Origin of the sequence: Leuconostoc fallax (genome assembly GCF_004354645.1) — a bacterium.
In the GTDB taxonomy this organism is placed as follows: domain Bacteria; phylum Bacillota; class Bacilli; order Lactobacillales; family Lactobacillaceae; genus Leuconostoc_B; species Leuconostoc_B fallax.
Map to the genome: position 1 here is coordinate 194,443 of NZ_PUFI01000015.1, position 57,671 is coordinate 252,113.

Annotated in this window: 64 protein-coding genes, 1 tRNA gene and 2 other annotated features (2 of these 67 only partly in view); of the genes, 14 read left to right on the top strand and 51 right to left on the bottom strand. The window is 37.9% G+C overall.

Annotated features, from left to right (window positions below; genetic code table 11):
* On the top strand, positions 1–259 hold the end of the coding sequence (locus tag C5L23_RS07635; protein WP_010008557.1) for a hypothetical protein. 266 nt of this gene lie to the left of the window's left edge; 259 of the gene's 525 nt are visible here — the last part of the coding sequence; its start codon lies beyond the left edge, outside the window; the stop codon is at positions 257–259.
* A gap of 30 nt (positions 260–289) precedes the next feature.
* Here C5L23_RS07635 and recN read toward each other — a convergent pair whose 3' ends face one another.
* The 11 genes from recN to C5L23_RS07690 all read right to left on the bottom strand — a co-directional run bounded on the left by recN (position 290) and on the right by C5L23_RS07690 (position 8,480).
* Positions 290–1,969 carry a DNA repair protein RecN gene (gene recN, locus C5L23_RS07640; protein WP_010008559.1) on the bottom strand — a complete coding sequence of 560 codons (1,680 nt, stop codon included), beginning with the start codon at positions 1,967–1,969 and terminating at the stop codon, positions 290–292.
* A 43-nt stretch (positions 1,970–2,012) separates the two neighbouring features.
* On the bottom strand, positions 2,013–2,468 hold the full coding sequence (locus tag C5L23_RS07645; RefSeq protein ID WP_133264625.1) for an arginine repressor: 456 nt from the start codon (positions 2,466–2,468) through the stop codon (positions 2,013–2,015).
* On the bottom strand, positions 2,461–3,294 hold the full coding sequence (locus C5L23_RS07650; protein WP_010008564.1) for a TlyA family RNA methyltransferase: 834 nt from the start codon (positions 3,292–3,294) through the stop codon (positions 2,461–2,463). The genes C5L23_RS07645 and C5L23_RS07650 overlap by 8 nt, the downstream gene beginning before the upstream one ends.
* 6 nt (positions 3,295–3,300) lie before the next feature.
* Positions 3,301–4,179 (bottom strand): polyprenyl synthetase family protein, encoded by an 879-nt coding sequence (locus C5L23_RS07655; RefSeq protein ID WP_010008565.1) that lies wholly within the window; start codon positions 4,177–4,179, stop codon positions 3,301–3,303.
* A complete protein-coding gene (locus C5L23_RS07660) occupies positions 4,172–4,393 on the bottom strand; it encodes an exodeoxyribonuclease VII small subunit (protein ID WP_010008566.1) in 222 nt (73 codons plus the stop codon). The genes C5L23_RS07655 and C5L23_RS07660 overlap by 8 nt, the downstream gene beginning before the upstream one ends.
* Complete coding sequence (gene xseA / locus C5L23_RS07665) at positions 4,374–5,672, bottom strand: exodeoxyribonuclease VII large subunit (protein ID WP_133264627.1); 1,299 nt, start codon at positions 5,670–5,672, stop codon at positions 4,374–4,376. The genes C5L23_RS07660 and xseA overlap by 20 nt, the downstream gene beginning before the upstream one ends.
* A 75-nt stretch (positions 5,673–5,747) precedes the next feature.
* Positions 5,748–6,155: a transcription antitermination factor NusB gene (nusB, locus tag C5L23_RS07670; RefSeq protein WP_133264629.1), complete on the bottom strand. Its 408-nt coding sequence runs from the start codon at positions 6,153–6,155 to the stop codon at positions 5,748–5,750.
* A complete protein-coding gene (locus C5L23_RS07675; protein WP_010008567.1) occupies positions 6,155–6,613 on the bottom strand; it encodes an Asp23/Gls24 family envelope stress response protein in 459 nt (152 codons plus the stop codon). Before C5L23_RS07675 ends, nusB begins: the two co-directional genes overlap by 1 nt.
* A gap of 123 nt (positions 6,614–6,736) precedes the next feature.
* A complete protein-coding gene (efp, locus tag C5L23_RS07680) occupies positions 6,737–7,300 on the bottom strand; it encodes an elongation factor P (RefSeq protein ID WP_010008568.1) in 564 nt (187 codons plus the stop codon).
* Between the two features lie 101 nt (positions 7,301–7,401).
* Entirely contained in the window at positions 7,402–7,875 is a 474-nt protein-coding gene (locus C5L23_RS07685) for a MarR family winged helix-turn-helix transcriptional regulator (RefSeq protein WP_033192958.1), read from the bottom strand.
* A 38-nt stretch (positions 7,876–7,913) separates the two neighbouring features.
* On the bottom strand, positions 7,914–8,480 hold the full coding sequence (locus tag C5L23_RS07690; RefSeq protein WP_010008570.1) for an LOG family protein: 567 nt from the start codon (positions 8,478–8,480) through the stop codon (positions 7,914–7,916).
* A 143-nt stretch (positions 8,481–8,623) separates the two neighbouring features.
* On the opposite strand from C5L23_RS07690, the gene C5L23_RS07695 reads away from it, so the two are divergent.
* Together C5L23_RS07695 and rnjA are read left to right on the top strand one after the other, a co-directional pair.
* Complete coding sequence (locus C5L23_RS07695; protein ID WP_010008571.1) at positions 8,624–8,836, top strand: DNA-directed RNA polymerase subunit epsilon; 213 nt, start codon at positions 8,624–8,626, stop codon at positions 8,834–8,836.
* Positions 8,836–10,518 (top strand): ribonuclease J1, encoded by a 1,683-nt coding sequence (rnjA, locus tag C5L23_RS07700; protein ID WP_010008572.1) that lies wholly within the window; start codon positions 8,836–8,838, stop codon positions 10,516–10,518. The genes C5L23_RS07695 and rnjA overlap by 1 nt, the downstream gene beginning before the upstream one ends.
* Positions 10,519–10,597: 79 nt before the next feature.
* Here the strand turns inward: rnjA and C5L23_RS08545 are convergent, their stop codons facing one another.
* Together C5L23_RS08545 and C5L23_RS07705 are read right to left on the bottom strand one after the other, a co-directional pair.
* Complete coding sequence (locus C5L23_RS08545; RefSeq protein ID WP_010008574.1) at positions 10,598–10,768, bottom strand: hypothetical protein; 171 nt, start codon at positions 10,766–10,768, stop codon at positions 10,598–10,600.
* Positions 10,769–10,901: 133 nt separating this feature from the next.
* Positions 10,902–10,973: transfer RNA gene (locus tag C5L23_RS07705), tRNA-Asn, on the bottom strand.
* 247 nt (positions 10,974–11,220) lie between these two features.
* Between C5L23_RS07705 and ppcA the strand changes: the two genes are divergently transcribed.
* Positions 11,221–12,741 (top strand): phosphoenolpyruvate carboxylase, encoded by a 1,521-nt coding sequence (ppcA, locus tag C5L23_RS07710; protein ID WP_010008576.1) that lies wholly within the window; start codon positions 11,221–11,223, stop codon positions 12,739–12,741.
* 48 nt (positions 12,742–12,789) lie between these two features.
* On the opposite strand, the gene C5L23_RS07715 is transcribed toward ppcA, so the two are convergent.
* From C5L23_RS07715 to C5L23_RS07790, 16 genes are all read right to left on the bottom strand, one after another.
* Positions 12,790–13,746, bottom strand: coding sequence for an LCP family protein (locus tag C5L23_RS07715; RefSeq protein WP_010008578.1), 957 nt, complete (start codon positions 13,744–13,746; stop codon positions 12,790–12,792).
* A gap of 80 nt (positions 13,747–13,826) precedes the next feature.
* Positions 13,827–14,246 carry a 50S ribosomal protein L20 gene (rplT, locus tag C5L23_RS07720; RefSeq protein ID WP_010008580.1) on the bottom strand — a complete coding sequence of 140 codons (420 nt, stop codon included), beginning with the start codon at positions 14,244–14,246 and terminating at the stop codon, positions 13,827–13,829.
* 108 nt (positions 14,247–14,354) lie between these two features.
* Complete coding sequence (rpmI, locus tag C5L23_RS07725; RefSeq protein WP_010008581.1) at positions 14,355–14,552, bottom strand: 50S ribosomal protein L35; 198 nt, start codon at positions 14,550–14,552, stop codon at positions 14,355–14,357.
* A 32-nt stretch (positions 14,553–14,584) separates the two neighbouring features.
* Positions 14,585–15,124 (bottom strand): translation initiation factor IF-3, encoded by a 540-nt coding sequence (infC, locus tag C5L23_RS07730; RefSeq protein ID WP_050792595.1) that lies wholly within the window; start codon positions 15,122–15,124, stop codon positions 14,585–14,587.
* A gap of 13 nt (positions 15,125–15,137) precedes the next feature.
* Positions 15,138–15,264 (bottom strand) — a sequence feature (ribosomal protein L20 leader region).
* A 24-nt stretch (positions 15,265–15,288) separates the two neighbouring features.
* Positions 15,289–16,677: an amino acid permease gene (locus tag C5L23_RS07735; protein ID WP_133264631.1), complete on the bottom strand. Its 1,389-nt coding sequence runs from the start codon at positions 16,675–16,677 to the stop codon at positions 15,289–15,291.
* Complete coding sequence (gene thrS / locus C5L23_RS07740) at positions 16,678–18,642, bottom strand: threonine--tRNA ligase (RefSeq protein WP_010008586.1); 1,965 nt, start codon at positions 18,640–18,642, stop codon at positions 16,678–16,680.
* Between the two features lie 92 nt (positions 18,643–18,734).
* Positions 18,735–18,953 (bottom strand) — a binding site (T-box leader).
* Between the two features lie 57 nt (positions 18,954–19,010).
* Positions 19,011–19,784: a YibE/F family protein gene (locus C5L23_RS07745; protein ID WP_010008587.1), complete on the bottom strand. Its 774-nt coding sequence runs from the start codon at positions 19,782–19,784 to the stop codon at positions 19,011–19,013.
* On the bottom strand, positions 19,781–20,863 hold the full coding sequence (locus C5L23_RS07750) for a YibE/F family protein (protein ID WP_133264633.1): 1,083 nt from the start codon (positions 20,861–20,863) through the stop codon (positions 19,781–19,783). Before C5L23_RS07750 ends, C5L23_RS07745 begins: the two co-directional genes overlap by 4 nt.
* Positions 20,863–21,786, bottom strand: coding sequence for a primosomal protein DnaI (dnaI, locus tag C5L23_RS07755; protein WP_133264635.1), 924 nt, complete (start codon positions 21,784–21,786; stop codon positions 20,863–20,865). The genes C5L23_RS07750 and dnaI overlap by 1 nt, the downstream gene beginning before the upstream one ends.
* A 22-nt stretch (positions 21,787–21,808) precedes the next feature.
* Positions 21,809–23,137, bottom strand: coding sequence for a DnaD domain protein (locus C5L23_RS07760; protein ID WP_010008594.1), 1,329 nt, complete (start codon positions 23,135–23,137; stop codon positions 21,809–21,811).
* Entirely contained in the window at positions 23,124–23,744 is a 621-nt protein-coding gene (gene coaE / locus C5L23_RS07765) for a dephospho-CoA kinase (RefSeq protein ID WP_133264637.1), read from the bottom strand. Before coaE ends, C5L23_RS07760 begins: the two co-directional genes overlap by 14 nt.
* Positions 23,745–24,506 carry a DUF975 family protein gene (locus C5L23_RS07770; RefSeq protein ID WP_010008595.1) on the bottom strand — a complete coding sequence of 254 codons (762 nt, stop codon included), beginning with the start codon at positions 24,504–24,506 and terminating at the stop codon, positions 23,745–23,747.
* Between the two features lie 13 nt (positions 24,507–24,519).
* A complete protein-coding gene (mutM, locus tag C5L23_RS07775; protein WP_010008596.1) occupies positions 24,520–25,347 on the bottom strand; it encodes a bifunctional DNA-formamidopyrimidine glycosylase/DNA-(apurinic or apyrimidinic site) lyase in 828 nt (275 codons plus the stop codon).
* A gap of 585 nt (positions 25,348–25,932) precedes the next feature.
* Positions 25,933–27,225, bottom strand: coding sequence for a DEAD/DEAH box helicase (locus C5L23_RS07780; protein WP_133264639.1), 1,293 nt, complete (start codon positions 27,223–27,225; stop codon positions 25,933–25,935).
* On the bottom strand, positions 27,225–28,232 hold the full coding sequence (locus C5L23_RS07785; RefSeq protein ID WP_133264641.1) for a Gfo/Idh/MocA family protein: 1,008 nt from the start codon (positions 28,230–28,232) through the stop codon (positions 27,225–27,227). The genes C5L23_RS07780 and C5L23_RS07785 overlap by 1 nt, the downstream gene beginning before the upstream one ends.
* A gap of 25 nt (positions 28,233–28,257) precedes the next feature.
* Positions 28,258–29,016 (bottom strand): GH25 family lysozyme, encoded by a 759-nt coding sequence (locus C5L23_RS07790; RefSeq protein WP_010008598.1) that lies wholly within the window; start codon positions 29,014–29,016, stop codon positions 28,258–28,260.
* A 142-nt stretch (positions 29,017–29,158) separates the two neighbouring features.
* On the opposite strand from C5L23_RS07790, the gene C5L23_RS07795 reads away from it, so the two are divergent.
* Entirely contained in the window at positions 29,159–30,391 is a 1,233-nt protein-coding gene (locus C5L23_RS07795; protein ID WP_010008600.1) for an aminopeptidase, read from the top strand.
* A 28-nt stretch (positions 30,392–30,419) separates the two neighbouring features.
* On the top strand, positions 30,420–30,815 hold the full coding sequence (locus tag C5L23_RS07800) for a hypothetical protein (RefSeq protein WP_010008602.1): 396 nt from the start codon (positions 30,420–30,422) through the stop codon (positions 30,813–30,815).
* A gap of 31 nt (positions 30,816–30,846) precedes the next feature.
* Here C5L23_RS07800 and C5L23_RS07805 read toward each other — a convergent pair whose 3' ends face one another.
* The 9 genes from C5L23_RS07805 to murB all read right to left on the bottom strand — a co-directional run bounded on the left by C5L23_RS07805 (position 30,847) and on the right by murB (position 40,899).
* On the bottom strand, positions 30,847–31,920 hold the full coding sequence (locus tag C5L23_RS07805) for a metaphase chromosome protein 1 (RefSeq protein WP_133264643.1): 1,074 nt from the start codon (positions 31,918–31,920) through the stop codon (positions 30,847–30,849).
* 21 nt (positions 31,921–31,941) lie between these two features.
* Entirely contained in the window at positions 31,942–32,292 is a 351-nt protein-coding gene (locus C5L23_RS07810) for a hypothetical protein (RefSeq protein WP_010008605.1), read from the bottom strand.
* 141 nt (positions 32,293–32,433) lie between these two features.
* Positions 32,434–33,492 (bottom strand): tRNA preQ1(34) S-adenosylmethionine ribosyltransferase-isomerase QueA, encoded by a 1,059-nt coding sequence (gene queA / locus C5L23_RS07815; RefSeq protein ID WP_010008606.1) that lies wholly within the window; start codon positions 33,490–33,492, stop codon positions 32,434–32,436.
* A 19-nt stretch (positions 33,493–33,511) separates the two neighbouring features.
* Positions 33,512–34,567, bottom strand: a complete 1,056-nt coding sequence (gene ruvB, locus C5L23_RS07820; RefSeq protein WP_010008608.1) for a Holliday junction branch migration DNA helicase RuvB — start codon at positions 34,565–34,567, stop codon at positions 33,512–33,514.
* A gap of 114 nt (positions 34,568–34,681) precedes the next feature.
* The gene (glmM, locus tag C5L23_RS07825; protein WP_010008610.1) at positions 34,682–36,043 is read right to left on the bottom strand and encodes a phosphoglucosamine mutase; all 1,362 of its coding nucleotides are present in this window, start codon (positions 36,041–36,043) and stop codon (positions 34,682–34,684) included.
* Positions 36,044–36,100: 57 nt separating this feature from the next.
* On the bottom strand, positions 36,101–37,066 hold the full coding sequence (locus tag C5L23_RS07830) for a CdaR family protein (protein ID WP_010008612.1): 966 nt from the start codon (positions 37,064–37,066) through the stop codon (positions 36,101–36,103).
* Entirely contained in the window at positions 37,063–37,890 is an 828-nt protein-coding gene (gene cdaA, locus C5L23_RS07835) for a diadenylate cyclase CdaA (protein WP_010008614.1), read from the bottom strand. The genes C5L23_RS07830 and cdaA overlap by 4 nt, the downstream gene beginning before the upstream one ends.
* Positions 37,891–37,918: 28 nt before the next feature.
* Positions 37,919–40,021, bottom strand: coding sequence for a cation:proton antiporter (locus C5L23_RS07840; protein ID WP_133264645.1), 2,103 nt, complete (start codon positions 40,019–40,021; stop codon positions 37,919–37,921).
* Positions 40,021–40,899 carry a UDP-N-acetylmuramate dehydrogenase gene (murB, locus tag C5L23_RS07845; RefSeq protein ID WP_010008617.1) on the bottom strand — a complete coding sequence of 293 codons (879 nt, stop codon included), beginning with the start codon at positions 40,897–40,899 and terminating at the stop codon, positions 40,021–40,023. Before murB ends, C5L23_RS07840 begins: the two co-directional genes overlap by 1 nt.
* A gap of 101 nt (positions 40,900–41,000) precedes the next feature.
* On the opposite strand from murB, the gene C5L23_RS07850 reads away from it, so the two are divergent.
* On the top strand, positions 41,001–41,816 hold the full coding sequence (locus C5L23_RS07850; RefSeq protein ID WP_010008618.1) for an exodeoxyribonuclease III: 816 nt from the start codon (positions 41,001–41,003) through the stop codon (positions 41,814–41,816).
* Between the two features lie 51 nt (positions 41,817–41,867).
* Here C5L23_RS07850 and C5L23_RS07855 read toward each other — a convergent pair whose 3' ends face one another.
* Genes C5L23_RS07855 through tsaE form a run of 3 tightly spaced genes read right to left on the bottom strand, consistent with a single transcriptional unit; the run spans position 41,868 to position 43,332 of the window.
* Positions 41,868–42,401, bottom strand: coding sequence for a 3'-5' exonuclease (locus C5L23_RS07855; protein WP_010008620.1), 534 nt, complete (start codon positions 42,399–42,401; stop codon positions 41,868–41,870).
* The gene (locus C5L23_RS07860) at positions 42,398–42,889 is read right to left on the bottom strand and encodes a GNAT family N-acetyltransferase (RefSeq protein ID WP_010008621.1); all 492 of its coding nucleotides are present in this window, start codon (positions 42,887–42,889) and stop codon (positions 42,398–42,400) included. The genes C5L23_RS07855 and C5L23_RS07860 overlap by 4 nt, the downstream gene beginning before the upstream one ends.
* Positions 42,886–43,332: a tRNA (adenosine(37)-N6)-threonylcarbamoyltransferase complex ATPase subunit type 1 TsaE gene (gene tsaE / locus C5L23_RS07865; protein WP_010008623.1), complete on the bottom strand. Its 447-nt coding sequence runs from the start codon at positions 43,330–43,332 to the stop codon at positions 42,886–42,888. Before tsaE ends, C5L23_RS07860 begins: the two co-directional genes overlap by 4 nt.
* Before the next feature lie 63 nt (positions 43,333–43,395).
* Between tsaE and nadE the strand changes: the two genes are divergently transcribed.
* The gene (nadE, locus tag C5L23_RS07870; protein ID WP_010008625.1) at positions 43,396–44,229 is read left to right on the top strand and encodes an ammonia-dependent NAD(+) synthetase; all 834 of its coding nucleotides are present in this window, start codon (positions 43,396–43,398) and stop codon (positions 44,227–44,229) included.
* A 31-nt stretch (positions 44,230–44,260) separates the two neighbouring features.
* On the opposite strand, the gene pta is transcribed toward nadE, so the two are convergent.
* Together pta and C5L23_RS07880 are read right to left on the bottom strand one after the other, a co-directional pair.
* A complete protein-coding gene (gene pta, locus C5L23_RS07875) occupies positions 44,261–45,244 on the bottom strand; it encodes a phosphate acetyltransferase (RefSeq protein ID WP_010008626.1) in 984 nt (327 codons plus the stop codon).
* 120 nt (positions 45,245–45,364) lie between these two features.
* Positions 45,365–46,024: a uracil-DNA glycosylase gene (locus C5L23_RS07880; protein ID WP_133264647.1), complete on the bottom strand. Its 660-nt coding sequence runs from the start codon at positions 46,022–46,024 to the stop codon at positions 45,365–45,367.
* Positions 46,025–46,072: 48 nt separating this feature from the next.
* On the opposite strand from C5L23_RS07880, the gene C5L23_RS07885 reads away from it, so the two are divergent.
* Together C5L23_RS07885 and C5L23_RS07890 are read left to right on the top strand one after the other, a co-directional pair.
* Positions 46,073–46,615 carry an LURP-one-related/scramblase family protein gene (locus C5L23_RS07885; RefSeq protein WP_010008630.1) on the top strand — a complete coding sequence of 181 codons (543 nt, stop codon included), beginning with the start codon at positions 46,073–46,075 and terminating at the stop codon, positions 46,613–46,615.
* An 86-nt stretch (positions 46,616–46,701) separates the two neighbouring features.
* Positions 46,702–47,556 (top strand): aldo/keto reductase, encoded by an 855-nt coding sequence (locus C5L23_RS07890; protein WP_010008631.1) that lies wholly within the window; start codon positions 46,702–46,704, stop codon positions 47,554–47,556.
* 77 nt (positions 47,557–47,633) lie between these two features.
* On the opposite strand, the gene C5L23_RS07895 is transcribed toward C5L23_RS07890, so the two are convergent.
* Positions 47,634–49,067 carry an APC family permease gene (locus tag C5L23_RS07895; RefSeq protein ID WP_133264648.1) on the bottom strand — a complete coding sequence of 478 codons (1,434 nt, stop codon included), beginning with the start codon at positions 49,065–49,067 and terminating at the stop codon, positions 47,634–47,636.
* Positions 49,068–49,123: 56 nt separating this feature from the next.
* A complete protein-coding gene (locus C5L23_RS07900) occupies positions 49,124–50,218 on the bottom strand; it encodes a PTS sugar transporter subunit IIC (RefSeq protein ID WP_373419082.1) in 1,095 nt (364 codons plus the stop codon).
* Positions 50,219–50,653: 435 nt separating this feature from the next.
* Between C5L23_RS07900 and C5L23_RS07905 the strand changes: the two genes are divergently transcribed.
* Together C5L23_RS07905 and C5L23_RS07910 are read left to right on the top strand one after the other, a co-directional pair.
* Positions 50,654–50,983 carry a hypothetical protein gene (locus C5L23_RS07905; protein WP_010008635.1) on the top strand — a complete coding sequence of 110 codons (330 nt, stop codon included), beginning with the start codon at positions 50,654–50,656 and terminating at the stop codon, positions 50,981–50,983.
* Positions 50,976–51,713: an SAM-dependent methyltransferase gene (locus C5L23_RS07910; RefSeq protein ID WP_133264650.1), complete on the top strand. Its 738-nt coding sequence runs from the start codon at positions 50,976–50,978 to the stop codon at positions 51,711–51,713. The genes C5L23_RS07905 and C5L23_RS07910 overlap by 8 nt, the downstream gene beginning before the upstream one ends.
* A 9-nt stretch (positions 51,714–51,722) precedes the next feature.
* On the opposite strand, the gene C5L23_RS07915 is transcribed toward C5L23_RS07910, so the two are convergent.
* Positions 51,723–52,577 (bottom strand): bifunctional 5,10-methylenetetrahydrofolate dehydrogenase/5,10-methenyltetrahydrofolate cyclohydrolase, encoded by an 855-nt coding sequence (locus tag C5L23_RS07915; RefSeq protein ID WP_010008639.1) that lies wholly within the window; start codon positions 52,575–52,577, stop codon positions 51,723–51,725.
* A gap of 64 nt (positions 52,578–52,641) precedes the next feature.
* Between C5L23_RS07915 and C5L23_RS07920 the strand changes: the two genes are divergently transcribed.
* Together C5L23_RS07920 and C5L23_RS07925 are read left to right on the top strand one after the other, a co-directional pair.
* Positions 52,642–53,124 (top strand): deaminase, encoded by a 483-nt coding sequence (locus C5L23_RS07920; RefSeq protein WP_133264652.1) that lies wholly within the window; start codon positions 52,642–52,644, stop codon positions 53,122–53,124.
* 44 nt (positions 53,125–53,168) lie between these two features.
* Positions 53,169–54,143, top strand: a complete 975-nt coding sequence (locus C5L23_RS07925) for a thymidylate synthase (RefSeq protein WP_010008641.1) — start codon at positions 53,169–53,171, stop codon at positions 54,141–54,143.
* Between the two features lie 41 nt (positions 54,144–54,184).
* On the opposite strand, the gene C5L23_RS07930 is transcribed toward C5L23_RS07925, so the two are convergent.
* The 5 genes from C5L23_RS07930 to C5L23_RS07950 all read right to left on the bottom strand — a co-directional run.
* Positions 54,185–55,888, bottom strand: coding sequence for a DAK2 domain-containing protein (locus tag C5L23_RS07930; protein ID WP_010008642.1), 1,704 nt, complete (start codon positions 55,886–55,888; stop codon positions 54,185–54,187).
* 8 nt (positions 55,889–55,896) lie between these two features.
* Positions 55,897–56,256: an Asp23/Gls24 family envelope stress response protein gene (locus C5L23_RS07935; RefSeq protein ID WP_010008643.1), complete on the bottom strand. Its 360-nt coding sequence runs from the start codon at positions 56,254–56,256 to the stop codon at positions 55,897–55,899.
* A 155-nt stretch (positions 56,257–56,411) separates the two neighbouring features.
* Positions 56,412–56,612: a 50S ribosomal protein L28 gene (rpmB, locus tag C5L23_RS07940; RefSeq protein ID WP_010008645.1), complete on the bottom strand. Its 201-nt coding sequence runs from the start codon at positions 56,610–56,612 to the stop codon at positions 56,412–56,414.
* Between the two features lie 92 nt (positions 56,613–56,704).
* The gene (gene trxA / locus C5L23_RS07945) at positions 56,705–57,019 is read right to left on the bottom strand and encodes a thioredoxin (RefSeq protein WP_010008647.1); all 315 of its coding nucleotides are present in this window, start codon (positions 57,017–57,019) and stop codon (positions 56,705–56,707) included.
* A 34-nt stretch (positions 57,020–57,053) separates the two neighbouring features.
* A protein-coding gene (locus tag C5L23_RS07950) for a thiamine diphosphokinase (RefSeq protein ID WP_010008649.1) crosses the window boundary here: on the bottom strand, positions 57,054–57,671 show its 3' portion. Its footprint extends 30 nt past the window's final position; the window shows 618 of its 648 coding nt (coding positions 31–648); its start codon lies beyond the right edge, outside the window; it ends in the stop codon at positions 57,054–57,056.

The following is a 57,671-nucleotide window of genomic DNA, read 5'->3' on the forward strand; positions in this document are numbered from 1 at the left end:
TAAAGCTATGCGCGAAACACTTTACGGTCGCAATGGTATTATTTCTATCACTAAGAACGCCCAAAAAGGCAAGTATAATATCGACGCTAGTGTTGCTTCTCGTTTCCATGATAAATTTGAAGTATTAATCGAATTATCAGTCAATGCAATTAATAAAAGTTCCGCACAACGACAACGGATTGTTGACAAATTAAATAGTGAATTAAACATTGAATCGTCTATCTATCACATCGGTATTCAAGACGAAAACGAAAATTAAAAAGCACTGGTGCTATAAGCCCAGTGCTTTTTAATTTAGATGTTGGCTTTGCTGCCGTAAATCACGTGCATTAGCTAATGCTGTTTCACTAATATCATCCCCAGATAACATCATGGCAATAGCTTCTACTCGACTCGCTTCATCTAATGGTTTAACACGCGTCAACGTTCGATCATGCGTTGTTTCTTTTGCAATTAAGAAATGGTGTGTCGCTGCGGCGGCAACCTGAGGTAAATGTGTAATTGCCAGAACCTGAGAATCAGTAGCAATTGTTAGCATTTTTTTGGCAATCGCTTGAGCCACACGACCAGAAACACCCGTATCTGCTTCATCGAAAACAATTGAAATAATATGTTGTTGCTTAGCAAACGTTGTTTTTAATGCTAACATCAGACGTGCTGCTTCACCACCAGAAGCAATCTTCACTAATGGTGCCATCCCCTCACCAATATTGGTTTGTACATAAAATTCAACTTTATCAGTTCCTGTAGACAAAAAGCCTTTAATTGTATCAAAATGTACCGCAAATTCCGCACCGCTCATCAATAAATCTGACAATTGCTGATTCACATTTTTCTCCAGCTGATGCGCTACATTCTGTCTTGCATCACGTAATTTTATAGCGTGTGACTTCAACGTTAGCCTTAATGATTCGCGACGCTCTTGTAAATGCTCAATGTCCAAAACACCATTATCCATATCCGATAGTTCACGCGTAATTTTATCTTGAAATACTAAAATATCTTGAATCGTTGCACCATATTTTCGTTCAAGCGAATGGATTAGCTGCAAACGATCATCTATTCTAATTAATTCATTTTCATCATAAGTCAACTCACTCAGTTGCTCATCAACATCACGCCCCACTTCTTGTGCCGTATAATAGGCTTCCGATACCGTCTCTGATAGCTGCGCAAATGCTTCATCGTAGGTCGCAATTTCTTGTAATTGTTGCATGGCATCTGCTAATAAATCAACCGCACCGTGTTGCTCAGTATTTAATGTGTACTCAACATTTTGTAAACGGTCCGCGATCTTTTTATAATTGCTGAGTTTACTACGCGCATCTAATAACTTATCTTCTTCATCTGGTTGTAGGTTTGCTGCAGCAAGCTCTTCCTTTTGAAATTTTAGCAAATCTAAACGTTGCGCAATATCTTGTTGAGAGGTTTGGACTTTATGAATTTGCTGTGTTACCGTGCGAAATTCTTCAAATACGCCTTGATATGTTTGCTTAATCTTTTGTAAATCATCACCACCAAAAGCATCAAGCAACACCAAATGCTCATCATTATTCAAGAGTTGCTGTGTATCGTTTTGACCTTGAATATCCACCAAATAATGGCCGACCATAGCTAAAGTCTTCAAATTCACAAGCAAGCCATTAATACGAATTGTACTACGCCCATTAATATTAACTTCGCGATAAATAATCAGCTCTTGTTCACTTGTATCAATACCATTATTATCCAATAAATGACGTAATAAGGGATTGTTTGGCACGCTAAAAACAGCTTGTAGAGTTGCCTTACGAGCACCATGACGAACCATATCAGAACTAGCGCGGCCACCAGTTAGCAATGTCAATGCATCAATAATAATGGATTTTCCAGCACCTGTTTCACCGGTTAAAACGCTCATTCCCTTATCAAACTGTAGATCAACTTTTTCAATTATAGCGAAATTTTCAATAACTAAATTTTCAAGCATATCACGTTATTTTTGATATATAATCTATATCATTTCCCTTAAACTATTTTTCTAACATTTTTTGAATCATACTAATAGCTTGTTGTGCGGTATACCCGTCTTTCAATAATACGAGAACAGAATCATCATCGCTTATCGTACCAAAAATTTCAGGTAATTGTACTTGTTCTAGCAATTTGCTAACCAAGGGGCCGTTTCCAGGCTGTACTTTCATGAGTAGCATTTGCTTTTGGGCACGAACACTCAAAAATGATTGTTGCAACGCTCTTTTAAGCCGTTGTAAATGCGGTCGATCATTTTTTTGCGGTAAATGATAATGAAAGCCACCCTTTGAATTGGGTACTTTAACCAAACCTAACTCATTAATATCACGAGACACAGTAGCTTGAGTGATTTGTTCGCCAAGTGAGATAAAATGAGCCACAATATCTTCTTGTCGTCCAATTTTTTTAGCTTTAATTAAATCAAGTAGTGCTTTTTGGCGTACTTTTTTATTCATGAACCGGCTCCTGATTCAATTGATGATACGTTCTCTCTAAGAGCTGATCGATATTAATATCATCAGCTATTTGCGGATCATTATCACGTTGAATAACTGCCAAAAATTCAATATTCCCTTGCCCACCTTTTATGGGTGAATAAGTTAAATGACGAATACTAAAACCATGTTCAAGCATTAATTGCGTGACTTTTTCTAAGACTTCGCGATGAACCTTCGGGTCTTTGACAATACCATGTTTGCCAACTTTATCACGACCTGCTTCAAATTGTGGCTTAACCAAGGCAACGACATAGCCATCTTGTTTGATAATTTGTGCCAGAGGTGGCAAAATCAAGCCTAACGAAATAAACGATACATCAATCGTAGCAAATTCAGGCTGTCCAAACTTAAAATCTTCTAGCTTAGAATAGCGGAAATTGGTATTTTCCATAACTTTAACACGTTCATCATTGCGCAACTTCCATACCAATTGATTCGTACCAACATCCAAGGCATAAACACGTTGTGCGCCATTCTGTAAGGCAACATCTGTAAAACCACCTGTCGATGAACCGATATCTAATACTACTTTATTTGTCACTGAAAGCGCGTAATCTTGGATCGCTTTTTCTAATTTTAAACCGCCTCGTGAAACATATTTCAGTCGTTCCCCTTTAAGATGTAGCTCAGTTGTGACCGGAATTTTCTGTCCTGCCTTATCTAAGCGTTCTTCATTATGCCCTAAAATTTGGCCAGCCATAACCGCTCGTTTTGCTTGTTCACGTGACGTAAATAGGCCTTGTTGTACAAGTAATATATCAACACGCTCTTTTTCAATAGCCATGTTACATTAGTCTCCAATTAAATTTAAAAAGTCATTTAATAACGCAGGATCAAAAGTTGCAACATCAGTTTCGATCTGTTGCAATGCCTGCTGTGCGCGTTGCAAATAGTCATCACGTTGCGCACGTGATGCTTCAATGCCAATAATATGCGGTAAAGTACCAACTTCAGTATCAGAAGCTTGCGCTGTATCATCAATATCATCTTGAATCTGATAGGCAACGCCAAAACTATCACCAAATTGTCGTAAATGAGTTTGAACTGATCGCTGTTGTGCTAACATAGCCCCCGCCTCACTTGCATATGTGAGCAACGCTGCTGTTTTAGGGCGATGGACAGCGCTTAATAACCAATCAACACCAATATCAGCATTGTTATCATCCGTATTATTATGGTTACGCATGTCATTAACTTGCCCATAAACCATCCCATAACCACCCGCAAGCGCTGATAAGGCTTGTATTAAATCTAAACGTGTCTGCACATCTTCATTTGATCTAGAATCTGATAAAATTGCAAAAGCGCCAGTTAATAATGCATCGCCAACTAAAATACCATTAGCCTCACCAAACAAAGCATGCACGCTTGGCTTACCACGGCGCATTGTATCATTGTCCATTGCAGGCAAATCATCATGAACTAAGGAATAAGAATGTATCCATTCTACTGCCGAGGCTGCTTTTAAAATATCAGCCGTAATCGTACGACCAAAACTTTGCACTACAGCTAAAGTTAAGAGTGGTCGTAACCTTTTACCACCATTTAGAACAGCATACTTCATCATAGCGTTTAAATCTTCATCCAAAGTAGCCTGATTCAAGTCTTGTTCTAGCTGCTGATCAACTTTAGGTCGCCATTTATTTATAAATTTTTCTAATTCAGTCATTGGTTAGCTCTAAGTCTGTTAAATTACCGTCATCATCCATCACTTTTGCCAAAGTATCTTCAGCATCTTTTAAGGTTGCTTGTAAATCCTTAACAAGACCAATGCCGACTTGAAAATCTGACAGTGCACTTTCTAATGGGCGATCACCTTGCTCTAGTTGTGAAACAATTGTTTCAAGTTTTTCAAGTTTTTCTTCAAATGTTGGTGTTGCCATCTATTTCTTCCTTCTCAGTTAATTTGATTGTTGTTTTAGCATAACCATCCGCTAATCGTACCTGTACATCTTCACCGACATGCAGATCATCAATTGATTTTACAATTTTTTCTTGGTCACTCACAATAGCATAGCCTCTGGACAAGGTTTTTAGCGGACTAACCAAATCTAGCTTTGCACTTGCTAAATGTAATCTTTCTTGTGATGGTTTCAATAATTGTTGGCGCAATTGACGTTCACGATTAAGCATTGTGGTAACAGCCTGTTGTGCATAGGTTACACGTTGATTCATTGTACGAACGATTGCTTGTGATAAATTATCGACACGTTGATTATATCCAGTATATAAACGATCCGGTTGTTGAAAAATGACATGTTGCTTGATACGTTGGATACGTTGCTTTTTTTCTGCTAGGTGTCGCCGCAAAATATTGATTTGGCGAATTTTTAGTTCATAAATACGCTCTTGAATTTGTTGCTTCGTTAATGGTGTTGCAATCTCTGCTGCTGCTGTGGGCGTTGCCGCACGACGATCTGCAACAAAATCAGCTAATGTCGTGTCCGTCTCATGTCCTACCGAACTAATAATTGGCAAATTAGCATTAGCAATTGTCCTCGCCAACGTCTCGTCATTAAAAGCCCATAAATCTTCAATTGATCCACCACCACGACCAACAATCAATGTGTCATATTCTGCCATAGCATCAATCTTCAAAATTTGTGCTGTGACATTTTCTGCCGCGCCAGCGCCTTGAACCTTTGCCGGAAACAATACAACCTGTGCGCTTGGGTAGCGGCGTTGTACGGTCCGAGCAATATCTTCAATAACTGCGCCAGTTGGAGAAGTTATGACTGCTATTTTTTTGGGAAAACGCGGAATAGCTTGCTTGGGTAAATCAAACAAACCCTCTTGTTTCAACTTTTTCTTTAATTGTTCATAAGCCAAGAAAAGTTCGCCGACACCATCTGGCGACATTTGTTCCAAAATAATTGAATAGCTACCATTCGGCTCATATAGTTGAACACGACCAATAGCATTTATTTTCATGCCCTCTTCTGGTTTGAATTTTAGTCGCTTTTCGTACGAAAACATAGCAGCACTTATTACTGCATTACCGTTAGGGTCTTTAATTGAAAAATATAAATGTCGCCCTCGACGGCGACCCATGTTGGATATTTCACCCGTTACATACACTTGTGCTAAATAAGGATCAGCATCAAATTTTCTTTTCAAATAAGCGGTTAGTGCGCTTACTGATAAGTATTGGTTATTTGCCATTGTTCACCTCAAGTCTTCTCAACAATTATACCAATCGAAACTGTATATATACAAAAAAAATCGCATAATTGCGATTTATTCTTCAACTGGTGCAAAATGTTTCAAGACACCATTTACAAATTTTCGATCCTTTTCATCAGCAAATGTTTTGGCCAACTCAACCGCCTCATCAATAGCGACTTTATAAGGCACGGCTTCAACAGTAGTCAATTCATATATTGCCAAGCGCAAGATAACCAAATCAGCTTTATTAATTCGGTTAAGCGCCCATGTTGGTGCTAAATGCGATGAAATTTTTTCGTCTAGTTCTGCTTTGGTTCCCAAAACGCCATTAACTAAACTTGGTAAATAATCATCAAAACTTTTACCATCTAATACTATTTCATACAGACTATCAATGCTATTATTCGTCGGATCTTTTTCTAACGCGAATAGAATTTGAAATGCTGCTTGTCTTGATGCGTGACGTGATAATTTCGCCATTAATCTTTTGACCCCATATCATCTTCCCCAAATAAATTATTTGGATCAATTGTACTAACACGCTTATCTGGGATAATACCACTAACGTGTACATTGACTTGAGTGACTGTTAAATCAGTCATTGACGCAATTTGTGATTTAATTGCACTTTGAATATTCAAAGCAACTTTAGGCACTGCCACACCATATTCTAAGAAGACATAAGCATCAATGATAAGTCCTTGTAGCGCTTGGTGCAATACAACACCCTTACCTCGAGCCGTAGCACCAAATAATCGTGTGAATTTATCAGATAACTTACCACGCATTGAATAAACACCGCTAACTTCTTGTGTCGCAATTTGTGCAATCACTTCAATCACTTCTGGTGTGATTTGTGTTGTACCTGTATCTTCTTCAGACTCTGCTAACAAAATATTACGCATGTCTTGCTTGCTGTGTTTTGTTTCTTTTGCCATTGATGTCCTCCTCGATTGGTGTGAAAAATAAAAAGTTCCGCTAAGCGAAACTTTACGTTTAAAACAAACGTGATCGCCAACGTTGAATAAAATAACTAAATTGACCACATTTTAAGCATGTACTTAGGCGCGACCCTTATAAGTACCACCATCAGTAGTATTTACAATAATCTTTTCACCAGAATTAACAAAATCAGGAACTGTAATGACGGCACCAGTTTCTAATGTTGCAGGCTTTCCTGAACCAGTTGCTGTTGCACCCTTGATGCCAGGTTGTGTTTCAGTGATTTCCAAAATAACCGTTGATGGTAGTTCAATATCTAAAATTTCACCTTGATAAGTTGTTACCTTAACTTCAGCATTCTCAAGCAAGAACTTAAGTGCGTCCTTGATGTGATCATCAGGGATAGATACTTGATCATATGTTTCAGTATCCATGAATACACGTGAATCACCGTCAGCGTACAAATATTGCATTGGACGTGTCGTAATTTCAGCTTGTTCAAACTTATCACCAGGACGGAAAGTGACTTCGTTAACTGCACCAGTACGCAAGTTCTTCAACTTAGAACGGACGAACGCTGCGCCCTTACCAGGTTTAACGTGTTGGAACTCCAATACACGCCAAATTGAGTTGTTATACTCAATCGTCAAACCAGTCTTTAAATCGTTCATGCCAATTGCCATGATATCAATTCCTCTTTAAATTATAAATTAGTATTATTATACCAGAAAGTTGCCTATATATTTTAGACAAACAACGAATTATTTTAACATATATTTTGTGTTCATTCAATACTATCGGTCTTATTTTTAAGTTGCGGTTGCACAATCAAATGATCAAATTTACTTAACAAATCAAGTAATTGCCGTGATTCATTTCTACCAAAAATATTGACCCAACGGCTGAAACGCTCATTAACTGCTGACAAAATTTTTCGGTTAACGGCCCGACCACTATCTGTCACAACTAATATAACACGTCGTCGATCATCTTTATCAACCTCTTGTTTTAAATATTGTTGTTCCAACAACGGCTTGAGTTGGCGTGCAACAGCCCCCTTTGTCACATTGCGCTCAAGTGCAATACGTGTCATTGTCGTTGCTTCTTGGCTATTGACGACCTCATTTAAAATTAACCATTGTTCAAAAGAAACACCATATTGACTCGTTGGTTGTGAAATTAATTCTTCAATGTGTTTTAAAGCGGACATGTAAATGTCAATTGCACTAAACATTAAATCTTCATGTTCATTCATCATATTGGTTGTTATTTAGCCTCCTCTATATATTTGGCTAGTTATACATCATCAAACGACTTAAAATAGGTAAAAATATCTAATGGATGGTCAAAAATATGTAGATATTCCAATTCACTCTGCTGAACAAAACCACAATTAACACAATCAATAAGCCATCGCCACAACGAATCATAAAAGCCTTTTGTATTCAGTAATGCTAATGGCTTACTATGCAAGTCAATTTTAGCCCAACTAATGACCTGAGCTAATTCTTCCAAAGTGCCAAAGCCACCAGGTAATACAATAAATGCATCAGCAGCAGCTATCATCATTTGCTTGCGTTCATCAATTGAATCAACTTCAATAAATTGTGTGATTTCATCCGGATCAATGGCTTCTGCTGATAACGTTATGGGGCTAATACCGATCACTTCGCCCCCGGCTGCCATAACACTATGAGCAGCTACACCCATTAAACCTTCCTTACCACCACCATACACCATCCGAAGCTGATGTTGCGCAACTAATCGACTCATTTCAATTGTTTGTTGCTCGTAAATGGTATCATCACCGAAAGAAGAACCCATAAAAACTGCGACAGATTTAATTCGATTAAACTTGATCATTTATGCCGTACCCCATTCTAGCTTAATTTATCAAATACCCCGTCATTTGTCTAGTAGAATACCTTAATACCTCAATATATGCTACAATATTATAAGGTTTTCGGTTCCGACCGTTCGTGACAATTTAATTTTTTGGAGGCATTATGATTTACAAAGTCTATTATCAAGAACACGCTGAGCGTAATCCAAAGCGTGAAACAACACATTCACTTTACCTTGAAGCAGAAAGTCTGCCACAAGCTCGTGAAATCGTAGAAACAAGCACAAAATATAATGTGGAGTATATCGAAGAGTTAACTGACAAGGGCGTGACTTACGAAAAGGCCAACCCTAACTTCGAAATCACAACATTCTAATGACATATTCTGTTGATATTAAACCTAATGAAGTCGCAGTATATGCGCTAGGCGGTTTAGGTGAAATCGGTAAAAATACTTACGGTATTGAGTATCAAGACGAAATAATCGTCGTGGATGCAGGCATTATGTTCCCAGAAGATGAACTTTTGGGTATTGATTATGTTATTCCAGACTACACATACTTAGTTGACAATATCGATCGCGTCAAAGCACTGGTTATCACTCACGGACATGAAGACCATATCGGTGCCATCGCCTATTTCTTACAAGCTGTTAACGTACCAGTATATGCTGGTCCACTGGCAATGGCCTTAATTAAAAATAAACTTGAAGAAAAACAAATGTTGAATCGTGTTGAATTACACGAAATTACGGATGGTTCTTTACTCGAATTTGACAAAGTCAGTGTTGAATTCTTCCGTACAACGCATTCTATTCCAGATGTTTTCGGTGTTGCAGTGCACACGCCTGTTGGCACAATTGTCGAAACAGGTGATTTCAAGTTCGACTTAACCCCTACTACTAAGCAGCCACCTAACCTTTGGTCAATGGCCAAAATTGGTGAAAATGGCGTCTTATTGATGATGAGTGATTCCACCAACGCTGAACGTCCAGAATGGACAAAATCAGAAGCCTGGGTCGCTAAATCAGTTAATCGCTTGTTTGATAAAATGCCGCACGGTAGAATTATATTCGCGACTTTTGCCTCGAATATGAACCGTGTTCGTATGGCAACTGATGCAGCTATTGCGCATGGTCGAAAAATCGCTGTGTTCGGCCGCTCTATGGAATCAGCCGTAACTAACGGTCGTGCTCTAGGTTATCTCAATATTCCTGATGATGCCATTGTTGAACAAAACGAAATTAAGAATATTCCTGATGATGAATTATTAATTTTGTCAACTGGTTCTCAAGGTGAGCCTATGGCAGCTTTAGCACGTATTGCTGAAGGTACACACAAGCAAATTAGACTAAAGCCTAAGGATAACGTTATTTTCTCAAGCTCTCCTATTCCTGGTAACACAGCATCTGTTAATGCTGTGATTAATAAACTAGAAGAAGGTGGCGCCAATGTTATTTACGGTAAAATGAATAACATTCACACTTCTGGTCATGGTGGCCAAGAAGAACAAAAGTTAATGTTAGCGTTAATGAAGCCTAAATACTTCATGCCAGTTCACGGTGAATATCGTATGCTACGTGTTCATGCTGGTTTGGCGCACGAATTAGATATGCCAGAAGATCATACCTTTATTTTAGAAAATGGTGATGTTCTAGCCTTAGACGGTGAAAGTACACGCATCGCTGGTCACTTCCCTGCTGAGGATACCTATATCGACGGATCAGGTATCGGTGACATTGGTAGCGTTGTCCTACACGATCGACAAAAACTATCTCAAGATGGTTTAGTTATTGCAACAGCAACCATTGATTTGACTAATAAAGAAATTCTTTCTGGGCCAGATATTTTGTCACGTGGTTTCATCTATATGCGTGAATCTGGTGAATTAATTAATGAAGGTCGCCGCGTCATCTTTACCACCATTCGTAAAGCAATGATGCGTAAAGATGCTACTGAATCTGATATTCGTCAAGCTGTTATTGACGATTTATCAAGATTTCTCTATAAAGAGACTGCTCGTAAACCCATGATTTTGCCAATGCTAATTATGGTATAAAAGAAAAATTCTGTTTCAACGTCTACTCGTTGGAACAGCATTTTTTATTAGCGCTTGAATCATTTAAGATAACTAAGCATTATTTTTTAATCATCTTATATATCTGCGGTCCCCAAATTAATAGCAAAACCACAACAAAAGCAACAAACACAATGACGGCATGGTCATCAATATAGCGCCCTTTTAAAAATAAAAATATAACCATGACTAGTGTTAAGAATATATTCAGTACAAAATCTTTCTTCTGCATATGATACCTTTCATCTTTTTAATTTATAATACGTTAGACTAGTTTAAATGTGATTATTTTAGTTCACCCACTCATTATAGTGCAAAAAATCGTAACTGGCTTAACCAACTACGATTCTGTATTAACATTATGACTGCTCCACCTGGATTCGAACCAGGGACCTGCGCATTAACAGTGCGTTATTCTACCGCTGAACTATGGAGCAATAAAAACTTACTCGTTAATATTAACACGGTAGCGTCACACTGTCAACCTTTTCATTAAAATACTATTTATATATTCAATATAATTACACATTTTATTATCATAAGTATCAAATCCTTTTGGCACAGTAAAATAACGAACATTGACTATTATTTTAATAAAAAATATCACTAAAAATTAATAATATGAGCTGAAACTCAAGAACACACATGGTAAACTAGAAGAAGTAATTAAGAAAGAGGAAATTTATGGTTAATCGCAATATACCAATAATTATGGGAACACAACACCCTGATAATGCCAACGCACCATTTTGGGATACATCACAGCAACCATTCATTAGCGCTTATCGTGAAACAACAGAAGCTTTTGAAAACTTTTCAGAATTGGATGTTGATGAGTATATGTGGGACTGGGAAGGTAAACATGCTGATGCTGCGGTCATCGACCGACTTTTCAGTACCGAGTATGATTACTTTAAGCAACATCAACTTGGTCGTGATAAATTTCTAACTTTCCGTTTCCCAAACATTTGGGAAGAAAAAGGCTACAATTTAATGCAAGCTATGACGGCATTTCTGAGCTCTGAAGATTTTTCAAACGATCTAGGGTTCTCTCATCGCCCTCTTTTTGAAGCTATTCTACCAATGGCTGAACGTGCTGATCAAATTGTTGAAATGCAGAAACTTTTTGAAAAGCTCGCTATTTTCAAAAGCCAAGAATTTACAAGTAATTCACCTAAAAATACTCCTTATATCGAAATGATTCCATTATTCGAGGGATTTGAAACACAACTACACGCACCAGAAATTTTAACTGAATACTTAGCTCTTCACGAAAAGCATTTTGGCTTTAAACCAAAATACATGCGCGTATTCTTAGCTGGTTCGGATTCTGCTTTGACAGATGGTTTTATGAGCTCAATTACCGGAAACAAATTAGCTATTGCTCGGTTATATGAATTTGCAGAACGCGAAAATATTGAAATATTCCCAATTTCTGGTACTGGTTCGGCTATCTTCCGTGGTGGTTTATCACCTCGTCGTATCGAACGTTATATTCGTGAATTCCCTGGTATTCGGACAGCAACAGTACAATCAGCTTTCCGTTATGATTTCCCTATTGACGAAGTACAATCAGCCATTGCAAAGTTAAAAGAAGAATTACCAGCTGTTACGCCATTACAAATCAGTGATGATGATAAAGATATTTTAATTGATATTGCTAAATCTTCAGCAGGTTTCTATCATCACACACTGGATAACTTAATTCCTGATTTACAGCCTATCTTCAAAGCTTTTCCTAAGCGTCGTGATCGTCGCCAACACGTTGGCGTTCTAGGTTACTCACGTTCAGTTGACGGTATTGAGCTACCACGTGCCATCAACTTCACTGGTTCATTCTATTCAATTGGTGTACCACCAGAATTCATTGGTTTTGGTCGTGCATTGGACAGCCTTTCTGAAGATCAACTCAGTGTATTTTCTAAAGCTTATCCAAGCATGGCACAAGACTTTACCGAATTAGCACGCTATATCAATTTAGATGCCTTGCAAATTTTGAAAACACAAAATTCCGCTTGGGCAGATGTCGAACAAGATATCTTAATTCTTCAAAGCAAGTTCAATTTTGATATCGGTCCAAAATCTCGAGAAGAAAAGCAACATGCTGAAATTGCACAACAAATCGTCGAATTTAAAGATGGTTCATCAGTAGCAATTAAGGCATTAATTAACCGAATGGCCCAATTACGTCATTTTCTTGGTTAAAAATTTATATAAAAAAACCTTGACGAATTGTCAAGGTTTTTTCTTCTATCATTGTTCAGTTGTTTTCCCTTGTTGCTTAAGAATAACGTTTTGTGCACGTGTTAATTCTGATTGGGGTACAACTTCAAAACTTTGTCCATCAATCATTTGCGTATTACCCTGTAGGTGATCTTGTTTAATATTACCTAGGGCACCACGATAATTTAATGCTAAATTCTTCAACGACGTTGTTGAAATATCTGTTTGTATGTTATTTGACATTGTGTTCAACAAACTTGAATTAAACAGAGTCCCAACATTAGCTGAATTTTTCAAAACAGATTCGATAATTAATTGTTGGCGGTTTTGACGACCATAATCACCTTGAGGATCATCATAACGCATCCGCGAGAATTTCAAAGCTTGCGAACCATCGAGATGATAAGTCTGTCCTTTGACGAAGCTCTCGCCTTCATAGGTAAAAGTCAAAGGTGATGTCACATCAACACCACCAACGGCATTAACCATCTTTTCTAAACCGCCCATATTAATCAAAGCATAACCATCAATCTTAATACCAAGTAAATCTTGAACAGCATCAATAGCTGTCGTTTCAGATCCATAAGTATAGGCCGCATTAATTTTAATTGGACTACCTTGATATTTAACATATGTATCACGTGGAATAGACATAATGGTTGTTGATTTCAACTTTGGATTAGCCGACATAACCATCATCGTATCGGTTCTACCTTTGTAGTCTCTTCCCAATTCACCGGTATCTGTACCAAGAAGTAAATATGTTATTGGTTTACTTTTACTTGTTGCTTTATCCGCTTGTTTTGTATTTGTGTATTTAGAATTATTTTGCATCTTAGATATGGTACTGTTAACGCTAAAGAAAGCATAAGCACCAGTACCAATAATACCGATAATTAATAACGCAACTATGGATAAAATTATTTTACGCAAAGTATGCTTCTTCTTCGGTGCTTCATGACGTGATTGACGTGTATTCTTTTCCATGGTTCCCTCTCGTATATATGAGATTCAAATTTATAATTTCCATAGCAAAAAGGACCTTATATTATACAAGGCCCTCTTGATTAACGTTCAACAGAAACAGTCTTTTCAGTTGTAGCAGCTTGACGCTCTTTAACTAAAACATTTTCTGAAGCCAAAGCTTCTTTAGCTTGGTTAGCTAATGCTGAGAAAGTTTCAAAATCTGAAACAGCTAAATCAGCTAACATCTTACGGTTCAATTGTGAACCAGCTAATGTCAAACCGTGCATCAACTTTGAGTATGACAAACCATTCATACGCGCTGCTGCATTAATACGTGCAATCCACAACTTACGGAAGTTACGCTTTGTATTCTTACGATCACGGTAAGCATACAAGTATGACTTGTAAACTTGTTGCTTAGCAACTTTAAAATTAATACGACGTTGACCACGGTATCCCTTAGCCAACTTAATAAACTTTTTACGACGTGCGCGTGACACTGTACCACCCTTAACTCGCATGGGTATTTCCTCCTAGATAATCAATGAATTCATACTGCACTATATGCTAGTATTCGAATCAAACCAATAAATATTGCAATTAATATTTATGTTTGTTTTATCGCCTAATTAAATTTGGCTAAGCAACTTAGCGTATGTCTTAACTGTTGTAGAATCCATCATACGTGTACCACGTAATTGGCGACGTTGCTTCTTTGTCTTACCATGGAAACGGTGTGAAGTATAAGCAGAAGCCGACTTCAAACCACCGTTGGCTGTCTTTTTAAAGCGCTTTGCTGATGCGCGGTGTGTCTTCATCTTTGGCATGACTAATCTCCTAATTTAAATTCTCTTGACAATTATTTGTGTTCTTTTGGTGCCAAGACTAAGAACATTTGGCGGCCATCCATTTTGGCACGTTGTTCAACCTTGGCAATATCAGTTAATTCATTGGCCATGCGTTCTAATACTTCACGACCAATATCCTGGTGCGTCATCATACGACCACGGAAACGTAAATTCAGTTTAACCTTGTTACCCTTTTCAAGGAACTTGATTGCAGCCTTTTTACGTGTATCAAAATCACCAGAATCAATCACTGGACTCATCCGAACTTCTTTAGTTTGGACAATTTTTTGATTCTTACGTTGTTCCTTTTGCTTCTTTTGCTGTTGGAACTTGACTTTACCCCAGTCCATAATTTTGGCAACAGGTGGCACAGCATTAGCTTGCACCAATACTAAATCCTGCTCCATGTCTTCAGCAATTTTCTGAGCATCGCGTGTTGCCATTTCTGTTTGCTTACCGTTTTGGATAAGTAAAACACGTGGCGCGCGAATATTTTCGTTGACTAAATCAACTTGTCTTGGTTGACGTGCTATTGTTAGGCACCTCCAAATTTATTTTTTGTGAACAAGAAGAAAAGCAGGATAGAAATAATATTCCACCCTGCTTAAACACTTGTAGTACTGACGTACAACGTGTATCTGCCCAACAATAACTATCATAAGGCGAGAAGCGGGTGCTTCTACTTGTTTCAACAGTTATTAAGTATAGACATTTTTTATTTTTTTGTCAAGTACTTTGGTTGTTTATATGATACAAATCCAAAGATAATAATCCAAATTAAAGCACCAATAGCTGGAATTTGAGAATCTTTGTTAAAGAATAGTGTGATAAAGACAAACACGAAGAAAACAATGGTTAATGGCACCAATGTTCTTGGTGCAATCACCTTAAAACCATCTACCATGTAGCTTGAAGATTGACGATATCTCATGTAAGCAATCAAAACCAAGATATAAATCATTAGGAATAAATCCGTTGCCGCACTTGAAACAAAACCAAATGCGTAATCAATAGATGGAATTAAACTAATAATTGCTGAAGCAGCGATCATAACAGCAGTCAGCTTAATCGCATTTGCTGGTACCTGTGCTTTAGATAACTTTTTAAATGGCTTTAAATATTGAGATTTTGATTGAAATGACAAGGCATAAAAATTACGACTTGCACTAAACAAAACACTACTCAAAGCTGAAGCTGCACTAGTAAGCACAACAAAGTTGATCAAAGCTGCTGCCCATTTGATACCGGCTAATTCAAATACCATCACAAACGGACTTTTATCAGCAGGTAATTCACGCCAAGGATAAATCGTCATAATGATAAGTAATGCACCAAGGTAGAAAAGTAAAATACGCAATGGTATTTGGTTGATAGCATTAGGCAAAACTTTTCTGGGATTAGCAGTTTCCGCTGTTGTCATACCAATAAATTCCATACCAACAAAGGCAAACATGACCATTTGAAAGGCGTTAATAAAATTACCAGTGCCATTTGGAAAGATAGAAAAGTCTTTAATGACATTACTGAAAGCTACAGTACCTTCTGGTGTTTTAAATCCGGTAAAAGCCATAATCAATCCCGTTACAATTAGAGATAAAATGGCCACAATTTTAATCATTGCAAACCAAAATTCAGTTTCACCAAATAACGAAACCGCCACCAAATTAACACCAGTTAATACAGCTAGCATGATGACCTGAATTAACCAAGATGGCACTTCTGGCAACCAGAATTGAATATAATTGGCGACAGCCGTTAATTCACCCATCCCCATAAAAATCAACGCTAGCCAATACGACCATCGTGCAAAGAAGCCAGCGCGATTATCGATGAATTTGGTAATAAAGGTAATGAACGTGTGTTGTGTTGGATCCGCATAAAGTAATTCACCAATACTACGCATCATCACAAACATAAAGAAGCCAACTGCAAGATAAATCAATAAGATTGACGGTCCAGCATAGTGAATCGAATTACCCGCGCCCATGAATAAGCCAGTACCAATGGTACCGCCAATCGCAATTAGCTGAACATGGCGGCTTTGTAAACCACCTTGTTTTGCCTTCGAATGATCACTATTACCGTCATTCGATTGTTCAGACATTTATTCCACCGCCGTTTCACGAGAATAACGTGCAACATCAGCTAAAATAAGTTTCTCAAATGCTGCAATACTGATTGTTTCAGTCTTTTCTGATCCATATTGTCTAACAGTGACTGTTTCATCAGCAACTTCATTATCACCAAGTACTAGTGTGTAAGGTACTTTCTTCGTTTGTGCTTCACGAATCAAATATCCCATCTTAGCGTCTTTTGTTTCAACATTAGCACGCAAGCCAGCTACCTGTAGCTGTTGTTGAATACGTCGTGCATAGTCACCATGAGCACCCAAATTAACTGGAATGATTTGAACTTGCAATGGGCTTAACCATGTTGGGAAAGCACCCTTGTACATTTCAATGAGGTAGGCTGTGAAGCGCTCCATTGTCCCAACAATACCACGATGCAACATCACCGGACGATGATTATCTTTGCCATCTTCACCAATATAAGAAAGATCAAAACGTTCAGGCAACAAGAAATCAAGTTGAATCGTTGACAAAGTTTCTTCGCCGCCCAAAGCTGTCTTAGTCTGAACATCTAATTTAGGACCGTAAAATGCAGCTTCACCTTCAGCTTCAAAGTAATCCAAGCCGAGGTCATCCATTGCTGTCTTAAGCTGCTTTTGGCTCTTTTCCCACATCTCATCATCATCGAAGTACTTAGCTGTATTCTTAGGATCACGATATGACAAACGGAAACGATAATCTGTGATATTGAAGTCTTCATAGACTTCCATCATCATCTTCAAAATCGACTTGAATTCTTCCTCTAACTTTTCTGGTTCCACGAAAGTGTGACCATCATTCAGAGTCATTTCACGAACACGTGATAATCCAGTTAACGCACCAGACTTTTCATAACGATGCATCATACCCAATTCAGCAATACGCATTGGTAATTCACGGTATGAACGAGGCTTATGCTTATAAATCATAATATGTGATGGACAGTTCATTGGTCGTAATTCAAGGAACTCGCCGTCTCCCATATCCATAGGTGGGAACATATCTTCACGATAGTGTTCCCAATGTCCAGATGTTTTATACAAGTTAAGGTTAGACAAAATTGGCGTATAGACATGTAGATAATCATTTGATAATTCTTTATCAACAATATAACGTTCAACTTGACGACGAATTGTTGCGCCATTTGGTAGCCATACAGGTAAGCCTGATCCAACCTCTTGACTTGTAAAGAACAAATCAAGATCTCGTCCGATGTTACGATGGTCTCTTTCTTTAGCTTCTTGGCGACGTTGTAATTCAGCTTCAACATCTGCTGCCTTCCAGAAAGCTGTACCATAAATTCGTTGCATCATATGATTTGATGAATCACCACGCCAATAAGCACCAGCAACTGACACTAACTTAAAGTGCTTAATCCAACTAGTTGATGGCACTAAACCACCTTTATCTAATTCAATGTGATCGCCTTGTACAGCGATTGTAATTTTTTCTTCAGCCGGTAAATCGTTAATTAATTCAACCTTGTACGGATCATCCTTAAACATGCTTAATGCTTCTTCGCGTGTAATTTCACGAGAAACAATCGGCAAATCTTCTTTAACAATTTTATGCATCATGGCTTCGATTTCAGCAAAATCTTCAACAGATACTTGATTACCTGCCCCATTATCTGTATCGTAGTAAAAACCATTTTCAATGAACGGTCCGACACCAAAATGAATATTGCTAAACTTTGGAATACGCTTTAAAGCTTGTGCTAACAAATGTGACGCAGAATGACGCAATAAATCAAGCGCTTCGTCATCACTTGTTGTAATTAACTGAAATTGGCCTGATGCAGGAATGACATCATGCATGCCAACATACGCACCATTTAACTTAGCTGAAACTGATTTTTTAGCTAATGATTTAGAAATACTTTCAGCAACATCTAAGGGTTTTGTTCCCGCTGCAAATGTTTTGATTGCACCATCAGGAAATACAAGTTCTAATTCTGACATACTTTCCTCCAATAGGATTTACATCGCTGTAATTCCAATATAGTTTCATTAATAAACACAAAAATCGCCCCTCTAGATATAAAATAAATATCTAAAGGGACGATTAACCGTGGTACCACCCAAATTTATGGACAATGATGCATTGTCCATCCTCTACGACAGTATAACGGTGTCACCCGAAGTAGTTTTCTAATACATTACTCACCACTCACTCAAAGGTAGTCTTCATGATACGCGTTGCTAATTCCCACCAAACATTAGCTCTCTTTGTAAACGCCATACAATGAAGTTGTCCTTATCAATGTTTATAGGTGCAATGTTATCATGTATTTTTATATATTTCAACTTAATTTATCATATTCTGTTCATTATTGCTTCAAAATACCTTGTTTCTTTTGTTTAACAAAATCTCGAACGACTAACCAACTTGCGAGCCAAATACTTAACAAGATACCTAGCATACCTAATAACATCGTCACTAATTCTACAACCAGGACTTTAGAATTAAAAAACATTGCTACAGCATAATTCAATCTGACAAACCAAATAATCAAGGGTAGGCTGGCGCCCAAAACACCGAAAAACAATGTATTAATTGCTGTGCCCAAAATTTGTCCACCAATAATACGTGCATGTCCATATAAGTTTTTAACAGAAATATTCGGTGTTCGCTCAATGACTTCATTAAGGTCGGCAATGATTGCCATTGCTGCCTCGGCTACGGCACCTAAAGTTGAAATAATCATCGTTGTAATCGCAATTCTACCAAAGTCTATACCAACGTTTGTTGATAAGCCTTCCAGTTCTTCCGAATTTTCAGTAGCAAACCCCTGAAATTGACCTACCCACTGCAATATTATAGCCATCACAAACAAAATACCAATGACAATAACACTGGTTAAGAAAGCCTGATTCGTTACACTCGGATCATCCGCACCTAAATAAATAGCAACAGCTAAAATAATAATTGACACAATAATCGTCACAACATAGGCATTGAATTGCCAATTCATCAGAATCATTAATACAAAGATTGCCAAAAAGTTAATCATTAAACCAATGAAGCCACGCAGTCCCTGCTTACCGCCAACGAGTAACATCAAAACGAATAAAATCAGCATTAGCATCATAATGGCATTCATATTTTAGCCACCTTTCTTTGAAGAAAGAATGCAACAATTGCACTCGTTACTGGTACTGCCAAAACAATTCCAATTCCCGACACGACTGTTTGTAAAATGCCAAGGTTCATCACCATTTCTAAAATATATGGCCAGTTATTCCCATTCCTAAGCATCAAAATAACCATTGGCATTGTTTCAGCAATGAAAATCATGAACAAAACATTAATCAATGTTCCCATAATATCGCGGCCAATCGACATCCCCGCATGCCAATATTCTTTAAAATGACGTTGCGCATTTTCACGATGCATGCCAAATAATCCGGCCACAATATCTGCAGCCTCATCCATAACAGCACCTAGTACACCAATAATCGTCTGCGCAATAAAGAGTGTTGCAGGCACCTGAGTCACATAAGCCATTGTTTCAAAATGAACGCCATTATTATGTGTTAATAATAATACAATTGACATAATACCCATAGTTAACGCTGTACTAGTGAGTGTCGCAAAGAAAGTTAAGCGCATTTGTAATGTTCTGCCTAGAACAAATAGCAAACTGCTCAATGCAAAGAATCCAGCTAAAATACTAAAAATCAAAATAACATTGGGATTTTTAAATTGCACATCAATCCCAACAGCCACAATGAAAAGTACAATATTAGTAATTAAACTTAATAGTAGCCAACTCGTAGCACGACGCTGACCGTAAAAATAAAGTAATAAAATAAACAATGTCGCTAATAAACCAAGTACAGTGTCTCTTTTCAAAGATAATATATGGTATCGATTACTCAGCTTTTCTAGAATCAACTGGTCCCCAACACGATAGCGATGTAATACTGTCTGCGACTGATTAAAGCCATTAGTCAATATGATGCGTTTTTGCTGACGATTCAGTAATCGAATGGTTAATTTTTGCTGATAAATTTGATCTTCGTTGTTATGTTCATCGGTTATACTTTGTACTTTTTGATTGTGTACTTGAACAACTTGCCCAACTGGGTGCTGATATAAAAAGGCATTGTGCCGTAAAAAAAAACCAACACCAATAAGTATCACTAAAGCCACAAGAATACGTTTAAATACTTTTGCCATTATGACTCCAATCGTCTATTTTTCCCTGACATTGGAATGGGTTTAGCCAAAAAACGAACGCGTTGCATCAATCGAGCAGCTTTAACTGGTTCAACACCATCTCTTGTTTGTGTTAAATGTTCCTCTAACCCTTTCATAGAAAAATTAGAAGTGAAAAATGTGGTCAGTTCATTTTGCATACGATGTTCTAAGATAACACCCAAAATATCATCACGAATCCACGCACTCAATGTATCAGCACCCATATCATCAAGTATTAATATAGTCGCATTTTTAGCTTGATCAATTAAGCGCTGTGTACTACTGTCTTTTTGGCCAATACTATTTTTAACATCCACGGCAAACGATGGAAAATGTAACAACATCACATCGATGTTATTCGCAGCCAATGCATTCGCAAGCGCTCCCATTAAATAAGTTTTACCAACACCAAAATCACCATATAAATACAATCCCTGTACATAATTTTTGGCATGTGTTAGATTATCCAAAATATTAATCGCTTCAACAATGGCATCTATACGACCCGATTCTTGAACCACAGCCGCCAAGTCGGCCTGCTGAATGGCAACAGGCATTTTATAAGTGTTCAAGTGCTCTTTTTGCCGTAACTTATTTTGTGTTTGTTGTGTTGGCACATACTTCACATGGATATAGCCCTTTTCAATATCCAACTGTGGCACATACCCTGGATATAATGTCTTACTATTCTGCGCCGCCATATTACGTTGCTGAACATATTCATATAATGCTGTTAAAGACTGTGAAAAAGCATCTGGTGCTAATTTATCTTGATTAGCTTGCCAGAAATCTTGAATATCCTGATCTTGTTTCAACATTTCTATCGTATGAATGGATTGACTATTTTTAAGATGTGGATATTGTTTTTTTAATTTTTCTAATACTTCTGACAAATTTTGCATACTAGATTCCTCATCTCATAGCTTAATCCTTGGTCTTCAGATCTTTCAATTTAGCTAACGCTTTTTGAATATCCTTTTGATCATATTCCGGTTGCTTTGCTGTGACATTTTCCATTTTTGGTTCAATTTTAGCCATCCGATTACGCGTACGCGATGACGTCTTAATCTGACGATTTTGCTGACTCTGTTGTTTTTGATCATGATGCCGTTTAATAGCATGTATGGCTAGCGTCGCTGTCGTCACCTTCTGTTGTGCCCATTCATTCGCAATCGTTTCTGTCAATGCCCGCGATAACGATGTATTATCCATACCGATAAGAATTTGATGTAATAAAACATTAATTACTGGTGGGTTCAATATTCCCTGTGTTGTTAAGTCATTGACAATATTGCGTTCACTGTTCGTAATAAAGCCACCACGTGATTGCTTAATCTGAGACAAGAAATGCATTGGTGGTATCTGATTGGCTGCTTCAACAAGTGCTTTAGCCGTTTTAGATAAAGCTTCATCATGGCTTTCTACAGATGATATTTGAGGTTGATTACCCGTTGGCTGTGTTGAACGCGTCGTATCCAATTGTGTTTTAAGCGCACGTTGCATTCCAGCTTGATCAATTTCGTGCGTATCCAACGTTACCGTTTGACTCACAATATTTGCTAACTGTTGTTCATTTACCCCATACAACAAATGCTGTGCTATCAAAAAGTTACGATGTTTATTAATTTCGTCGACTGTTGTTCCTTGTACAAGTTGAGCAAAGGCCTCAAAATTAAAATGGTCATCTTTAACTACTGGCTTAGCCATGTCCAATCGAACACTTTGCTGTGGAATGGTCGGTGTACTTTCATTTTTAAAAATCTGTAAGAAATGTGCTGAAACATCCTCACCCTGGATTTTTTGAATACCTTGTATGCCGTAACGTTTTTGTAGCACAATAAAACGTTCTTCACCTACAAACTTGTACAATAAACCTGTTAACAATTGTTCCTTGAAAAAATCTTGCGCTGACAGTGCTGGTAATAATCGATAATAATAAGTATCCACAGAAGTAGTCGTATCATGAAACGTCTTAACTAATCCGACGGCTTCTAATTTTCGCCGTAATCTCACAAAAGTTGGCAGGCTTAAGTTTAGACTGTCTAATAAGAAATTATGATCTAATACATCCGTAACGCTAACATAGTTTATTTCTGTTGCTAACATATGATAAAGTGCATAACCAGTAGAACCAATAAACGGAACGTATAAATCAAAGGTACGCGCTAAATCAGCAAATGAAATCGGTACTGCTGCTTGTACTAGTACCCTTGCATTTGCATGTAATTCAATTGTTGGTTTACTTTCCTGCATACTCGGGTGCAATTTCCTTTAATTTTGCAATAACTTGAGCAACTTGTTCACGTGTTGCTGCTAATGTACCATTATTATCAATTACATAGTCTGCTACTTTTACTTTTTCAGATAAAGGCAATTGTGACTTAATACGGTTGTTAGCTGCATAGTCATCCAACTGATTCCGTGCTTTAAGTCGCGCTAATTGAGTGGCTTCGCTAACTGTTACAACAATTATTTGATCCACACTATCATTCTCATGATAACCACGTTCAACTAATAATGGGACATCTAATATCACAATTGGTGCCTTTTGTGTTCGCCAAAAAGCAAGTTTATCTTGAATCGCATTACTAATTGCTGGCTGTATAATGGCATTTAATTGTGACAAATTAGCCTCATTACCAAATACTGTGTCCCCCAGTTGCTGTCTATCAAGCACACCATTTTTAATAATTTGTGGTCCAAAAGTCAACTTTATTTTTTCAAGAACAGTCGTTCCCGGTTCAACAACTTCACGAGATATCACGTCTGCATCAATAATTGGTATTCCAGCCTCATGAAACATTGTACTGACTGTTGTTTTTCCTGAGGCAATGCCCCCAGTTAAGCCAACAATTAACATTTAAATGGTCCTTTCTTGCACGATACGTTCAGATTGCGTTGACTGATCATCACCAAATAAACGACGAGAATAGGCTACTCGTGTGCCGGTTACATATGGAATAATCCAAATATAACCAATTCCAGCAGTTAAGAATCCCAATATATACCAGCCAATAAAACTCAACTCGAGCAAGAAAAGTTCCCACTTACGACCATCCATAACTCGTCGGCTAGTCGTAATATAGTCTGTTAAGGAATTAGCCCGTTTTCCTTGGTCTAAATCACGTTTATACGCATAATAAGTTTGCGAATAAGAAAAGGTTTTGATAATTCCTGGAATAATAAACAATAATGTCCACAAATAAATCAAAATATTTTGTACGAGTGCCAATAAGAAGCTTTGCCAAAATTTGCCATTACTAAAAATCTGTAGTGATTGTTTGAAATGCTGGTCTGCTTTAGGTTGTTTAAACCAGTCCACAATCCCCCATGCAATCGACCAAGTAAACAACATACCGATGCCATCGCTAATTACAGAAAAAACAACAGAGTTATTATCAGATGATGTATCAGCTTGCCCTGCAACTTCACTACCGTTTATCGTCCCTTGTGTCAATGAATAAACGACAACGGCCATGATTAATGATACAAAGAAGAAACTTCCAACCACTGCCACAATTGGCAAAATATTCAACTTAATAGCCGTTCCCCAATGGCCACGGTATAAATCTCTGGCTTCACGTTTCATTTCTCTAATACTTATTGGTTCTAATTCGTTCATAACTTTCCTTTTCCTATCTCACCTGGCACTTAGGGCAAAATGTTGTACCGCGTTGTCCAACACGAATTTTAACAAGCGGTGTCCCACAGCGCAAACACGGCAACCCACTGCGCCCATATACCTCTAATTGATTTTGAAACTGTCCAACTTCTCCAAATACATTACTAAAACTATGCACCGTTGTCCCATGATGTTTGATAGCAAGTGCTATTTCACTAATAATACTATCACGTAATATTGCGAGTTGCGAAGGGTCTAATTCATTTGCAGGCGTCTCAGGGTGAATCTTACTTTGCCAAAGTACCTCGTCTGCATAAATATTACCAATTCCTGCTATCTTAGTCTGATCCAGCAAAAAACTTTTTACTGGTTTCTTTGATTTAGCAAATATCTGAATCATATATTCTAAATGTAAATCAGTCGTAATTGGTTCCGGACCTAATTTAGCTAATGTTGGAACGGCTATTTGCTCTAGACCGGTTTCAGCTAAAGTCATGCGTCCAAAACGCCGCGTATCATTATAAAATAGTGCCCGACCATCTGCCAATTCAAAAACAATTTCCGTATGTTTATGTAACGGTGCATCCAATGGTTCAACGGAATACTGACCTTCCATACGTAAATGCGAGACAATTGTGCGTTGATTAGACAGACGCAAGAATAAATATTTCCCTCTTCTGTCAATGGCTGTAAATTGGCTGGCTAAGGTACCTTGAATAAATGCCGGTGCATCTCCCATAATCACCTTGGGATATGGCACTCTAATGTTTGCAATTTCACCGCCAACAATTAACTTTTCCAAACCACTTCTAACTGTTTCAACTTCTGGTAGTTCTGGCATATATACTCCTAATATCAAGATGTAACAATTCTGTGCTGTTACATACTAGCTTTCTACTGCATATTAAACGCATTCTAGTCTACTTATTTTAACATGATTATTTTATACTATTCGTTATAAATAGAAAATACCTTGTGGTAGCGTCAAGTTAAGAATATGAAATGTTTGCACTGTTTCTGGATTTTTTAGGTACTGTTTTTAATGCTATTGCTAGCCACAAATGGTTGAATAAAGAAGCCCATCGCAAAAAATAAAATCTCTTTCAATTTTCACTAATTTAACATTAAATTAAGCATGATTTAATCTGTTAATTATAATATAACATCACAAGCCATCCACACCAATCTGTGGATGGTTTGTCTATTCTTGCTTTCAAATTTGGTTGAATAGTTTATACAACGCTTATTTTGCAATCCATGTTAGTATTAGCTGATGGGGTGTTTCTTAACTTACTCACAATACTTTCTCAAACTCTATGCCCCATCCCCGAAGCGGCTGCTTCGGTTTTTTATTGCATGCTACAAATAATTCAAATAATATATCACACAAAAAATAGGCCATCACGGCCTATTTTTATACATTTAACTAGGCTTTAGCCCATTTGGGTTTACCCTTATCTTTATTTTGACGATTCTTTTTGCGCTTTGGCTTACTATCATTAATCGGATTTGAAGGTTTTGGCTTGGATTTCAATACTGGCTTTCTAACTGATTTCTGATCTAAGATAGTTGTATCTTTTGACTTTTTGACAACTTTAGGTTGTTGTTTATCATCAGAAACTAAACTTATGCTATCGGTTTTAGCCGGTACTAACGCAAAGTCATCTCCTAATGTCCGTTTCAAATTACGAACATCATGATCGTTACCTAAATTCAAAACTCGTCCACTCTTGCCCATTCGGCCTGTTCGGCCTGTTCGATGAATATACGTTTCCTTGTTTTCCGGTAACTGTGCATTCACAACTAATGGTAAATCAACAATATCAAGGCCTCTTGCTGCAACATCGGTCACCAAAAGTAAACTAACATCACCCTTTTTAAATGAGCGCAATGCATCTGCACGCTGAATGTGACGTCTATCATTACCGCCTAAACTGGTAACCTTAGCATTAGCATGCTGTAATGTTGATTGCATCGCGACTAAATTACGAATTGAGTTAAAAAATACTAAGGCTTGTTGTTTATTGCGTGCTAGTTGAATCAACACCTTAGCTTTTGCCTTTTGATCAACATACTGAAATTCATGTTGAATATTAGCTGGGGCATCTGTTCCAACAGATACGGGTACAACCGACTGGCCAAATGTCTGATTGACATATTGCAAATCAACGCCCGATGTTGCCGAAAACAGCATTAATTGGATATTATCTGGTATTTGTTCGGCTAGTTGATTAATGCTTTCATAACGTTCTTCAGATAGCATCACATCTGCTTCATCAAAAACAACTGACTGAATATTTTTTAACTTTAATGCACCAGATTCAGCCATTGTTAATACGCGTCCAAGTGTACCAATCACAATCTGGGGATGTTCTTTCTTCAACTTGTCAGCCTGACGTCGCCCATTTGCGCCGCCAACTAAACTAACAACATTAACACCTGGCACTAGGGTCGCCCATTCACGAATAACATGGGATAGTTGCATCGCTAATTCTTGACTAGGTGCCAAAATCAAAACTTGAGTACGTTTAAGATTTACATCAATATTGGTTAGCAATGGTAGTACAAATGCTAATGTTTTACCAGTACCAGTTGGTGCCAAACCAAATATAGACTTCTTATTCAATACATCCTCCCAAACAGCATTTTGAATGGGTGTGGGTGTATCAAATGTTTCTTCAAACTTATCCTGTAGTGAGGGTAGTAATTTTTCTAACATTATTCTCTCTTATCTGCGGGGAATTCAATACCTGCTGATTGACGTAAATCAAACAGCGTTTGGTTAACTTGCTGAGACAGTCTAAACCAATTATTATACACTTCTCGTTGACCGTTTGGATCCTTAATAATATTAGCGAAATCTTGTGCCTCATGAATCATTGGATTATCATCAACCGGTGTACTGATTTCTTTTTGATTTCCGTTACCATCATGATAAGTGACAGATTCTAGCTCAGTAATATTGCTAATCGAAATCGTTTCTTTTTGGCCATATATTTCACTTGGTAGATAAGAATTGGCACTCTTACCAAACAACAAGGTTACCGTATAATCAGGATAGACCAAGATTGCTGTTCCTTTGCCATCGGCCCCGTTCCTGAGTAACGTTGGAATGTATTGTACTGCCTGTGGGGTACCAAACAAATCAAGTGCTGCATACAAAGGATAAACACCCAGGTCATATAAGGCACCAGCGCTAAATTTGCGCGTCAAAACATTTGGTTCTTGTCCTGCTAAGTAAGCATCGAAGCGTGAGGAGTACTTCTGATAAACCAACGTTGCACCTTGTAACATTGGCAAAGTTTTCATCGTTTCTTTAATTTTTTTGAAATTAGGTTGATGAACATGTCGTGCCGCTTCAAATAATAACACATCTGGATGTTGTGCCAATGCTGTCTGCAAATCTGAAAATTCTGTAGGATTACTAGCAACCGGTTTCTCAACAATAACGTGTTTGCCAGCTGTAATGACTGCTTTAGCTTGCTCATAATGTAAGGCATTTGGTGAAGCAATATATACCAAATCAATGTCACTTGCCAATAAATCACTCATCGTAGTGGCTGTCGTTATCGTATCATGTGATACTTTCAGTTGATCAATAAATGTTTGTGCGCGTTCTTCAGTACGAGAATAAACAGTGGTTAGCTGATATTCTGACGTCTGGTACGCTGCTTCAATAAACATCTCAGTAATCCAATTTGTACCAATCACACCAAATTTAATCATAATTTGCCTCCTAAATTATCTGATTTCACTGTAATAATCGTTCATAAGCCTGCCTCGAGCCATTAAATACACTCGTCGGTAATTTAATAGCTCGAACACCTTGCCCGACAACATGATCTGCATCATACTGAACCAAGACATCCTGTTTCTTAAGTGATTGCGTATCATTCTTAACTAACCAAAAATGTGCTTGACGTATTGTCGTTGTCAATTGCTTTTTGACTTTCGGTGTTGTATATATCAAAATTTCTTGATTGTAATGATTAGCCAAAAGCTTAACCATCTTAACTAGTTCTGTTTTGCTATTTTGTGTTTGCAATTGATCAGCATTCACACTAATAGCAATGGGCAAGTTACCAGTTTTGTTGCCAACTTCTTGAATAAAATAACTCACCTGGGCTTCAGCTGTACTATCAGAAGAAAAAGTATGCATAATACCACGATCTAACTTTGCTTGTTGAACACGTTGCATATCTTTCTTGAATGTATTATCAGCCAACGCAGTACCAGTTGTACTCTGAATATATACAAAATCAACATGATTTGCCTTTAAATAACCAAAATCCAGGTATTCTGCTCTTTGATTGACGACAACACCTTGTACAGAAAAGCCCGATGGTACGGTTGAAGCTATTGATACTGGCTTAGCCACTATCCATATAGCGACAGAGCTAATAAAAGCCACTACAATAAGTAACCATGTAAAAATTGATAAAGCCCGTCTTGTCTTGATCCCCTCCTTTTGAAATTTTTTCACTGTCTCTAAATTATCTGTTCTTTCCATAAGTAATATTATACCGAATAATCCGTGATACCGCTCTATTTATATCTTATATAACTCTTACGAAAAATAAGTAGATCACTAAAATTGCTTGAAAATTGCCTATGAGCGTGCGACAATTATCCAATAGAAATGGAGGCAATTTATGTCGTTTGAATCGAAGCTTAATCAATACGCTACATTAATAGTTAAAAAAGGCATTAACGTACAATCTGGTCAAACTGTCATTTTGTATGCATCTGTCGATCAAGTTGTTCTCGCTCGTAAAATTGTTAACGCCGCTTATTTGGCTGGTGCTAAGCAGGTAATTGTCGAATGGTCAGACCAGCTCATTACGCAAATGAATATCAATGCAGCTGATGAAGAACTACTCACAACAACACCCCAATACACTATTGATAAATGGCAAGACTTAATTGTTAACCAACATGCCAGTCGCATTAGTTTATTATCTGATGACCCTGATGGATTAGCACACGTCGATGCACATAAGCTTTCAACTTTGACACAGACAAAGCAACGCGACCTTGCAATGGTTCGAAATGCAACAATGCGTGATGATATTTCTTGGCTGGTTGTGGCGGCCGCTTCACCTGCATGGGCACAAAAAGTATTTCCAAATACAGACCCTGCTGAAGCACAACAACGTTTATGGGAAGCTATCTTCAAAACAGTACGTATTGATGATCATTCTGATGCACTCGAAAATTGGGATCGCCATATTAAAACGTTACAAGAAAAAGCCGATTGGTTAAATCAACACAATTTTAAATCTCTACACTACAAAAACGAACACTCTGATTTTACTATTGGACTAGCTGCAGGTCATATTTGGGAAGCTGCTTTTTCACACAACAAAGCTGGTGATATTTTTATTCCTAACATGCCTACTGAAGAAGTTTTCACAGCACCAGATAATCGCTATATCGACGGTCATGTTGCAGCAACACTGCCACTTTCTTATCAAGGTAATATTATTGAAAATATCGCGCTTGATTTTAAAGATGGCCGTATTGTTAAAGCAACTGCTACAAAGGGTATGGCAATATTACAAAAGATTATTGACACTGATGAGGGCGCTAAATCCCTTGGCGAAGTTTCATTAGTGCCACACCCCTCACCCATCTCACAAAGTGGTATACTTTTCTATAATACATTGTTTGATGAAAATGCTTCAGATCATCTTGCTATCGGCGCCGCTTACGCTTCGAATATTAAAGACGGTAAAACAGCTTCACCCGAAGCATTAGCACAACGTGGTTGGAATATATCCGATACACACGTCGATTTTATGATTGGCTCTGCCGATATGGATATTGACGGCATCACTCAAGATGGTCAACTTGTTCCCGTTTTCAGACAAGGTGATTGGGCATAATTTTTTCAGATATTTAAAGGATTAGTCTATGTTTTCAAAATGGTCAAATAAATGGCATAATAATGGTTCATCACAGAAGCATACACATCATTTATTTTTCATGTTACTCATTGCCCTGATTGGTCATTTAGACTTTTGGTATATGGTACCACCTGATAATCGAATGCTAAAAATCATTGTTGTATTCATGACCTTGCTAGCACTCTACTATCTGTGGACCCTACCAACCGCACAGGATAACTCAGATATACCTTATAAAATACTTTATGTCTGGTATCTGATTTATGTTGGATCAACCATTTTATTAGTTAATATTTTGACACATCAAGTCTTACGTTTAAATTTTTGGATCAGCATTCTACTCTTTGTCGTCCTTGAAACTATATTACTACTACCTGCTATTGAAAGTAAAAATAAAAGATAAAACGACCATGATTTTACTCATGATCGTTTTTTTAATTCAAAGTTTCAAGTTCTTTTGGTGTTAATTGTGCGAGTAACGTGTTAATCGCCATAACGTCAATATAGTGATCTAATCCTTCAATCCCCTTCAGCAACTTGCCCAGACCATTTATGGCCTTTTTTTGACTCAAGAACTTGAGATATGCACGCAACTCTCCACCAATGCCATCCAAATCTTGCCATTGTGGTTGCCAATAATCAAATAGCTCTTGCTTAGTAAATTGCTTCAAACTTTCAGCATCCCACGTCTTATGCGTACGGCCATAGATTTTCGCCATACCTTCATGGTAAGCATATAATAAATGCAAAACATTATCACTCACAACATCTTTTATTGCAGCTGCTTTAAAATCTTCTAAACGGCGCTGAGCATAAACGAGTTCCGCATCAACCAAATCTTGAGATAATACCATTACCTCAACATCCTGCTTAACATCATCTGTCGTGGCAACAACGGGTGCTAATCCTCTAAATGTTTCACCAATCGTTTGTAGATCAAAATCATCGTCTTCATCATTTTGTGATAAGAACTTATACTGTAACTCGTCAATCGCATTAGATGTTTTCATCATCTCAGCAACATCTTTGCCCTGCCATTTGAAGAAATTAACTGCCAATACTGTTCTAACAATCATGCGCCAGAAATTAATGTCGAACTTAGGGGCGCTGGCAATAAAGTATGTATTAACTTGGCTTTCTTTAACCAATAATTTCTGCATATCGAATAGTACAGGTACTAGCAAAATGAAGTAACGCCAATCACGATCCTCACTGTTAACTAACGTCGCCTGCATCGCTTCATTTAAATTAACGGCCGCACGTTCATTACTCGTAAACTGAGTAAAGTGTTGTTGTACAATCATTGCCAACAAATCATCAAAGAAAAATGAAGCAACTTCAAACGTTTTTTGATCATACTTATCATGATACATTAAATAATAACGTGCCCGTAAAAAGCCGGCCCACTCATTAAAATCAAATGGTTTCACATGACCAGCTTGCTTGTACGTTTGTTTCTTTTTAAGATTACGCATCTTCTTAACTTGTGCGCGTTGTCCTTGTTTCACTACCGTAACTCCTCGCTTTACTTAGATACTAAGGTCTAACTGATACTTGCCATGTCCAAATTCGCGTAGACGGAATTGAAATATTTGTTCTTCACGTTGCAAGTCAGGCGTTTTAACACTTGCTTGTTGTGTACCTTCTAATTCTGCAAGCTCGATTGCTGCATTAATTTGCGAAATAACTGGCGCAAATGCCTTAGTATCCGCTGATACATAAAATAATTCTGCATTACCGTAAGTTTGTGATTTACGCACTAATTTTACAGATGTTTTATAGCGATTTACTTCAAAAATAATATGATTAAAATTAAAATCTCTTACATAATGAAATAATGATGACAAAAACTGTGTTGCGTTAAATTTATTTTTTACCATAATTTATTGTTATGTTGATGACAACATAATTTATCCTTATTTGTAGTCTACCAATCATTCTAACATAGGTCATGACTGCTGCCTAATAAATCACAAAAAGTAGTTAACCTTCACGTTAACTACTTTTTATATGAACAATCATTACTTATAGATAAACATTGCGTCTCCGAAACTGAAGAAACGGTACTGTTGAGCAACAGCATGATGATAGGCATTCATAATATGCTCTCGGCCAGTAAAGGCAGCAACAAGCATCACTAATGTTGATTTAGGTAAATGAAAGTTAGTAATAAATGCATCAACCACTGTCCACTGATAACCTGGTTTAATGAAAATATCTGTCCAGCCAGAATCAGCTTTTAACTCTCCTGAAAACTTGCTGCCAATGGTTTCTAACGTTCGAATAGACGTTGTTCCAGTCGCAATAATACGACCACCGTTTTGACGCACTTCATTCAAATCTTGCGCAGCATCAGCTGTTAACTGATAAAACTCAGAATGCATCTTATGATCTTCAATATTTTCTTCTTCAACAGGTCGGAAAGTGCCGAGACCAACATGCAATGTTAATTCAACTGTTTTAACACCTTTAGCACGAACTTTATCCAACAATTCTGGTGTCCAATGTAAACCTGCCGTTGGTGCAGCTGCCGAGCCATCTACTTTTGAATAAACCGTTTGATAACGCTCTTGATCAGCCAACTTTTCCTTAATATAAGGTGGTAAAGGCATTTCACCTAATTTATCTAATAATTCCATAAAAATACCATCATAATGGAATTCAATCATTTTACCACCGTGTTCTAAATCTTCTAAGACGGTTGCTGTCATGATTGGATGTTGCATATCATCGCCAAAGACAACTTCTGATCCGATAGGAGACTTTTTAGCCGGCTTCATCAAGACTTCCCAAACATCCCCATGATCTTGGCGTAATAGCAAAACTTCTGCATGTCCACCTGTTTCTGGTCGAGCACCATGCAATCGTGCTGGCAAAACACGAGAATTATTCATTACAATAGCATCGCCAGCTTTTACATAATCTAAAATATCATAAAAATGTCGATCTTCATACTCACCGCTAATAGCATTTAAAGCTAGAAGTCGAGACGCGTCTCGTTGCTTTAAAGGTGTTTGCGCTATAAGCGCTTCTGGTAAATCATAATCAAAATCTGATAAAGTGTAGTGTTCTTGTGTCATTATTATGTATCCTTAAAGTCTAAAAATTTGTTTGGTAAGGTATACCGAGATGCTGATACGCTTGCTCAGTCACAACTCTGCCTCTTGGTGTGCGTTGTAAGAAACCAATTTGGAGTAAATATGGTTCGACCATAGTTTCTAAAGTCTCTGATTCTTCACCAATATTAGCAGAAATGGTATTCAAACCAACCGGACCACCATTATAAAAGTCAATCATCGTTTGCAAAAACTTGTGATCGGTTTCATCTAATCCTTTATCATCAACGCGTAATTTTTTAAGCGCCACATCAACAATCATTTTATCGATGGCTTTTTTTCCTTGCACCTGCGCAAAGTCACGAACACGTTTCAATAGTCGATTGGCAATTCGAGGTGTTCCGCGTGAACGTAAGGCAATAGCTAATGCCCCTTCAGAACGAATGGGCGCTGCAAAAATATCTGCAGAACGTGTCACGATTTGTTGTAATTCATCAGCATTGTAATATTGCATACTATTGATAATGCCAAAGCGATCTCTTAATGGTTTCGATAACATGCCTGGTCGCGTCGTCGCCCCGATTAACGTAAATGGCGGTAATGGAAAATGAACTGCTCGTGCTGTAGGGCCCTGTCCAACCATAATATCAACGTAAAAATCTTCCATGGCTGAATACAGTATTTCTTCAACGTTTGTTGCTAAGCGATGAATTTCATCAATAAAAAGAATATCTCCTGGTTCTAATTCATTCAATACCGCAACTAAATCACCTGGCTTTTCAATCGCTGGCCCGCTCGTTGTTTTAATATGGACTGCCATTTCATTTGCAATAATCATGGCTAAAGTCGTTTTACCCAATCCCGGTGGCCCGAATAGTAATACGTGATCTAGCGCCTCTTCACGTTGCTTAGCTGCTGTAATATAAACACGTAATTCTTCTTTTAATGCACTTTGCCCGATATAATCATTCAATAACTGTGGTCTCAGTGTCACTTCTTCTTTTTGCTCTAATTCATTGGCTTGAGCATCACGCAACAATTGATCATCAGCTGCTGTAGATTCATACCATTGATTAAATTGTGGTTCTTTTTCATTCATACTAGTCACATTATACACGTTTCTATAAGTTACTCACACTATTAAAATTCAAAAAGGATTGCAACAAAATAATACGAACTTGTTACAATCCTAAAAATACAAAACGTTAATCTATTATTTGTTATTCTCAGCTTTAACAACATCAACAATTTCGTCAACGTACGCCGAAACTAAGCTTTCTGTTGGTGCTTCAGCCATGACACGCAATAATGCTTCTGTTCCTGATGGTCTAACAAGCACACGACCATCACCTGCCATCTTGCCTTCAACTTCAGCAATCTTAGCAACAACTGCTGGATTATGTTGAATATTTACCTTATCTTCTACTGGTACATTCACCAATTTTTGTGGATAAATCTGTACTGCTGCTGCCAACTCTGATAACTTTTTATTCGTTTCTTTCATGACATGCAATAACTGCAGTGCTGTCAGTAAACCGTCTCCAGTTGTTGCCCAATCACGGAAAATAATATGCCCAGATTGTTCACCGCCCAAGTTATGATCCGAAGCCATCATTTCTTCCATCACATAACGATCACCAACGGCTGTCTTCACACTAGTCATGCCATTTGATTCAACTGCTTTATAAAAGCCAATATTACTCATTACTGTTGATACAATGGTGCTGTGCTTCAAACGGCCTTGATCATTTAAGAACTTACCCGTAATAAACATAATCTTATCGCCATCAACTATATGACCTAATTCATCAACAGCAATTAAACGATCGCCATCACCATCAAATGCTAATCCCGCTTGAAAGTTGCCTTCCTTAACCATATTAGCTAACGCATCAGGATGTGTTGACCCAACACCATCATTAATGTTGATACCATTAGGCTGTGTTCCCATCGTTTCAAAATCGACACCCATATCCGCAAATAACCGTGCCAATAAACTACTTGTGGCGCCATTTGCCCCATCCAAAGCAACCCGCATGCCAGTTAAATCACTTGGAATTGTCTTTTGTAAAAATTCCAAATATTTCGAGGCACCCTCAGGATAATTGTTTACAACACCCAGCCCTTCTGCGCTTGGACGTGGCAACGTATCTTCTTGATCAAGTAACTGTTCAATTTCATACTCAAGCTCATCTGATAATTTAAAACCATCATTTCCAAAAAACTTAATACCATTATCTTTTGCTGGATTATGAGAAGCAGTAATTTGAATACCTGCTGCTGACTCTAGATTCTGTACCAGGAAGGCAACCGCAGGAGTTGTGATAACCCCTAAGCGTAATACATCAACCCCCACAGAAAGCAAGCCGGCTATAATGGATTGCTGGAGCATTTCTCCTGAAATACGCGTATCACGTCCGACAATAACAACGGGTTTTTCATGGCTATCTGCTGCATGCCGTGTCAGAATTGCACCGCCACTTCTACCAAGACGAAAGGCTAATTCAGGGGTTAAGGTTTCGTTTGCAATACCACGAACGCCATCTGTTCCAAAATATTTTAATTGAATACTCATTCTTTATTTTCTCCACTATTATTGATTGATGGTTTGTCTACTATTAATATACACCAATCAATCAGTCGTATTTTTAGGTGTAATTGTCACTTTGACATTTTGATCACTGTATCGTGAAATACCATCTTGCGTTGGCAAAGTGACATTCTGCGTTGTTTTTTGTGTCATATTTTTAACATCAATTGATATTTTCAGATTATCAAGTGAATCTAGTATATCAGATGCGCCATATGCCGTCACATTTGACGGTGAAAATGTAATATTGTAATCTGATGCTTCACCATTTTGGATATTAGCGCGTAAAGATAACTTTTTACTATCTTCAGGAGATATATTCAGCTTAGCCGCTACAGATGGTTGACTCATATTAACTTCTACAGCATTACCATCTTTATCTAACGCTTGTAACTGAACCGATTGTGACATCGGTCCTTTCATATTCTTACTCAAAGTCACTTGTCCAACCACGCTTTGTACTGCATCAACGTTGGTTTCTGGACCAGAAACCGTTACGCTCTCTGGTGTTGTATCGATACTATCTACCAAATAACCTTGCGCAATCTGACTGCTATTATAAGTAACTCTCACCGGTACCTTTTTGGTTTCTTTTTTCACAACGTTAACCGTTATCATCTGTGGTTCAACAGTTGAACGCAAATCAGAATTAACACCCCTAATAGCGACAACAACTTTATGTTGTCCAACACCAAGATTTTGTAAATCAGCGCTCGCTTGAATACTGTTACGACTTCTTGCTGCAGCAACTAACGCACCAGACCCCTGAATTTTGACATTAACGGTTTTAGGGGCACCCGTAACAACATAACGGTCCGTATCATATTGTAATAAGAGATTAACTTTCAGTGTTGCACGTTGCTCAGGAATAATATTTGAAAAATTATTACCACCATTAGCAATACCATTTGTATTAGAACGCGTACTCATAATATACGTTGATAGCAACATTGTAATGACAAATGAAATTACTAGACTTAATAATCTTGATTGGCTAAATTTTTTCATTTTGAGGTCCCCTTTCCTTTAATGGACCACCAATGTTTCTTATCTTGTTCATTATTTTTAGGAGCTAAGAATTGGCGTTCAAAAAAGTTCTGATAGGTCTCTTGTGTCATTTTACGTAATAAATCGCCACTTTGTGTAATCGAAATTTCACCAGTTTCTTCCGAAACGACAACAGTAATCGCATCACTTGCTTCACTAATCCCCACAGCAGCACGATGCCGTGTGCCAAGTTCTTTAGGAATCAGCGTGCTTTCTGATAACGGTAGATAAGCTGCTGCTACTGCAATACGCCCACCTTTAATAATCACAGCACCATCGTGTAATGGCGTATTTGGAATGAAAATATTAATTAATAACTGACCAGTAATTGCCGCATCAAGTGGAATACCAGTTTTTATATATTCATCTAAGCTAGATTCCTTTTCAATCGTAATCAGTGCCCCAATACGACGTTTAGACATATATTGTAGTGCATCATCCAAGCTTTTAATCAATTGATGCTCGGTATTATTATCAACATGAGACCGCTTCAGCGTTAGTTGTCGACCAACCGTTTCTAGTCCGCGTCGAATTTCTTGCTGAAAGATAACAACCAACACAATTGGCGCCCAGTTAATAATCTGATCCATTAACCAAGAAACAATCGTTAAGCCTAAATACCAGCTCAAAACTTTGACTAAAATAATTGTGCCGACGCCCAGTAAAATTTGTAATGCTCGAGTACCTTCGACAAAACGAATTATCCGATAAAGGACAAACCAAATAATCAAAAGGTCGACAACATGCATTAAATTATTGAGTGTGAGATAAGCTAAAATATCCATTCTTCATCCCTTCATAGTATAACAATAACTAATTTTCATCTTTACCTGCCAACGCTGTTGTTTCTGTAAAATTAATAAATTGACGAATATTGATGCCAACTTGACGTGTAATTCTGCCAGATTCATAAAGTTGTTGAATTGCTTCACGTTGGGCACTTAAAGCTTTTAACTCCAGTTCGAGTCGCATACGCTCATCCCATTGCCGTTGTTGCGGTGTATTAGGTCTATCAAGTATGTTAATCCGATTCCGGTAGGTCACAATGAAATTATACGCTACTTGGCGCTCAATTCTATTAGTAACCGTATCCGCACTAAACTTTGAGGCATAATCAGATAGTGCCTTAATAGCTGCTTTAGACGTTTCTCTTGTAATTAATTTATTTTCTTGACGAATACGATCAGTTGATTCATCGGCAAGCCATATACGAATATTACGAATCATCTTGACAAATAGAACAAAGAACCAACGTGTTGAGAAGTGCTGATATGATTGCATATCTCTTTTTTCCAAACGCTCTAAACGCTGGCTACTCATTGTATAAGCTAATGGTGATATTTTTTCCTGTGCCAAAAGCTGTTGCAAACAATCCCTTTGCGCTTTAATGGCAACATGCTGTAGTTGCTGTTCACTTTCAGTAAAAGCATCCCCATACGCGGCATTTCCTGAACGCTTTTTGAGCTGTTCAATAATTTGCTGTTTACGGAAAATTAAATCATAAACAATGGCTTGATTTTCTGAGCTTTGCATTTCCCGTAATATTTGAATACCGTAGCGCAATTCGATAATCCGCGCTTCATCTTCAGACATATACTGATCTGCTTGATGATGTTCATCATCTGTATCCTCATTATCATCAAAATCTGGCTGCGTAAAGTCTCTTGTTGTTGGTTCATTCGTCACAATGGGTAACATCAAGGTCGCAACTAACAAGCTCATAATCACCACAACCGCAGCAACAAAAATAAGTAAATCACGCTGTGGAAACTTAGCACCACTTTCTACAAATGCCGGCACAGTCAGTACTGCGGCCATAGTCACAGCACCACGAACACCCGTTAAACCAGATGTCAGCGCAATTCTAAATGAAATTTTGTTATCCTTATGTTTTAAACGATACGTCAATTGTGTTAAATAAACCCACGATGTCCGTAGCATAAAGATGATAAACCAGGTCACAATACCATACAAGATAGCCGTGCCTGTGTGTATTTGTGTACTGGTAACCACACCTGCCATGGCAAAAGGAATTTCAATACCTAAAAGCACAAAAATCACACCATTTAAAATATAAGCAAAAATCTCCCATGATCGTGTCATGGCTAAACTAATTTCAGGTGAGTCAATGTCCATATGTTGATCACTTAATATCTTTGTTAAGATACCACCGGTGACTACTGCAATCACACCAGATGCATGAAAAACTTCTTCAGCCACCCAATAAATGAGGAAAGGCATTAATAATGTAATCACAGCATGGAACATGACATCATTTAGCAAGGTCGCATTCGAAAATTTATCACGTAACCAACTCACTAAACTTGCTGAAACAAGCCCAACAATAGCACCAATAATTGAGATCCAAAAGAAATTACCAATGGCTTCTCCCAAAAGAAATGTTCCAGCCACCGTTGCTTTTATTGCCGTATTAAAGCTCACTAGACCTGTTGCGTCATTAATTAAACTCTCACCTTCCACAATATGCATAACATTAGGTGGTAATTTAACACGGCGCGCAATTGCTTGCACTGCAACAGGGTCTGTGGGTGATACGACAGCAGCTAAAGCTAATGCCACACTTTTAGGCAAAGATGGTATCAATAAATGAATCAAGAAGCCGCCCACTAATGTTGTCAGTAAAACTAAAACAATGGCATTACCCAATATTGGCCCACGCAGTTCCCACAACTCTCGTTTGGGAAAGCGCACCGCATCATTAAACAATAAAGGCGCAATAAATAAGAGCATAAACCAGTGCGAGTCAACATCAATACGTAGCCCTAAGCCAAAGGTTAAAATGAGGCCCATAGCAATTTGAAAAAAACTAGCCGGAATACCTGGAATAAAATGCGCCAACCCATTTGCAATGCCGACAGCTAAAACTAAAACAAGAACTGTTTCGAGTAAGACCATCAATTGTCCCCCAATATTCTAACTTCGGTTTCCAATGTCACACCAAATTTCGATTGCACGCGTTCCTGTACAAGATGAATGAGTGCCTCATAATCATTGCCACTACCATTATTAACGTTAACCATAAATCCAGCATGTTTCTTGGAAACTTCGACACCACCGACTCGTGTGCCTTGCAAACCGGCATCCATAATTAACTTACCCGCAAAATGACCTTCTGGTCGCTTAAACACAGAACCGTTAGAGGGATAATTAAGTGGCTGTTTGTTAGCCCTTTTAAAATTAAAATCATCCATCCGTAATCGAATAGCTTGACGATCATCAGGCTGTAACATGAATTGTGCACTGATAATAATACCGCCATTTTCTTGGAAAACAGATTGTCGATATCCAAAATCTAATTGTGCACCATCGAACTCCAGGAGTTGACCATCTGGCATTAACGCTGTCACGGATTGCACCACTAAATCGCACTGTCCGCCATAGGCACCGGCATTCATGAATACTGCACCACCAACGGAACCAGGTATACCAGCTGCCCATTCTAATCCAGACAGTCCGTGCTCCATTGCAACTTCGGTAGTTATAATTAAATCTGCACCAGCGTCAGCTGTAATCATGTTACCCTCAACAGTGATGGAACGCATATCTTGTGTCAGGATTGTCAATCCACGTAAACCACCATCTCTAACAACCAGATTAGATAAGCGACCAAATATATGGATTGGTAACTGTTTCTCTGTCGCCCACTGTGCAAGTATCGCCAATTCGTGGTGTGTTTTTGGTAATGCCAAAAAATCAACCAAACCACCTGCTTGTGTATGTGCATAAGGTGCTAATATTTGATTTTCTAAAATATTGATATGTTGTATTTTCATGAGGATTAATGCCTTTATTAGTTATTATAATATTTATTTTACCAAATAATGACAGTCAAACTTATGCTAAAATGAGTTTAACGACTTATAGGAGAAAATGTATGAAGTTTATTTCTTGGAATATTGATAGTATTAACGCTGCGGTGGAACATAAAAGTAATCGCGGAGAAATGACATGGGCTGTTCTCAATGAAATCAGCGAAATAGCGCCAGATGTTTTGTCAATTCAAGAAACAAAATTAAAAGCAAGTGGTTTAACAAAGAAGCAACTGGCTACACTAAACAGTCTCTTTCCAGATTACCATATTTTTGTAAATCCAAGTACCGGTAGATCTGGATACTCTGGCACAATGATGTTATCTAAAGTAGCCCCACTAAACATTGATATGCCAAAAATTGACGCACCAGGTGAAATGGACTTAGAAGGTCGAATTATTACTTTAGAATTTCCAGAATTTTATGTGTCGACAGTCTATACACCTAATTCGGGCAGCCAACTTGCCCGCCTGAACGACCGAGGCGCATGGGATGATGCTTATCGTCATTATATTCAATCATTAGATCAACAAAAACCTGTTATTTTTAGTGGTGATTTTAATGTTGCACATCAAGAAATTGATTTAAAGAATCCAAAGTCCAATCGTCATTCAGCTGGTTTTACACCAGAGGAACGTGAAAAATTCACAAATCTTTTAGACAGTGGCTTCACCGACACATTCCGTTATTTTGAGCCAACCCTCACAGGCGCTTATACTTGGTGGGCGCAAATTAGTAAAACAAGTAAAATTAACAATTCTGGTTGGCGCATAGATTACTATCTTACAAGTGAACGCCTTAATGAAAGATTGAAAGCGCATCACATATTAGATACTGGCGCACGTCAAGATCATGCACCGATTATGTTAGAAATCGACTAATATCACTAAAAAAGGTAGCAGTTAATAACTGCTACCTTTTTAGTGTTTTGATTATCGATACTTAACAAAAGGACGTAGTGCCTCTGCACCAAAATGCTGCGCCTCATAGATTAATATATTAGCAGCAGCGGCGGCATCATCTAAGGCATTATGATGGTGCACTAATGAAATACCTAAATTTTCAGCTACTGTGTTGAGCTTATGATTATTAAAGCTTGGGAAAAATTGGCGGCTTGTCCGTACTGTATCCAATAACATATAATGTGGTTCTTCTAAACCATAATAATTTAATGTGCCTTTCAATACACCATTATCAAATGGCGCATTGTGTGCCACAACTAATTTATCTTCTGTAAAAAGCGGTTGAATCACTGGCCACAATTCAGAGAACTTGGGGGCATCTAATACATCGTGTTCCTCAATACCATGAATAGCAACATTACGACGACTAAAGTAGGTTTCAGGACGAATCAAAGAATAAAATTCATCGACAATCTTATCATCCCTGACAATAGCCAGTGCAATTGATACCGCCGAATGGCGCTCATGATTTGCAGTTTCAAAATCCATCGCAATAAAGTTCATAATTTCAACTCCATTCTTTGCAAGATAACTTGCTGACCATCTGGCATGACAAAAGACTGCTGTCTGCCGGCCTTATTGAAATGCAGTTTTTCATAGATATGAATAGCAGCAGCATTATCAATTTGGACATCTAGCCAAATATAATGTACGTCATTTTCTCTAGCCCAATCTAAAAGTGATCCAACCATCAACTGTCCAAGCCCTAAGCCACTGTACTCATGAAGCACTGCTATACCTAATTCGCCATTTTCAATAGAGCCCATACCAACAGGTTGTGACTGCGTCCCTTGTTCAGCCATCATTAATAAAGTCACAGCAGGTCCGTCATCTACTAATTGTGCTTCATTTTCACCATCTCTTACGCCGGCAACATAAAAAGTATTTGATTCCGTCATTAATTTCGCAATAAGTTTCTGCCATTGTGGTGCCAAGGCTAATGTTGCTTGCTCAATATAAAATTCTATTGGTTGTGTTTCATCGAATATCATAGTTTTTCTTCAATGGCTTGATAATGCCCTTGTCCGTTGATACTGATTGTTCGCGTATGTTCATCAGAGCGTTTAAATACTAGTTCAACTCTGTCATTTGGTAATAAATCACGCATAAATTGAGGCCATTCAATAATCGTTAAACCGTCTGTACCGATATAATCTTCGAATCCTTGATCTGCTGCACCCGTCATTTCAAGACGATAAGCATCAAAATGATAAATTGGAAAATCTGTACCCTGGTAAGTATTTAAAATATTAAAAGTCGGGCTCTTAACACGAGATGCAACACCTAATTCTCGTGCCATACCTTGCGTAAATGTCGTTTTACCAGCACCTAAATCACCTGTTAAGGTCAAAATCATACCCGGCTGTGTATAACTAGCGATTTGTGAGGCTAATGTTTGTGTGTCCTTTGGACTATTTGTTACGAATTCTCTCATATCATTATTATACCGTGATTTGCTATAATTAGGGAAACTAGAAAATGTTTTTGGAGGAAAATGATGCGACCATTACAAGCCAAAATCATCGCAGATTTGCATGTGCAACCCACAATAAATCCCGAGGCTGAAATTCAACGTTCTGTTGAATTTTTGAAACAATATTTAATCAATAATCCGCAATACAATAGCTTAGTTATTGCAATTTCAGGTGGACAAGATTCCACACTCGCTGGTAAAATCGGCCAACTAGCCATTAATGAATTACGTGCAAGCCAATTCAACATGCCCTATCAATTCATCGCCATTCGTCAACCTTATGGTGAGCAACAAGACGAAGAAGATGCACAAGCTGCGCTGGACTTTATTCAACCAGATAAGGTTATAACAACAAATATTCAAGCAGCAACTGATGCCATGACACGTGATTTACGGTCAGCCGGCCTAGTTGTGGATGATTTGAGTCGTGGTTCAATCAAGCCCAAAATGCGAATGATTGCCCAGTACGCCGTGGCTAGAGAACATAACGGTGTCGTTATCGGTACGGATCATGCGGCTGAAGCTTTTGCTGGTTTCTTCACCAAATACGGTGATGGCGGTACAGATATTAATCCATTATGGCGTTTAAACAAGCGTCAAGGTCGTGATATGCTTATCGCCCTAAATGCGCCCAGTTCACTATATGAAAAAGTACCAAGTGCTGATTTAGAAGATGACCGACCACAATTGCCAGATGAAGTTGCTCTAGGTGTCACATACGAAAATATTGATAACTATTTAGAGGGTAAGTCAATCCCAACAAGTGATGCAGAAAAAATTGAACAGCTCTATTTGACAAGTCAACATAAGCGACATCAACCTGTCACAATTTACGACACTTGGTTCTACAATAAATAAAAGAAGCCCCATTGAGGGCTTCTTTTATTTATTATACTAAAGCTTGCGTAGCTGTAATAATTGCTACTTTATAAATATCTTCTTCGTTCGCACCACGGCTCAAGTCAGATACTGGCTTAGCTAAGCCTTGCAAAATTGGCCCAATGGCTTCAAAACCACCCAATCTCTGGGCAATCTTGTAACCAATATTTCCAGCTTCCAAACTTGGGAAAACAAAAACATTAGCTTGCCCAGCTACTTGAGAATCTGGTGCTTTAGATTTAGCAACATTTTCAACAAAAGCAGCATCGAACTGTAACTCCCCATCGATTTTATCAGCTAAATCTGGTGCTAAATCTTTAGCCAATTGTGTTGCTTGCGCAACCTTATCAACTGTAGGATGTTGTGCTGAACCTTTGGTTGAAAAACTAAGCATTGCCACCTTAGGATCAATATCAAATACCTGTGCTGTTTTGGCAGATTGAACAGCAATTTCAGCCATTGTTTGTGCATCAATATCAATATTAATTGCTGCATCTGCAAACACATAACGTTCATCACCCTTTTGCATGATGAATGCACCAGAAATTCGTGATGAACCAGGTGCTGTTTTAATAATTTGCAGTGCTGGACGAACTGTATCACCAGTGGGATGTGTTGCACCAGATACCATACCATCTGCTATCCCCATATAAACCAACATGGTGCCAAAATAATTAACATTCTTCAGCCATTTAGCTGCTGTTGCACTATCTGTTTTGCCTTTACGACGTTGTACTAAAGCAGCATTCAAAGCTTCTAATTTACTTTCAGGATATGTCAAAGGATCAATAACTTTAACTTGGCTTAAGTCAAAATGATGTTCTGCGGCAGTTTGATCAATTGCCACTTCATTGCCTAGTAAAATAACATTAACTAATCCCTCATCCGCTAAACGCACCGCTGCACCTTGGATACGTGAATCTTCTCCTTCGGGGAAAACAATGGTTTTGTGTTGATCAGATATTTTAGACTTTAATTGTTCAAATATATTCATTAGTTGCTCCTTATGATGGGTTTACAGATCAAAATAGGTAATGACATACCTCATACTCTCATTATATCGTATAGTTTGACCCAGGTATATATAAGCACCTTAATTTGTGATTTTAATCACTTATTTTAACCAATCAATGGGTTCTCGGCCATTTTTCTCCAAGAAATGATTCGCTTTTGAGAAAGGTTCACTACCAAAAAAACCACGATAAGCAGATAATGGGCTAGGATGTGCACTTTTTAAAATCAAATGTTTTTGACTATCAATCAATTTACTCTTAGATTGTGCATATTTCCCCCATAGAATAAAGACCTTTGGCGCATCATCATCACTTGCAATTTGAATTAAACAGTCTGTTAATGGTTCCCAGATCTGATTAGCATGTGCATTAGCATGATGTTCTGGGACTGTTAAAACACTATTTAGCAATAACACACCTTGTTGCGCCCAGCTCACTAAATCATGTGATTGACGCTGACCAATATCTGTTGACAATTCCTTTAAAATATTTTTCAAAGATGGTGGTGCTGGTACATCATCTGGTACGGAAAAGCTTAATCCCTGCGCTTGCCTTTCTTCATGATAAGGGTCTTGGCCCATAATGACAACTTTGGTCTTGTTTAGTGGTGTAACCTCTAAAGCCGAAAATATTTTATTTTGTGGTGGATAGATTGTTTGCCCGGTCGCATAAGTTGATGCAATAAATGCTGCAACGCTTTTTAAGTATTCTGGTGTTAATTTTTCTTTAATTGGGTGTGCCCAAGTGGTATGTGATAACAAAGTTTTCTCCTCTTCATGTTAAAATGATGATGAAAGGTAGCAAATACTATGAGTACTTTCTATTTACGACAACGACATCAATTAGATAACGGTGTAAATATGGTCTTTGATGATGCGTTTCATGCGGTTTATTTGGTTGCGGGACGTTCCGGAAAAAAGCACGATGAAATTTCAGTTTATGATATGTCAGGTAATGTCTTAGTCCGTATAGAACAAACGTCTTTTGGTATTTTACCAAGATTCAATCTTCGATACCATGGCCAAGTGATTGGCTCTATTAGCCTTACTTTTGGTCATCTTGGCGACTTCGTTTTTATTCGTAAACTTAATTGGTTAATTTCTGGTAATTTCATTGCTAACCGTTATATTATAACGCATAATACAAAAAAACTTCTCAGTGTAAAGCCTTCCCATCAACCAGACGGCATTTATAACAAACTTAATGTTACATATGACACCCAAGCACCTTTGCATATTGCAATTGTTGCATTATTAGATATTTGGGGCATTCGGTCATCTCTACTGCGTCACTTTAAGTGGTTACCAGGTCAAAAGGGTATCTATAATATTACAATGAGCCGTAAGTGTTAACTATCTATAACTAAAAGTAAGTGGAATTTCTATTTAATGTTATACTGATAATAGTAATTAACGATGATATTCAATTGGAGGTTCTAATGTCACTTAACGATACTTACACACTGAGCAACGGGGTTAAAATACCTGTCATTGGTTTTGGTACTTGGCAAGCACCGGATGGCGATGTCGCTTATCAATCAGTTCGTAGCGCCCTTGATAATGGCTATCGTCATATTGATACAGCAGCTATTTATGGTAACGAAGTGTCCGTTGGTCGTGCTATTGCCGATTCGGGTATTGCGCGTCATGAATTATTTATCACTACTAAGCTGTGGAATGATGCGCACGATTACGATAGTGCACGGCAAGCCTTTCAGACTTCACTTGACCGTCTAGGCTTGGATTATGTTGATTTATACCTTATTCATTGGCCTAATCCCAAGCATTTACGTCAAAATAATCAATGGGAAATCGGTAACGCTGAAGCATGGCGTGCGATGGAAGATATTTATCAAGCTGGTAAAGCCCGTGCGATCGGCGTTTCAAATTTTCAAATAAGTGATTTAAAATCTTTAGAAAAGCATCAAAGTATTGCACCGATGGTTAACCAAAACTTCTTAAATCCATCCGATCAACAAAGTGAATTGGTTCAATATAATCAACAGCATAACATCCTAAATGAAGCTTATTCCCCACTGGGTACCGGTAAATTATTGTCAAACCCAGTTATTGAAAATATTTCCCAAAAATATAACAAATCAGTTGCCCAAATTTTAATTCGATGGTCACTTGATAAAGGATTTTTACCCTTACCAAAATCAACACATGCTGACTACATCAAAGCTAATACTGACGTTTTTGATTTCAGTCTATCTGCTGATGATATCCAACAGTTGGATAATTTATCTGGCAGTGCAGGATTACATTTAGATGCTAGCCAGGCTGACTTTTAAAAATACCTCTAACTATAAAAAACTACACCAATGTTTGGTATAGTTTTTTTATATTAGAGGTATTATTTACGAAGTGCTTAATTCTGTTTTTTATTTTTTATAGAATGCCGTGTTCCATAAAAAATATATACAAGTACACCTATCAAAAACCAAAATCCGGCTAAAATTTTAGCATCAATGTTTAACTGAAAGAACAAAAATAATGAAGAAATTCCAGCTATGACAGGTAATACTGGATATAGCGGCATCTTAAATCCAGAATGATCGATATCATCACGACGCCGTAAAACTATAACCCCAAACGATATCATGGTAAAGGCAATAAGTGTTCCAGCAGAAACTAAATTAGTCAGCAAAGTTATTGGGAATATGGCACCCAAAATAATACTAATAATTGCTAATACGCTTAAAGCAATAGACGGTGTTCCTGATTTATTAGTGCGTCCCATTGCTATTGGCAATAATCCATCTCTCCCTAAAGCATACATTAACCTCGATCCACCTAAAGATACGCCAATCAACATAGAAAAAATACCAACAAGAGCTACAAGTGATAAAATATTAGCCACAAATAGGTGCCCCGATTGACGTAAAGCCCAAGCAGCTGGATCAGTAATATTAGTGTACTTAGTATATTTAAACATTCCAACCATAACCAATGATGCTCCAATAAAAAGCATAGTAGCTAACCCGAGAGTAGCAAAAATAGCTCTAGGTACTGTTCTTTGGGCATTACGAGCTTCCGCCGCATTAGACGTCATCATATCAAAACCTATGTATGCAAAAAATATTTGTGAGGCACCAGCTATAATTCCAGACCAACCGAAGCGTGTACCTCCTTCATTTTCAGGAATAAAAGGATGATAATTATGGATATTTATTGCTGTTAGTCCAACTGCAATAAATAAAATAATTACTGCAATTTTACCAACAACAAGCCAATTTTCTACTCGAGCAGTATCTCTAATACCACGCGATAACAAGAACCATACTATGAGTATGGCAATAACAGCAAATAAATCAAAAAACATACCTGCCTTGGGATTAAATGTGCCAGATATAGCTTTTGGTATACTAATGCCAAAAGTAGATAAAAATCCTCTAATATATGCTGACCAGGCTGAAGCTGAATAAGCCAACGCAATTAAATATTCCGCAAGTAGTGCCCATCCTGCAACCCATCCCCAAAATTCACCGTAAATAATATTTGACCAAGTATATGCAGACCCTGCAAAAGGCAACGCCGATGAAAATTCGGCATAAGCTAATGCTGATAGTCCAGCGACAACGGCCGCTATAATAAACGAAATAGCCACAGCCGGTCCTGCATAGTTAGCAGCAACCACCCCAGGTATTATAAAAATAGCAGCTCCAACAACAGTACCTATACCTATTGCTGTTAATTCCTTAGTGCCTAAAGCATTTCCATCTAGACGTTGATCTAAGCGCGTATATTCCTTAAGCGATGCCTTTCGGCTAAATTTTCTAAAAAAAGATATCTTTCCACTCATTACTACATATCCCCAAAACTATTTATTAATTATTGCCAAGCTTATTTAAAGTGCTATTAAATCATTTCCAAATGCAGCTGTTGCGGTTTTGCCCAACCCATTTTACGCATAATTCGATAGCCAACAAAAGATACAATCACCGGCACACCAACACCAATGCCCATATAAGCAGCAAAGGCAACTGGGTTTGAACCAGCTAATGCTAATGGTACGATAAATGAATTAAAACCAATGCCTGCCATTGAAAAAGGTGCTGTGACATGGAAAACCATTGTCGCAATTGGTGCGGCAATTGCAGCACCAATCATTGGCGGTATGATCAAAGCTGGATTTTGTGTTAAATTAGGAAATTGAATTTTTGGTGTCACAATGCCTTGCGCAATCGTGGCACCAATTTTATTTTCTTGAAATGACATTGCAGGAAAGCCAACAAACACAGCTGTTGTCCCAATTAATATGGCACCAGCAGCTTCAGCTGAAGTGACACCGGTCGCACCAATTGCTACAGCCAACGCTGCCGCTGAGGCTGGTGTCATTGTCATTGCACCAAATGCCATCGCCACAACTGCTGTACCAACAATGGGATTTACAGCGACACTAGCAGCAATAAACTGCCCCACTGCTACCAAGAACGGTGTTGTAATCATTGCCAAGTAGTAACCTGACACAGTGCCAATAATAGTCGTCGCAGCTGGAACAATCACCATGTCCAAAGGCGTCTTACCGCTTAACCATTTACCAAATAGAACAGCAATCAATCCAGCAATCACCGCTGAAATAGGTTGCCCTGTTGTCATCACAGCTGATCCAGCAATTTGCGAACTGGCATATCCTGTAGCCGTAATGCCTTGAACAGTTTTATCAGTAAAGAACACAGCATTAGCGCCGACAGTAGAGGCAGCCATAGCAGCAAACATGACCATTGTATTGGTTTTCATTTGTGAAGCAATAGCAGCACCAAACGCTGCAGGTAACATGACTTTTGTAATCGCACCCATTTGTGCCATTGGTGCCCAATCAATAAAACCAGCAATAGTCTGTAGCAACAGCCCCATACCTAATGTTACCAAAATAGCATTAGATACCGCTGCGCTGACGTTATAGATTGTCTCTTTTACAGTGCCGGCATGTCTATTCTTTTTGCCAATCATCTGTTGTACATTTTCTCTTTGTTGTGAAGCTGAATTCTGGGCCATACTCATTCTCCGTTTCCTCTTTCAAAGCAATTCGTCCAACAAGCATATCGTGTATACATAAAAAACGTCCCACGATTGCTCGTTAGGACGTTTGTCAATAATACATTTCCCTAACCAGCTACTAAACTAACTTGGTGTCTAGTAGCTGGTATAACGCAAATAACAACCAACTAGACTCTAGATGAGTAAGAGGTTGAGGAGAAGTGTTTGATTCAAGCGAACATATTGGTTTGTCATGATTCATTTCTCCTATCTATTTTTATTATGCGTATAACTATATCTTGATTATAATAAAATGTCAACTTATTTTTAATATTTCTCATAATTTTATTACCGAAAATTTTAACCATTATCCTAATAATGTTATAATAGACCGACACGGAGGATTACATGATAAAACGTCTTTTTACATACATTGGTATTATTGTCACAATTATTGTTGTCTTATTAATTAGTATTCCAGTTATTTTAGCCCTACTGGGAGTTGCTGTACCTGTTATCTTGTCACTGATTGCAATTGCCGCGCTTTTTGTACTTATACTCGTTGCCATTATTGGCATTACTGCCTTAATTTTATTCTGGCGAATGCGGCATATGATGAAACAAAATCAATCATTTGACTTTAATCACAACGATCAGCATTATTCTTTTTATTTTAATGATCAGACATCCTATTCAAAACATCGTAAAGATGTAACCCAGGAATCAGAAGATGATTGATTATCCAGACTATCTTAAAAGTTTAGAATTGCTCCAACGCTACTATCAGCAGCAGCCTAAAATAATAAAAAAAGTGACATGTATCTTGTCAACGTTACAACAACTAGCCCAGCGGCAATTACCATCCACTGATATGCCATACATACCGCTTACAGCACAAAATTATTGGACGGCATTGAATCACGACCCCCAACATATTACCCTTCTAGATAATACGTTAAATGATTTTAGACAAGTGTTAATCGAGCAATTCGGTATATGGCATTTACCAAATCAACAGTGGATTAATGATTTACATCATTTTATTTCTGGCCGAACATCACTAGAAATCATGGCTGGAAATGGTGTTATTAGTGCTCAATTATCGCAATTGGGTGATGATATACTGGCAACTGACAATCTCAATTGGCACGGTCAAGATAATGAAACCCCTACTCCTTGGTTGCCTGTAGTGCATCAGGACGCGCTGCACACAGTGCAACAAAAAGCACATCTTATTGATGTAATCATCTTAAGTTGGGCACCAGATACTAGTTATACTGATTTAGACATACTGCGTTGGCTCAGGTCTACTCATTGGCCTGGTGATTTTATTATCATTGGCGAAAAAAATGGTAGTACCAATTCATCAGCTTTTTGGCAAGCTGCCACATTAACACAACCGCAACGCCTTAATCAGCATCATCAACCTTTTGACTATTTTCAAGATCAGGTATGGTTGGTCAAATAAAAAAGAAGCCTAACCATGGCTTCTTTTATTTTCAGCTAATGTCACTGTACTCTCTAATAGCGTTGCAATTGTCATGGGCCCAACGCCACCTGGAACTGGTGTAATATAACTCGCTACTGCTTCAGCACTTTCAAAATCAACGTCACCAGTTGCCTTCTGATTGACAACATTCATACCAACATCAATGACAACAGCACCAGGCTTTAGATCTGCACCACTAATGAAATTAGGGATACCAACACCAACCGTCACAATATCAGCTTGCTTGAGATATTCTTTTAGTTGTGCTGCTGGTGTATAACGATGGGCCAATGTCACAGTTGCATCAGCATTAGTTAATAAGGCTGCCATTGGTCGACCAAAAAGTTGGGAACGCCCGATTACCAATGCCTGCTTACCAAAAGTTTCAATATCATATTCACGCAATAAGGACATGACACCTTGTGGTGTAGCTGCCACTGTGTATTCTTCTGGTGAATCAGCAAAGAGCATACCTTGATTTGTTGCGCCTAAACCATCGGCATCTTTACTAGGTAATACAGCAGAAAAAATATGACGCTCGTTAACATTTTCAGGTAACGGACTTTGAATCAAGATGCCAGTTATATGATCATCTTCATTCAAACGTTCAACAATTTTTAAAACGTCAGCCGTAGTCGCATGTGCATCTACTGGAATATCTTGTGTTTGAATGCCTACTTTTTCAGCTGCGCGTGCTTTCATACCCACATAGAGTTCACTACCCTTATTATCAGGATCATACACTACTGCTAAGGTCAATGGGTCTGTCAATGCTTCTACACGTTGCAGTGTTTTTGCATGGATTTGTTTTGCTAACTTTTTACCGTCTAAAATTATTGCCATAATATCTCCCTGTGGTTCGTCCTAATGTTATACTATATCAAGTTATTATAATGGAGATTTAGCTATGATACAAAAAAATCGTTTGTCGTGGGATCAATATTTTATCGCACAAGCAGCAATTTTATCGACACGATCAACTTGTAACCGTTTACACGTCGGCGCTATTATTGTCAAAAATCATCGTATTATCGCCAGCGGATATAATGGTTCAATCGCCGGAACCCCTCATTGTACAGAAGTCGGTGATTTGATTGTTGATGGACACTGTGTGCGTGCCGTACATGCTGAGCAAAACGCTTTAATGCAGGCTGCCCAAATGGGTATTAGCGTGGATGGTGCTGAATTATATGTGACAGATATGCCGTGTTTACAATGTACAAAATTATTATTGCAAGCTGGTATTCAAACAATAAAGTTTATGCGCGATTATCATAATGATACATTTGCCAACGAACTATTAACACAAAAAAATGTTAAATTATTACAAATCCCCTTCAAACCAGCAACAGCTCAACAAATTAATTTAGAGCAGTTTATTGTAGATTAAGTATACGTTATAATCATTTTAAAAATTATGTAAGGATGCAATGTATGTCACAAAACGAACAGCAATATTTGGATTTAGCCAAAACTATTTTAGAAACTGGTACACACAAGTCAGATCGTACAGGTACTGGTACTCGCTCTTTATTCGGCGCTCAGATGCGTTTTAATCTTCAAGAAGGATTTCCTATACTTACGACCAAGAAAGTGTTCTTTGGCCTCATTAAAAGTGAATTATTATGGTTTTTGCGTGGTGACAATAATATCCGTTTCCTTTTGCAAAACAACAATCATATCTGGGACGAATGGGCATTTAAGAATTGGGTAACTTCTTCTGAATATACTGGTCCAGATATGACAGATTTTGGCCTTCGTGCACAAAGTGATCCAGAATTTAATCAAATTTATCAAGAGCAAAAAAGTCTCTTTGTAGATAAAATTTTGAATGATGATGATTTTATGGAAAAATTTGGTTATATTGGTGAAGTTTACGGCAAACTTTGGCGCGACTGGGAAAATCAAGACCCAATGGATCAAAACGCAACCCTTCATACTGATCAAATTCAAAATCTAATTGATGGGATTAAAACAACACCTGACTCACGCCGACTTATCGTTAGCGCATGGAATGCTGGTTCAACACCAAATGCACCATTGCCATCATGCCATGTACTCAGCCAGTTTTATGTTGCTGATGGTAAATTAAGTGCACAACTTTATCAACGATCAGCTGATATTTTCTTGGGTGTCCCTTTTAACATTGCAAGTTATTCATTACTCATTCATATGATTGCTGCACAAACTGGCTATGCTGTTGGTGACTTTGTACACACATTAGGTGATGCCCACATTTATAACAATCATGTGGCACAAATCGAAACACAACTTTCTCGACCAATGCATCCCCTACCAAAGTTATGGCTTAACCCTGAAGTTAAATCGATCTTTGATTACACAATGGATGATATTAAATTAATTGATTATACAAGTGAACCAGCAATTAAAGCACCTGTGGCTGTTTAAGTGGTACACAAAAAGAACTTGGTCTACGACCAAGTTCTTTTTTATTCTACAGCAATTAGGAAAGGATAAAGCGGTTGTCCACCATCATGAACTTCGACCTCTATATCTTCATCAATACTCTGGATAAATTCAGCTAACTTCTTAGCATCACGTGCTTTAGCTTGTTCACCAAAAATAATTGTTACAATCTCAGATTCATCATCTAACATTGATTTTACGGTATTTTCAGCCGTTGTGAACAACTTATTACTGTTTACAACAATCTCACCATCAACAATGCCGAGATAGTCACCATTAGCAATCTTTTGACCATTTAATGTTGTATCTCTCACTGCATGTGTGATTTGACCAGACTTAACATCACCAATCATATCCAACATATTTTCAGCATTATCTGATAAGTCAGCATTGGGATTATAGCCTAACATTGCTGTTAGCCCTTGTTGTATTGTTCTTGTTTTAACAACGACTACTGGTGTTTCAGAAATTTCTTTTGCCTGCTCGGCAGCCATAAAGATATTACTGTTATTTGGTACGATAATCGCTTTTTTAGCACCACTTTTTTCAATTGCAGTAACGATATCTGCAGTAGATGGATTCATTGTTTGTCCACCTGAAATCACAGTATGCACACCTAAGCTTTTAAATAACGCTGCAACACCATCTCCAGCTGCAATCGTGATCACTGCTGTGTCAGAAACTGGTGCAGTCATCTGTAACCGTGACTTTTTAGCTTCCTCTGCGCGTTGTGCATCAATTACTGCTTGTTGTTGATCACGCATATTATCAACCTTAACTTTTACCAACGAGCCATAATGCGTTCCCCAAGATAATACTTCCCCAGGGTTCTCTGTGTGGACGTGTACTTTAACAATCTCATCATCATTAATCACAAGTAATGAATCACCTAACTGTGCTAAATGTTGATAAAATGTATCATAATCAAAATCATGATCAAAGGTTGTACCTTGTCCGATCTGTACCATAATTTCTGTACAGTACCCATACTCGATATCATCAGGACTTAAATTAGCATCTGCTTGCGCACCAGCATGTAACTTTTTAACCATTTGGTCAAGTTCCGCATTATCCGGTGCCTGTATCGCTTCTTCATCAAAATTATCACTTAATACTTGATAGAAAGCTTGCAAAACAAACATGAGTCCTTGTCCACCAGAATCAACAACCCCAACTTCTTTTAAAACAGGTAGTAAATCTGGTGTTTTATTCAAGGCGATCTGTGCCGCTTGCGTCACGTCAGCCATTAGGGCCACAACATTATCTGTTTCTTTAGCTGATTGGTTGGCTTGTGCTGCCGCTTCGCGTATAACAGTTAAAATCGTACCCTCAGTTGGCTTCATTACTGACTTGTAAGCCGTCTGTGCACCAGACATCAGTGCATCCGCTAAATCACGTGCGGAAAGTGTTTGTTTGCCTTCGACACTATTAGCAAAGCCACGAAAAATCTGAGATAAAATAACCCCTGAGTTACCACGTGCACCCATTAACAAACCTTTTGCTGTCGCTTTAGCTAAAGCACTAATGTCGGTTTCTAATACGTCACGCTCATACTGCGCACCACTTGCCATTGATAAACTCATATTGGTACCAGTATCACCATCAGGAACTGGAAATACATTTAACTTGTTAATTTTTTCTGCATTAGCAGCTAACGTGGCTGCCGCTGCGTTAATCATTTTACCAAATTCAACATTGGTAATTTCTGTCAACATTTCGACTGTCATGGATTCTCCTAGTCACTCACACGCACACCCTGAACAACAACATTAACTTCAGTGGCGCGAATACCCAAGAGTGCGTCTAGATTATACTTTACTTTATTTTGAACTGATTTTGATACTTCTGACAACTTTGTGCCATACTCAACAACAATATAAACTTCAACATTAATACCGTTATCGTCTTGATGCACTAACACACCCTTAGCATAATTTTCACGATTGAGAATTTGATTCATCCCATCTCGAAAAGTTGCTTTAGATGCCATACCGACAACACCAGGATTTGCAATAGCAGCACCACCAACGATAGTTGCAATTACATCATTTTCAATATCAATATCGCCATTTTTAACTTTAATTTTAATTGTCATTATTCAACTTGTGCAAGAAAACGAACGCACTTTCCTCCTATTAAAAGGTTCAACTTGGTATTAGTTTAACATAATGTTATGTATAAATAAAAAATATACATTCATCACATTACAATTTTCACAAGCATAAAAAAAACCACCGTGTGGTGGTCTTTTTAAACACGTTCAATAGAACCGTTTTTTAGTCCGGCCTTCAAAGTACGCGCCGTCAAGTAAACCTTCTTTGGTGCGCCACCATTGATCTTAACCGTCACTTTTTGCAAGTTTGGCTTCCAGCTACGACGACTTGAGTTCAACGCGTGTGAACGTTGGTTACCAAAACGTGTACGTGCACCTGTAATAGCATCTTTTGCCATGTTCGACCCTCCTTCTCGAGCCAGTTATTTTAAATTAAAAGCTCTTTCTACAACAATATTAAATTTTACCAGAAATTAACACAATTAACAAGCTAATCTGTATACTTCTCTAAAATATTAGCCAACTGTTCTTTATTATGGAAACCAGTCAATCGTTCTACCACTTCACCATCTTTTTTAATGAGTAAGGTTGGAATGGCACGAACACTAAATGAAGCTGGTGTAGCGGGATTAGCATCCACATCCATTTTAACGAACTTAACATTATCCATCTCACCTGATAGTGCATCCAATACAGGAGATTGCATACGGCATGGGCCACACCAAGTTGCCCAAAAATCAGTAATTGTTACACCTGTATTTGTTTCCTGTTCAAAATTACTGTCTTCAACTACTTTTACTGTCATAAGTAACCTTCTTTCTAGATTGCGTCAATTGCATTTAAACATCACATGTTTGGACTGTCATAATGATACCTTGTTTGAGTGAAAAATGCACTTGCTCACCGATAAATTCATTGGAGGACCACATTTTAGGCATCAGTTGTGTTGTATTTAAATCAAGCGTATATTTTGCATCTTTAATATGAAAATCATTAATATTAGCTAACGCCATAAAACCCAAATACCGTGTTTTATCATTCTTGATGAGTACATGCTCGCCCGGGCCAAAATAATTCACAGCATTACATTTATCGATAAAAGTAACTTTTTCTCGAATCACGGTAAATTTTTCATCACCCATTTGCCATAAATTACTCAATAAATGATCTAGTCTACCGCCAGTGGCACCAAATACCTTAATATGAGTAGGCTGCATATCTCGAGCATACATCAAGGCTAATTCTGTATCTGTCTCATCTTTTTCAGCTTTTACATGAATCACTTGCGTATCAACAAAATGCTGCTGTAACTCTTGATATTCAGATAGCGTTAAAGAGTCAAAATCACCAACTGCCATCTTCATGTGTACCTGATGCTGATACAAATACCATGTCCCACGATCTGCACCAATCCATTGACCTGGTTCCTCAAAAATATTGTCTGGCCACAATTCTGT

Bases quoted from the DNA above. Each gene is read 5' to 3' on its own strand.
- C5L23_RS07850 (WP_010008618.1), top strand. From the start codon at position 41,001: ATGAAGTTTATTTCTTGGAATATTGATAGTATTAACGCTGCGGTGGAA.
- C5L23_RS07910 (WP_133264650.1), top strand. From the start codon at position 50,976: ATGATTGATTATCCAGACTATCTTAAAAGTTTAGAATTGCTCCAACGC.
- ppcA (WP_010008576.1), top strand. From the start codon at position 11,221: ATGGTTAATCGCAATATACCAATAATTATGGGAACACAACACCCTGAT.
- cdaA (WP_010008614.1), bottom strand. From the start codon at position 37,890: ATGGATATTTTAGCTTATCTCACACTCAATAATTTAATGCATGTTGTC.
- glmM (WP_010008610.1), bottom strand. From the start codon at position 36,043: ATGAGTATTCAATTAAAATATTTTGGAACAGATGGCGTTCGTGGTATT.
- dnaI (WP_133264635.1), bottom strand. From the start codon at position 21,786: ATGCAAAATTTGTCAGAAGTATTAGAAAAATTAAAAAAACAATATCCA.
- C5L23_RS07885 (WP_010008630.1), top strand. From the start codon at position 46,073: ATGAGTACTTTCTATTTACGACAACGACATCAATTAGATAACGGTGTA.
- pta (WP_010008626.1), bottom strand. From the start codon at position 45,244: ATGAATATATTTGAACAATTAAAGTCTAAAATATCTGATCAACACAAA.
- C5L23_RS07660 (WP_010008566.1), bottom strand. From the start codon at position 4,393: ATGGCAACACCAACATTTGAAGAAAAACTTGAAAAACTTGAAACAATT.
- C5L23_RS07800 (WP_010008602.1), top strand. From the start codon at position 30,420: ATGTTTTCAAAATGGTCAAATAAATGGCATAATAATGGTTCATCACAG.
- C5L23_RS07840 (WP_133264645.1), bottom strand. From the start codon at position 40,021: ATGGTCTTACTCGAAACAGTTCTTGTTTTAGTTTTAGCTGTCGGCATT.
- rpmB (WP_010008645.1), bottom strand. From the start codon at position 56,612: ATGGCAAAAGATGCTATTACAGGTGCACGTACACGTTTTGGTAACCAA.
- xseA (WP_133264627.1), bottom strand. From the start codon at position 5,672: ATGGCAAATAACCAATACTTATCAGTAAGCGCACTAACCGCTTATTTG.
- rplT (WP_010008580.1), bottom strand. From the start codon at position 14,246: ATGCGAGTTAAGGGTGGTACAGTGTCACGCGCACGTCGTAAAAAGTTT.
- trxA (WP_010008647.1), bottom strand. From the start codon at position 57,019: ATGACAGTAAAAGTAGTTGAAGACAGTAATTTTGAACAGGAAACAAAT.
- queA (WP_010008606.1), bottom strand. From the start codon at position 33,492: ATGACACAAGAACACTACACTTTATCAGATTTTGATTATGATTTACCA.
- C5L23_RS07930 (WP_010008642.1), bottom strand. From the start codon at position 55,888: ATGACAGTCGAAATGTTGACAGAAATTACCAATGTTGAATTTGGTAAA.
- recN (WP_010008559.1), bottom strand. From the start codon at position 1,969: ATGCTTGAAAATTTAGTTATTGAAAATTTCGCTATAATTGAAAAAGTT.
- C5L23_RS07685 (WP_033192958.1), bottom strand. From the start codon at position 7,875: ATGATGAATGAACATGAAGATTTAATGTTTAGTGCAATTGACATTTAC.
- C5L23_RS07785 (WP_133264641.1), bottom strand. From the start codon at position 28,232: ATGATTAAATTTGGTGTGATTGGTACAAATTGGATTACTGAGATGTTT.
- C5L23_RS07915 (WP_010008639.1), bottom strand. From the start codon at position 52,577: ATGGCAATAATTTTAGACGGTAAAAAGTTAGCAAAACAAATCCATGCA.
- C5L23_RS07750 (WP_133264633.1), bottom strand. From the start codon at position 20,863: ATGGCAAAAGTATTTAAACGTATTCTTGTGGCTTTAGTGATACTTATT.
- C5L23_RS07695 (WP_010008571.1), top strand. From the start codon at position 8,624: ATGATTTACAAAGTCTATTATCAAGAACACGCTGAGCGTAATCCAAAG.
- C5L23_RS07920 (WP_133264652.1), top strand. From the start codon at position 52,642: ATGATACAAAAAAATCGTTTGTCGTGGGATCAATATTTTATCGCACAA.
- C5L23_RS07655 (WP_010008565.1), bottom strand. From the start codon at position 4,179: ATGACTGAATTAGAAAAATTTATAAATAAATGGCGACCTAAAGTTGAT.
- C5L23_RS07735 (WP_133264631.1), bottom strand. From the start codon at position 16,677: ATGTCTGAACAATCGAATGACGGTAATAGTGATCATTCGAAGGCAAAA.
- C5L23_RS07900 (WP_373419082.1), bottom strand. From the start codon at position 50,218: ATGATTGGCAAAAAGAATAGACATGCCGGCACTGTAAAAGAGACAATC.
- coaE (WP_133264637.1), bottom strand. From the start codon at position 23,744: ATGTTAATTGTTGGCTTAACTGGGGGCATTGCCTCAGGAAAAACAACA.
- C5L23_RS07650 (WP_010008564.1), bottom strand. From the start codon at position 3,294: ATGGCTATTGAAAAAGAGCGTGTTGATATATTACTTGTACAACAAGGC.
- C5L23_RS07760 (WP_010008594.1), bottom strand. From the start codon at position 23,137: ATGCAGGAAAGTAAACCAACAATTGAATTACATGCAAATGCAAGGGTA.
- mutM (WP_010008596.1), bottom strand. From the start codon at position 25,347: ATGCCAGAACTACCAGAAGTTGAAACAGTTAGAAGTGGTTTGGAAAAG.
- C5L23_RS07855 (WP_010008620.1), bottom strand. From the start codon at position 42,401: ATGAACTTTATTGCGATGGATTTTGAAACTGCAAATCATGAGCGCCAT.
- tsaE (WP_010008623.1), bottom strand. From the start codon at position 43,332: ATGAGAGAATTCGTAACAAATAGTCCAAAGGACACACAAACATTAGCC.
- C5L23_RS07935 (WP_010008643.1), bottom strand. From the start codon at position 56,256: ATGACAATTAAAATTAAAGTTAAAAATGGCGATATTGATATTGAAAAT.
- C5L23_RS07905 (WP_010008635.1), top strand. From the start codon at position 50,654: ATGATAAAACGTCTTTTTACATACATTGGTATTATTGTCACAATTATT.
- C5L23_RS07715 (WP_010008578.1), bottom strand. From the start codon at position 13,746: ATGGAAAAGAATACACGTCAATCACGTCATGAAGCACCGAAGAAGAAG.
- C5L23_RS07645 (WP_133264625.1), bottom strand. From the start codon at position 2,468: ATGAATAAAAAAGTACGCCAAAAAGCACTACTTGATTTAATTAAAGCT.
- C5L23_RS07780 (WP_133264639.1), bottom strand. From the start codon at position 27,225: ATGTTAGAAAAATTACTACCCTCACTACAGGATAAGTTTGAAGAAACA.
- C5L23_RS07925 (WP_010008641.1), top strand. From the start codon at position 53,169: ATGTCACAAAACGAACAGCAATATTTGGATTTAGCCAAAACTATTTTA.
- nadE (WP_010008625.1), top strand. From the start codon at position 43,396: ATGCGACCATTACAAGCCAAAATCATCGCAGATTTGCATGTGCAACCC.
- C5L23_RS07890 (WP_010008631.1), top strand. From the start codon at position 46,702: ATGTCACTTAACGATACTTACACACTGAGCAACGGGGTTAAAATACCT.
- C5L23_RS07810 (WP_010008605.1), bottom strand. From the start codon at position 32,292: ATGGTAAAAAATAAATTTAACGCAACACAGTTTTTGTCATCATTATTT.
- efp (WP_010008568.1), bottom strand. From the start codon at position 7,300: ATGGCAATTGGCATGAACGATTTAAAGACTGGTTTGACGATTGAGTAT.
- thrS (WP_010008586.1), bottom strand. From the start codon at position 18,642: ATGTCAGAATTAGAACTTGTATTTCCTGATGGTGCAATCAAAACATTT.
- C5L23_RS07770 (WP_010008595.1), bottom strand. From the start codon at position 24,506: ATGAACGAATTAGAACCAATAAGTATTAGAGAAATGAAACGTGAAGCC.
- C5L23_RS08545 (WP_010008574.1), bottom strand. From the start codon at position 10,768: ATGCAGAAGAAAGATTTTGTACTGAATATATTCTTAACACTAGTCATG.
- rnjA (WP_010008572.1), top strand. From the start codon at position 8,836: ATGACATATTCTGTTGATATTAAACCTAATGAAGTCGCAGTATATGCG.
- C5L23_RS07830 (WP_010008612.1), bottom strand. From the start codon at position 37,066: ATGAAAAAATTTAGCCAATCAAGATTATTAAGTCTAGTAATTTCATTT.
- murB (WP_010008617.1), bottom strand. From the start codon at position 40,899: ATGAAAATACAACATATCAATATTTTAGAAAATCAAATATTAGCACCT.
- rpmI (WP_010008581.1), bottom strand. From the start codon at position 14,552: ATGCCAAAGATGAAGACACACCGCGCATCAGCAAAGCGCTTTAAAAAG.
- C5L23_RS07790 (WP_010008598.1), bottom strand. From the start codon at position 29,016: ATGGAAAGAACAGATAATTTAGAGACAGTGAAAAAATTTCAAAAGGAG.
- C5L23_RS07690 (WP_010008570.1), bottom strand. From the start codon at position 8,480: ATGATCAAGTTTAATCGAATTAAATCTGTCGCAGTTTTTATGGGTTCT.
- C5L23_RS07675 (WP_010008567.1), bottom strand. From the start codon at position 6,613: ATGGCAAAAGAAACAAAACACAGCAAGCAAGACATGCGTAATATTTTG.
- C5L23_RS07745 (WP_010008587.1), bottom strand. From the start codon at position 19,784: ATGAATGCCATTATGATGCTAATGCTGATTTTATTCGTTTTGATGTTA.
- ruvB (WP_010008608.1), bottom strand. From the start codon at position 34,567: ATGAATGAAAAAGAACCACAATTTAATCAATGGTATGAATCTACAGCA.
- C5L23_RS07860 (WP_010008621.1), bottom strand. From the start codon at position 42,889: ATGATATTCGATGAAACACAACCAATAGAATTTTATATTGAGCAAGCA.
- nusB (WP_133264629.1), bottom strand. From the start codon at position 6,155: ATGGCGAAATTATCACGTCACGCATCAAGACAAGCAGCATTTCAAATT.
- C5L23_RS07895 (WP_133264648.1), bottom strand. From the start codon at position 49,067: ATGAGTGGAAAGATATCTTTTTTTAGAAAATTTAGCCGAAAGGCATCG.
- C5L23_RS07795 (WP_010008600.1), top strand. From the start codon at position 29,159: ATGTCGTTTGAATCGAAGCTTAATCAATACGCTACATTAATAGTTAAA.